Below are 54722 nucleotides of genomic sequence, written 5' to 3'. Positions count from 1 at the left end.
GATGAAGGCCGGTTCTTGCAGGGCGCTCCAGCCGTCGCCGCCGTCGGTTTTCATCGTCACGGTCTGATAGAGTTGGCCGTCGACGAAGTAGCGGATCGCCGCCGGCGACCACTCCACGGCGAAATCGTGGAAACGGTCGTTGAACCAGCCCAGATCCGGCGTGACATAGGAGGCCGACGCCGTTTGCACCGTCCCGGCCGGCGCGCCGGGCTTGGGCCGGTGCGCGCTGCCCCAGACGGTGGCGTTTTCCGCGCCGGCCTCGCTGCCCACCATTTCCAGGATGTCGATCTCGCCGTAATGCGCGGGCTGATCCCAGCGCTGGTTCAGCATCCAGAACGCCGGAAACATGCCCTGGCCGTAAGGCAGCTTGATGCGCGCCTCGATCCGGCCGTAGCGCCAGGCGGCCTGGCTGCGCAGGCGCGCCGAGGTATAGTCGCGGCCGCCGTAAGCCTGCCGCCGCGCGGCGATATGCAGCGCGCCGTCGCGCACGGCCACATTGTCTCCGGCGGTGTAGTACTGCAGCTCATGCAGGCCCCACGGGCCGGGGCCGGATTCCAGCCGCCATTTGGCGCCGTCCAGCGCCGCGCCGTTGAATTCGTCCTGCCACGCCAACTGCCAATTGGCCGCGGCTGCGCCGCCGCTCAGCAGCGCCGTAATCGCGGCGGCTGCCGCCATCTTGCTTTTCATCGCTCATCTCGCGCGAGTTTGTCGAGCGTCCAGCATAGCCGGAAGCGAGAGCGGCGCAGCGCGGCCGCGCTTGGCAGTTTTACCAAGCGCGGCCAGACCCGCGGCTTAGAGCCTGTTCAACGCCGTATCGCTGAAGCGCGGCAGACATTGATCCGCTGCTTAGAGCCGCTAACAAAAGCTCGCAGAGAACCTGAGCCAAGGCGCGTCGACGCAGGCAGTACAAGTCGTACGACAAGGAGGCGCAACGCGGGATCAGGGGTTTTGTTAGCGGGTCTTAGAGCCTGTTCACGATCTCGCGAGCAAGAGCGAGACAAGGCAAAAACGAGCGAAAAAGCGGAATGTACACGTGGTACATGAGCATTTTGAGCTTGTTTTTAACGCGGTATCGCCGCAGCGCAGTAGATCGTGAACAGGTTCTTAGGAGCAATTCGAGTTCAGGCTGGGATAGGCGGTATTCAGGATCCACTTGCCCTTGCTGTTCTTGGCGTAGCGGAATGACAGGAAAATGGGCTGCCCTGCGGGAAACGGGATGGACAGGGTGCAGACTCCGGCCGCGTTCACCTCCTTGCAAGTGCTGGGCAGCGCGCCGGGCCAGCCCTTGGGATAGAGAGTGCCCTCCGGCACGCAATCGGACTCCGCCGCCCGGGTGCCGCATATGGCCGGTTTGGGGCCTTTGGGCCCGGGATAACCCTGCCAGGTGGTGAAGGCGGCCTTGAACTGGTCCCAGCTGTCGAACTGCGATTTGCCCGCCTGGGTGGGCTGGCCGTGGATATGGATGCTGACATGGCCTTCCATCGCGGTGTTGTCCGCCATGGATTTGACGCTGGCGTTCACATCCGGGGTGACGCGGCAATCCGCCGCCTGAGCCGGCGCAGCGGACAACAGGCATAGGGTTAGCGCCGTCAGCGCGGCGCCGGAGCAGATTGGGAGGAGGCGATTGAGCATGAGGGAATCCTGAAAACGTCGGGCGCGCAGGCCCGATGGGGTTTTTTAAAAGCGGGCGGCTGTAAGTTATTGCGCCAACAGGGCATGACGCGATTTATCGTTGAAGATTAATGCAAAAGGCATTAATGATGCCTGCGCTTTGGGACAGGTGGCGGGCGAGCGCCGTGCGCCGAAGCCTGGCTGAGGAGGCGTCCGGCGTCGGCGGCGCGGCCTTGAGAACGACTTCCGCGCGGGGCGGTGAGGGAGAGGAGTGCTTGGGCGATATTCCGGGGCGGCGGCGGTTGAGGCCGGCCATGCGCCAAGCCGCCGTCTCAGCCGCAAGGCCCCGCCTCGGCCCGGCATGCGGGGAAGGGCGTCCTACTGGCGGCTCCGCTCCCAGGCGGCCTGGGTTTCCAGGAACAAGCCGTGCAGCCGGTATTTGTCCCAGATGAAGGCCGTTTCCTTGGCGAACAAGCCGGCGCGCAAAGCCTGCCTGAGCTTGGCCAGAATCGCCGGCGGCGTGTCCGGATGGCAGATCAGCCAGCGCTCGGCCGGCGTCAGCGCCAGCGCCTTGCGCGGCGGCGGTCCGTCCTCCGGCGCGGGCGGGGTGTCGCTGACGAAGACCTCCAGCCGCTTGGCCGCCAGCATTTTGAAACCCAGCGCCGGTTTGGCGATGGGGATGTAGCTCAGCTGGGCGGAACTGAGCAGATCGCGCGCTTCCGCAATGTCCACCGTGCCCAGGGTCATGCCCCGCATATCGCGCAGATTCTTGAACGGCGCCGCGTTGCCGCGGGCCACGTAGGCCTGCAAGACCACCGGCGAGATGGCGGCCACATAGCTGACGGTTTCCGCCTTGCCCTGGTCGAAGTTCACATCCAGCGCGCAGGTGTTCTTCTCCGCGGCGGCCAGGAAATACGCGCGCTTGGCCGGCACGCCTTTCAGCGCCACCTCCAGCCCGGCCTTGGCCGTCAGGTAGCGGAAAGCGTCGGCGTAGGGGCCGCCGAGGCCGTCTCGGGCCGGCGTCAGATAGGGCGGATGCGCGTCCGCCACCACGGTCAGCAGCGGCTGGGCCTGGGCCAGGCAGGCGGCGCCGGCCAGCACCGCCGCCAGCCGTCTGAACGCGGGCGGCGGGCTCAAGACTTCACCAGATCCACCGGCGTGCGCACAATGCTCTGCATCTCGCTTTGCGTCAGCCGCTTGTTGAAGGATTCCAGCCCCAGGCGGATGGCGTACTCCGCCTGCAAGGCCGGGTGCTGGTCCGCGGTGGCGTAAATGCGTTTGGACGCCAGCAGCGCGGCCATCTCCGGGATATTGTCGTAGCCGCCGATCAAGACCTTGCCGTCCCGCTTCAATTCCGTCACCGCCTGCGCCGCGCCAATCGCCATATTGTCGTTGCCGCACAAGAGCGCGGCCAGGTCCGGCGTCTGTTTCATCAGCTTCAGCGCCGCCGCCCGCCCGGCGTCCCGCTCCCAATCGCCCCAGGCGAGGGCGGCCAGCGTCATATTGGCGCTGGCTATCGCCTCCCGGTAACCGTCGCTGCGCGCCTTGGCGTTGATGGAGCCGGGCAGGCCCTCGATGATGGCCGCCTTGCTGCGCGGCTTCAAGGCCCGCAGCACATAGTCACCCACCGCGCGCGCGCCGCTGAAATTGCTGGGGCCGACAAAGGGAATGTTGACGCCGTGGCTGGCCAGCGCCCGGTCGTCCAGCTTGTTGTCCAGATTGATCACCAACAGGCCGCTTTGCACCGCCTTGATCAGCGCCGGGATGATGGCGCGGGAGTCCGCCGGCGTGATCAGCAGGATCTGCTCGCGGCGGGCGATGCAGGCTTCAACGATCTTGATCTGTCCGGCCAGGTCGGTCTCCCCCTGCACCCCGTCTATCGTCAGCTGATAGTCGCCGCTGTGCTGCGCGTGGTGCCTGCGCGCGCCGGCCGTCATCACGCTGAAGAAGGGGTTTCTCAGTGATTTGAGCACCAGGGTCACCGCGGGCTTCGTCGCGGCCGCCGCCAGCCGGGGCCAGGCCAGCAGGCCCAGAGATGCCAGTAAAAACGCGCGCCGCCGCATGGAGCTCCCCCGCCTGTCGAATGAATGCGCCGGCAAGCTGCCGGCCAGGCCCGGCCGCGCGGCCAGGCTCAAGGATATGGCTTCTTTATAGAGCACAGCGGGGAGGGCGGCAGCGGGCAGGTACGCCGCGCCGCTGCGTCCGCCGTTTAGCTATGGCGGGATGGCACCTTGTCTTCCAGTTCGGACCTCCGCGTCTGCGCCTGATGCAAGGCGTGCACGCTGTCCACATGGGCAAACACATCGCAGCGCATGGCGCCCAGCGCCATCAATTGCTCGGCGTAGTTGAAAAAGCCCATCCAATAACCGCGGGCATGGCCGGGGTCGTTGAAATCCACATCGCGGGCAATCTTACCGAGCAGGCCCTGATTCAGCCTATGAGGCTGGTCCTTGAAGAACTGGGCCAGATGGGCAGCGCATTCGCGGCCATAAGCGCAGGCGTCCACGTAGTCGTCGGCGGGCGGCATCTGCCAATGGTGGGGCTGGCCGCGCAGCGGCAGGTAACGGACGAAGGGCAGCTGGGTGGCTTGGGTTTCGTGGGGCTTGAGCCGGTAGAAACGGCGCGGGGGTAGGGTTTGGGACATGTTGTTACTCCTGCATTCTGCTACGTGAAATCAACCCACTTCCCGGTTCCAAGCGGGATTGGCGGGCACGAGACTGCAAGGTTGGAACACCGACCACGTACGAAATCGGCACGGCAAACGCCGTCCTTGCCGTCCGCGCCCGCCTTATAGGCGTGCAGACTGCATGAACAATGGCCGCAAAAGCGGCCAGTTCGCCGTACGTGTCGAATGGGGTTCCATGCCCAGTACTGATTAATAGTCAGCACCGGAGCATTGTGTCTGACTGGATAGGGGAGGTCAAGGGCCATCTTAAAGATGGGATTATAGGTATTTTTTAATAATAACAGCTTCGATTGGATGGATGGAATTGATGATTTCTTTTAATACAGTGGTTTTTTTATTTTGTATTTCCTCAAAGCTGAAGCAATCAGAAAAGTGATGTGATATTTTCCTGACAATTTCATTTGGTATTCCGGAGTCTTTTAAAATAATTTCATGATTTTTTATGGTGCCATATTCAAGTTTTGCAATCATAAGTTCCAGGGAGATTTGAGGAGAGTTTTTCTCTTTGGCTACATGGTTATATAGATTTTGAAATGATTTTAAATATTTTGGCCATGTGAATTCAAAGTATTTTGATATTAGCTCAAACGTCAGTCTAATTCGAGAGTCAACTTCTTTTCGCATATAAGCCAAAGTGTCACTATTTAGTAGTTCAGAAAATGATGGGGAATGATAAAGGTAAAAACTTGTGAGTTGTAATAAAAGGTCTTTTCCTTTTTGCTCTCTAAAGTTCCTGCTAATATCCTTCTCGGAAAATAAATGATCATATATATACGAAAGCATCAACTTTGTCGTTGCTTTGTTTGGAATTTGGGATGAAAATTCAAGGGAATGATGGCTTGATCTAAGTGCTTGGATAAGACTTATTTGCCCCTCTATAGAGATAAATTTATTTGATTTTAATAATTCCAAAGGGATGTTTTTGTTTTTTAATCGTAATTTGAGAGAGTTGTTTTTTTGACGACCAATTTCAGAGAGATCCTCTTCATCTAGCTGAATTGTTGCTTCGATAGCTGGGTTTGGATCCTCAAAAAATTCTATCTCAATGTCTGTGTTGCTGGTTTCTTCTATATTTACTTTTTCAAAATAGAAAACACGTCCCACAAAGTGACGCATGAATCGTCCTGCACGACCCTCAATATTTTTTCTATCGAGGCTTCCTATTGCTTTTCCTGTTCCTATTTTGGTGTCGTAAAGAATTACATTCTTTGCTGAAGTATTTACTCCCTCAGTTAATGAGGTCGTGCATATCAGATAATTTAACCCTGTTTCATCGTTTTTGTTAAATTCATCGACAATTAAATCTTGGATGTAGCGTGGCATGCCACCATGATGAAATCCTATCCCCTTTTTTATGCAGGAAATAAGATTCCATTGTGGGGAGATCATTTTTTCTAAATACTCAATAAAACTAGTGTTGAATGTTTTTGTTTCTATGGTTTGGGCAAGTTTTTTTGCGGTATCTTCAACAAATCTTTTTTGATATCTATATATAAGGAATTTTCCATCAATTTCTTCTTTATTTAAAATTCTAATTAAGTTTTTGAAATTATCTTTAATGGATTTTATTGATGTTCCTTCTATAAAGTGCTCGCCTTGAGAAGAAATATCGTAGAAATCTTTTTGTACTATTTCTGTGTTAAATTTTATAAATGGTGTATTGAATGATCTCTGAAATTTGGAGCTAAAATTAGATATGTATGGTCCTATGAGATAAAAATCTGATTTCGATTTTGCTAGACGATATAACACATCGGCAAAAATTCTAAATCGCTCATCTTCTAATTTAAAATCAACTTTGTATATCTCGTCCATAACAAAAAAGTCAATGATAAAATTTGGGTTTTCATCAATAAACGCACTTAGTCGTTCAGGAGTTAATACTAAAATATATTTACTATCAGGGTTTATGTTGGTTTTTGATGATTTTGTGATGGTATACCCAGAGATGTTGTCTCGTAGCTCGTGATATTGCTCTGATAGTAAAGATACGGTAGGGACAATAATGGCTATGTTTGTGTAGTTGTTGTGTGAGATTATTTCTTGAACTATTCTGGTTTTGCCGAATGATGTGGGTGCACTCACTATTAGTCTTTTGTTTTTTTGAAAAGTATCAAAAATTTCTTTCTGTGGCTTGGTAAGAGTGGTGTTGCTTATGTGGCTTGTATAAAGGCTTTTTAATAGGGAGTCTTGAACTGATTGTTGAGGGAGATATTGGCTGTCTTGCTGTTGGAGCAAGTTATCATATAAAAAAATTCTGGACTTAGTGATGTTGTCGTGGAGTAATTGCTTGATCATGGGGTCTTTGTTTCCCATGTTGGCAATATGGCAAATGGCCCGTATGCAGAGGTTGTAATCGCTATCTTCGATAGAGTCCAATAAACGATATACTTTTATGAGGGTTTGTTCTATTTCAATATGAGTTGCTTGTTTTTTTACTATTCTATCTATAGTGAGTGTGATGTCGTTTTTCATTTTTAGAATTTCATGACTTGTTCAAGTTGATCAAGCATTGTTTTAATCTCTGAAACTAAATGCATAGGCATAATAAAGAAAATTATTTTTATGTTCTTTGATGATGGCCATGATTTTTCTTTTATTGTTTTGAATTTGACCTCTAATTCGTTTAGCAGCATTTCACGAAATGCTACATTCTCTATGTCAGCATTTTCGGACCCATGGAAGTTTTTTATGCAATCACTATCATAGGTAATGAGTACGGGAACTCTGATGGGAATTTTTTCAAGAGACTTTCCTCCATTCACATAATCCTCTAATAGAGCATACTTCTCTGGCTCTAGCTGCTTATTTATTTCAATCTCCCCACCTAATAAGCGCAACTCTGATTTTATTTTTTCTGAATTAGTTATGTGCTCACTTAACGATGTTAGCGCAGAGCTAACGGCGGTTGAGAAGTTTTGATGGAATTTTGCTTCGCCTAGCCATAATGAAACTGTATTGTTACTTTCTAGTGAGAAGTGCGCACAATCAAACCCTTTTATTTGTTCTCTTGTGCAAGATCTTAAACGAGCTTTTGTGACGAACTTGGGCGTATTCTGAAAGGTGTTAAGCAAAATATATAATAATAATTCGCCATAGTCTCCCTTCGAGTTTTTGTGAGCATCTGATATCCTGCAGAAACTTCTTCTATTCCAGTCAGATCTATCTAAGCTCGCAATTTCTTTCTCGGTCAGCGCAAAATAAGGAGCGATATCCCGAATCAGGCCTACAAGCTCTTTTTGCCTATACCTTCCCTCTTCAAAATCTAAAGTAAACGATGTATTTTCATTTGATTCATCTGTGGTGTGTGCCTCAAATTTAAATATTATATTTTTTGTTCGTCTAGTTAATGAATTGTCCATGCTAGTACTTTTTTGTGTAAAAATATTTGCGGTGAACTTTAAAAACTTAAAGTCATTGGTTTTAAAGCTATTATGGTGTACCGTTGTATAACCCATTGGCATGGAGATGTCAAAGTATTTTCAATTAAGACTGAGTTTAGGAGGCTGGTTTTAAGTTGTAGACTGGATTAGGCTCCACTTTTTGTGGGGTTTGGATGCTTGTTTTAGTATTTTGTAAAGGGTGTTGATTTTTACAGAATGTGCATTTTCTTGGTGTGCAAAATTCCGTATTTGATTTTGCTCAAGGTAATTTGTCTTGAGTTGTGTGTGGCGATGGCGGAAATAAAGTTTAGCTGGTTATAAAATATTTTATTAGTTAGAGCATTTTTAATAGATGGGGAGGGAATGGATGTACCACTTGGTTGATCAGGCCTGTTGTTGGGAGCTGGTACTTTGAAACTTCTTGAGTCTTTACCCTAAACATTGCAGAATCGAGCATCCACTCTCTAACAATTAATACATTCCGCCGATGAACATTTCTCTTCCCCTCGCGCTGCGCGCCTGCGCCGCGCTGTGTTTGTCATGGCCCGCCGTCGCGCCGGCCAAGTCCTTGTCGGTTCAGCCCGCCTCCACCGTGGTTGCCGACTATCTGCAACAGGCCAAGGCCAGTCAGCAGCCGGCCGAGCTGCTCAGTTCGGTGGTGGAAGACGGGGTGGAGGTGCGCATGTACCGGATGGTGTCGCAGCAATGGCCGGGAGCCGGCAGCGGCATTGGGAGCAATGCGCCGTTGTGGGAGCAGCAGTACAAGCTGGTCCTGCCCTTGACGCGCAAGCCGGGCGCGCCGGTGCTGCTGTACGTCAACGGCGGCAGCAATCATGCGCAGCCGCCCAAGCTGCCGGACCGCTTGCCGGCGGAAGCGCTGGTGCGCGATCTGGGCGTGCCGGTGGCCGAGCTGTATTTCGTGCCGAACCAGGATTTGCAATTGGACGAGCAGCCGGCCGGCCGCGAGGACGCGCTGGTGGCCTATACCTGGCGCAAAACGGTGGATCAGCCGCAGGCGGAGCGTTTCAGCTCCCTGCATCTGCCGATGACGCAGGCGGTGAGCGCGACGATGGACGCCTTGCAGCGCAGCCTGCCGGGCAGCGAGCGTTTCGTGGTGGCCGGCGCGTCCAAGCGCGGCTGGGCCGCTTGGCTGGCCGGTCTGAACGATAAGCGGGTGAGCGCCATCGTGCCGGTGGTGGCGGATTTCTGGAACGTGCGCGTCAACTTCACCCACGTCTACAACAGCTACGGCCAGCAGTGGCCGGCGGCGCTGCGCGATTATCAGCGCAACGGCATCACCGAGGATGTGCTGCAAGGAGGGCCGGGTCTGGACGCCTTGTTGCGCTTCGAGGACGTGGTCAATTACCGCGCCGGGATGGCGCGTTTGAGCAAGTATATGATTTCCGCTTCCGGCGACGACTTCGCGGTGCCGGACTCCGCCTGGAGCTATCTGCCGGACTTCGCCGGCCCCACCCAGCTGCGCTATCTGCCCAATCAGTCGCACTATGTGAAGGGCGATCAGATCGGCAAGGCCTTGCGGCAGTTCATGCGCCGCTGGCTGGCCGGCAAGCCGATGCCGCGGGCGCAGGTGGACGCGGACCCGGCCAGCGGCCGGCTGCGCGTCAGCGTGGCGGAGCGCGAGGCGGGCAAGGCGACGCTGTGGCTGGCGCATAACCCCGCGAGCCGGGATTTCCGCTTCAATTCCGGCATCCGTTATCAGCCCAAGGCGATTGAAGGCCAGTGCCGCCGCGGCAACTGCCGCTTTGAATTCCGGCCGGACGCATCGCTGCCGGGCTGGCAGGCTTATTTCATCGAGTTCGAGGGCCAGGACTTCGCCTGGAGCACGCCGCCCTTGGTGTGGCCGCACGCCTATCCCAATGGCGAGCCGGTGCCGTTTGGCGCGCCGCGTTTGCAACTGGGACGCTGATCGCGCTTGGGCGGGCGGTTTGGCCGCCTGCGCCAGATCTCGAAGCCGGCTGAGCCGGCTTTTATTTTTCTCATGTTTTGTATTTTTTAGTCCAATCTGGATTTTTTTGTTTACATTCTGGATTTCAAAGTCTACTCTGGATTCATTGATCCAATTGCGAGTGCCGCCATGCTGTCCCGTTACCAGTCCATCGCCGACGCCATCGCCACCTTGTTCTATCCCTATGCCGAGGTGGTGCTGCACGACCTGGCCACCCAGTCTGTGGCCTATATCGCCAACAATTTCTCCAAGCGCGAGCTGGGCGACGATTCCGGCCTGGACGAGCTGGAAAACACGCCGGACGCGACGGTGATCGGTCCTTACGAAAAACTGAACTGGGACGGCCGCCAGCTGCGCTCCATCAGCGTGGTGCTGCGCGACGACGCCGGAGCCGTGCTCGGCATGATGTGCGTGAACCTGGACATCTCGGTGTTCGAGGGCGCGCGGGCGGCGCTGGACCTGTTCCTGTCCGGCAGCAAGCTGGTGGCGCAGCCGGCCTTGTTGTTCGAGGACGACTGGCAGGAGCGCATCAACCGTTTCATCCACGGCTGGCTGCAACAGCGCCAGCTGAGCCTGTCCATTCTCAACCGCGAGCACAAGCGCGAGCTGGTGGAGGCGCTGCTGCACGAGGGCGCGTTTCGCGGCAAGAACGCCGCCAACTACGTGGCCAATGTGCTGGGCATGGGCCGCGCCACGGTTTTCAAGCATTTGAAAGAGCTGAAGGAGCAAGCATGACACTGGATTCCCTGTTCGACGCCATCGCCGCCGCCCACCAGGCCATCCGCCCGCAGGCGCGGGTCACGCCGCTGGAGCACAGCCCGGCCTTGTCCGCCCTGACCGGCTGCGAGGTGTATCTGAAGTGCGAGCATCTGCAGCGCACCGGCTCCTTCAAATTCCGCGGCGCCAGCAACAAGCTGCGGCTGCTGGACCCGGCGGCGCGGCGGGAAGGGGTGATCGCCGCGTCCACCGGCAACCACGGCCAGGCGGTGGCCTTGGCCGGCGGCCTGTTGCAAGTGCCGGTGACGGTGTACGCGCCGGCGTCCGCCGCCGCGGTGAAGCTGGACGCCATCCGCGCGCTGGGGGCGGAACTCAAGCTGGTGGACGGCGGCGCGCTGGAGGCGGAACTGAGCGCCGGCGAGGCGGCGCGGCGGGCGGGTCTGCCCTTTGTGTCGCCGTACAACGATCTGGACGTGGTGGCCGGCCAGGGCACGGTGGGCATGGAGCTGGCCGAGCAGTGCCCGGAGCTGGACGCGGTCTTTGTCTCCGTGGGCGGCGGCGGCCTGATTTCCGGCATCGGCGCGGCCTTGCGGCGCCTGGCGCCCGGCGCGGAACTGGTGGGCTGCTGGCCGGAGGCGGCGGCCACCATGCACGCCAGCCTGCAAGCCGGCCGCATCGTCGAGGTAGACGAGGGCGACACTCTGTCCGACGGCACCGCCGGCGGGGTGGAGCCGGGCGCGGTGACTTTCGAACTGTGCCAGGCCTTGATCCGCCATTGCGCGCTGGTCAGCGAGGCGGAGATCCGCGCGGCGCTGCGCTTGCTGGCCCAAAGCGAGCGCTGGATGACGGAGGGCGCGGCGGGCGTGGCGCTGGCCGGCCTGTTGCGGCAGGCGCCGCGCTACCAGGGCAAAAAGGTGGCGGTGGTGCTGTGCGGCCGCAACATCGTGCTGGATAAGTTTTTGAAGGCGGTGTCATGAAAACCTTCAACAAGGATGAAATCCTGGCGCGGCTGGATCTGGAGCGGGCGGAGGCGCTGCTGCGCCAGGGTTTCATCGCCTATTCCGCCGGCCGCGCGCAACTGCCGCCGGTGCAGCATTTCGCCTTTGCCGCGGCCAACGGCGATTGCTGCGTGAAATCCGGCTATGTGGAGGGCGAGAGCCTGTTCGCGGTCAAGGTGTCGTCCGGTTTCTACGACAATCCCAAGCGCGGCCTGCCCAGCAATCAGGGCCTGGTGCTCTGCTTCTGCTCCCGCACCGGCGCGCCGTTGGCGCTGCTGCGGGACGAGGGCTGGCTCACCGCCTGGCGCACCGCGCTGGCCGGCAGGCTGGCGGCGCGGGTCTTGGCCCCGCGCCGGGTGGAGGCGATAGGCATTGTCGGCACCGGCTTGCAGGCGCGCTTGCAATTGCGCGCCTTGCAGGCGGTGACGCCGTGCCGGGAGACGTGGGTGTGGGGGCGTTCGGAGACCGAGCTGGCGGCTTTCGCCGCCGAGTTCGAAGCCGAGGGCTACCGTGTGCGGACCACGCTGGACGCGGAGCCGCTGGCGCGCGCCTGCCGGCTGATCGTCACCTGCACGCCGTCCGCCCGGCCCATTCTGCGGGCCGGCTGGCTGCGGCCCGGCAGCCATGTCACCGCGGTGGGCGCGGACGCCGCCGGCAAGCAGGAACTGGAGACGGAATGGGTGGCCGCCGCGGACCGCATCGTGGTGGACTCCGTCGCGCAGTGCGCGGCTTACGGCGAGGTGTCGCACGCGCTGGCCGCCGGCCTGCTGGAGTGCGAACGCTTGACGGAGCTGGGGCGGGTGCTGGCCGGCGAGCAGGCGGGCCGGCAAAGCGAGGACGAGATCACGCTGGCGGACCTGACCGGGCTGGCGGTGCAGGACGCGCAGATCGCCAAATGCGTGCTGGAGGCCCAGGCCTGAGACGCGCTTGACCGTCAAGGGGTTCTCAGGCCGCGTGCGGGAAACCGTGCACCGGCCGCAAGGGCGGCCGGGCGTAGCCGCCCTGTTTTTGCGCCGCCATCAGAAAGCGGGTGTAGTTTTCCTTGCCCACCTGGCGGAAGTTGAATTTGACGGTGTCGGCAGAGAGCGCGGCGCCGTCCTTGGCCTGCAAGCGGGCGACGATGTCGGCGACCACATTGTCCGCCTGCTGGCGCAGCGCCGAGCCCGTTTCTTTTTTCAGCATCTCGTTGAGGGTGACGATGGCGGGCGCGTCCGCCAGCCCCATGGCGGACAGGGCGGCGGCGTGTTGGCCGAAGTGCCGCCAGACGATGGCCTGGGAGCCCAGCCGCAACACGAACTTGAACGGAAAGCCGGTGCGGATGGAGAGCAGCACCGGATCTATGCACACCAATTGTTCTATCGAGTTGACGCCCTCGGCCGCCAGCGCGGCGGAAATATTGGCGGTCACGCCTTCCAGCTGGATCAGTTGGTCGTTTTCCTGCGGCTGTTCCTTGGCGTTCAGGTTCAGCGCCACCAGCCGGCGCAGCAGCTTGAACAGGGAGTCCATCGGAAAGGCGCCGACGGCGAAGGCGGCCACGGTCTGCGCGGCGGAGACGGTTTCGGAGTCGCCGGCGGCGCTGACGGCCGCGCCGATGGGAATGGCCAGCATCATGCGCAGCGCGTACCAGTACACGTCCGCCACATTGAGGCTGCGCTTGCGCACGCTCAGCACCATATCGCTGACCACGAACAGATAGGCGCCGGCGATGGCGGCGCAGACGATCTGGGCGCCGAAGGGCAGGGCCAGCTGCCCGTTGACGGCGAGCAGATAAAGCACGCTCATGCACAGGGTGGCGATCAGCATCAGCATCATGGGCGTGAGAAAGGCGGCGCGGCCGTAGTGCTCGCGGTAGATCTGCTCGAACAATTGCTCGGCGGCGGCCTCCACCTCCTCGTTTTCCGGCAGCGGCCAGGCGTTCAGCTGCGGGTGTTTGTCGGTGCGCGGCTGCCAGAACTGGCGCAGATAATAGATTAGCGCGCCGTTGTTGAGCCGGTTGCGGAATTCCTCGTAGCGGGCGCCCCAGCCTATGACCAGGAAGCGGATCATCGGCGCGGCCGCCAGCGCGGTGGTCAGCAGGCCCAGCGCGAAATGACTGGCGTGCTGCGGGCGGGAAAAAGGCTGCGCCATCAGCAGCGACAGCCCGTACAGCGCGGCGATGTCCAGCAGCAACAGGCCTGCCCACAAGCCGTGATATTTCAGGTTTTTCATGATGGCCTCGCTGATTGGCGGCGTGGCTACCATGGTAGTTCTCCAGCGTAAAATCGCACTCCGTACGAATAACTAGCGCGCCGACCGGCGGCTACCTTATCAAAAGTAGTGTTGAATCATTGATGTCCGGCCCCTAGCATCGGCTTCGCGTTTCATTGGCACGCCAATGGCGCGGACTGGACGACGGGCGCCGACGCGCGTGCTCGCCAGACGCTTTCCTTGCCGCCGCTTGCCATCCTCCAGCCGACGTTCACGAACGGAGCCAGACATGCCGGACATCATCGATTTGAGAAGCGATACCCTGACGCGGGTCAGCAAGAGCGACGTGGAGACGCTGGATTTCGCCAAGATCGGCGACGATTGCTACGGCGAAGACCGCTATGTGCGCGAGCTGGAAGCCTACTGCGCGGACTTGTTCGGCAAGGAAGCGGCCTTGTTCATGCCCTCAGGCACCATGAGCAATCAAGTGGGGCTGCGCTGCCTGGCCGGGCCCGGCGACGAGATCGTCACCGAGGTGGGCTACCACATCAATTTCTTCGAATCCTCCGCCGTCAGCGCCAATAGCGGCCTGGTGCTGAACCCCTACCACAGCGCGGACGGCATCCTCACCGCCGACGACGCGCGCCGGGCCATTCACGCCAAGGCGCGCTGGTCCAGCCTGTACGCGGAGCCCAAGGCGGTGGCGATAGAAAGCAGCATCAACACCTACGGCGGCATCGTCTATCCGGCGGCGGAAATGCTGCGCATGCGCGCGCTGTGCGACGAAATGGGGCTGAGCCTGTACCTGGACGGCGCGCGGGTGCTCAACGCTTGCAGTCATCTGGACCTGTCGCCGGCGCGTTACTTGGGGCCGGCGGACATGCTGAATTTCTGCTTCTCCAAGGGCGTGGGCGCGCCCTTCGGCTCCATCCTGGCCGGTCCGGCCCGCAAGATAGAGGCGGCCAAGGTCTTCCGCAAATGGTACGGCGGCTGCCTGCACCAATCCGGCCTGATGGCCGGCATCGCGCTGGACAAGATGCGGCGCTGGCAGCAGGTGACGCAGGAAGACAATGACAAGGCCCGCATCCTGGGCGACAAATTGAGCGCGGCGGCGCGGCTGAAGTACCCGGTGGAGACCAATATGGTGTTCATCGAAGCGGCGGACGCCAAGGCCATGGTGGCCAGGCTGGCGGAGCGAGGCGTGCTGGCGCTGGCCTGGAAACCGGATCTGGTGCGCTTCATCAGCAGCAGCCTGGTGACGCGCGGGCAGGTGGAGCGGGCGGCGGACATCATACGCGCCAGCCTCTGAAGCGCCGGTCTCCCATTCCGGACAATTTCTCACGATAGCGCGGAGCGCCGCCCGCTTTTTCCCGGCGCGGCCGTCGCTTATCGTGGTGGCTGTTTTGAAGCCAAAGGAAGCGATATGTCGAATGTGGAATGCCGCGTGCGGCCCAGCCGCCTGGAAGCGGGCCTGGACGCGCGGGTGGACGCGGTGCTGGAACAGGCGCTGAGCGAGCGGCGGCTGGTGGGGGCGGTGGTGTTGGTGGCCAAGGACGGCGCGCCGGCCTACCGCCGCGCGGCCGGCTGGGCGGACCGGGAGGCCGGCTTGCCGATGCGGGAGGACGCGCTGTTTCGGCTCGCCTCCGTCAGCAAGCCCATTGTTTCCACGGCGGCGATGGCGCTGGCGGCGCGGCGGCGGCTGGACCTGGACGAGGACATCGCCCGCTGGCTGCCGGAATTCCGGGCGCGGCTGGCGGACGGCGCGCCGGCGCGGATCACGCCGCGGCAGCTGCTCAGCCATACCGCCGGCCTGGGCTATCGCTTTTTCGAGGAGGACGGCGACGGTCCCTACGCCCGCGCCGGAGTGTCCGACGGCATGGACGCCGACGGCCTCACCCTGACGGAGAATCTGCGCCGCATCGCCAGCGTGCCGCTGCTGTATACGCCGGGCCAGTCCTGGGGCTATTCGCTGGCCACCGACGTGCTGGGCGCGCTGGTGGAGCGGGTGGCGGACCAGCCGCTGCCGCAGGCGGTGCGCCGCTGGGTCACAGCGCCCTTGGGCATGGACGACACCGATTTTCACGCGCTGGAGCCGGGCCGCCTGGCCGCGGTCTACGTCAACGGCGAGGCCGAACCGTGGCGGATGGAGCAGCCGGCGATCGTGGCGCCGTTCGAAGGCACGGTGGGCATACGCTTTGCGCCGCAGCGGGCGCTGGACGCCGGCGCCTATCCGTCCGGCGGCGCGGGCATGGTGGGCAGCGCCGACGATTTCCTGCGCCTGCTGGAGGCGCTGCGCCAGGGCGGCGCGCCCTTGCTGCCGCCGGAGTGGGTGGAGGAGATGGCGCGCAATCACACCGGAACGCTGGAACTGCCGGAAATGCCCGGCTTCGGTTTCGGCCTGGGCTTCTCGGTGCTGCGCGATCCGGCCGCCGCCGCCTCGCCGGAATCGCCCGGCACCTGGCGCTGGGGCGGCGCTTACGGCCACTCCTGGTTTGTGGACCGCGCGCGCGGCCTGAGCGTGGTGGCCTTCACCAATACCTTGTACGAAGGCATGTCCGGGCGCTTCGTCGCCGATCTGCGCGACGCGGTCTACGGCGTGGAGCCCCTCTTGCAATAATTAAACCAAAAATGTAAATTTCAACAAATTGTTGAATTATTGCGGCCCAAGCCCGACGAGATTCGAGCTTGGGCCGCTGGCGTGAAGGGGAAACGATGTTGCAATTGGAACGGCTGACGCTGCGCGAATTTCGCGCCGAGGATTTGCCCAATGTGTTTTACGGGCTGTCGCACCCGGAAGTGATCAAGCATTACGGCATTCATTACGCCAGCGAGGAGGACTGCCGCGCGCAGATGCGCTGGTTCGACGACATCCGCGCCGACGGCAGCGGCCTGTGGCTGGCGCTGGAAACGCGGGAGGATGAGCGCTTCCTGGGCGCGGTGGGCATCAGCTCCTGGTCGGAACAGCACCATTGCGCCGAACTGGGCTATTGGCTGCTGCCGGAACACTGGGGCCGCGGCTATATGCGGGAAGCCCTGCGCGGTTTCCTGAGGCTGGCTTATCGCCGCTTCCCGCTCAACCGCGTCTATGCGCAAGTGGAAGTGGACAACCTGGGCTCCGGCAAACTGTTGCGGAGCGTCGGCTTTACCCTGGAGGGCGTCAGCCGCGAGTGCGAATGGAAGGACGGCCGCTATCTGTCGCTGGCCAATTACGCCTTGTTGCGCGCGGAGCATGAGGCGGAGGACGGCGGCGATGTCTGAGGCGGAACGCAAATACGTGGCGGTGATCCACAAGCGGCTGGAGCCGGGCCGGGCGATGAATGTGCTGGGCCATCTGGCGCTGGCCCTGGCCTGCCGGCTGCGGCGCGCGGACGCGGCGGCAAACCACGTGGATTATGTGGACGCCGACGGCGGCGTGCACCCGGCGATCTCGGCCGATCCCTTCATCGTGCTGCGCGCGGACAACTCCGCCAAGCTGGAGCGGCTGCGTCAGGCCGCCGCCGAGGCCGGCGTAGTCTGCGTCGACTTCACCGACACTATGGGCGAGGGCGGCAGCGCCGAACAACTGCGCCGCACCGCGGCCACCCCGGCCGCCGCGCTGGAGTACTGGGGCGTGGCCTTGTGCGGCGACGAGGCGGCGCTGGGCGCGCTGACGCGCAAATTCAGTCTTTACCGTTGACGGGCGGCCGCATGGAAGACCCGAAACCGGCGGCCGATCCGGCCCAGGCGGAAAAACAGGCGGTGCTGCGCGCCTTGAGCGCCGCGGTCAAGCTGGTGGGGGCCATGGTGGACGCGCACACCGAGGTGGTGCTGCATGATCTGAGCCGGCCGGAGCGCTCCGTCGTCGCCATCGAGAACGGCCATGTGTCCGGCCGCCGTCTAGGGGACGCCATCCTGGGCGGCCCGGCCGGCGACCGCGGCTTCGCCGCCATCGAACAGGCGATGCGTCAGGGCGGCGCGGAACCGGCGCTGGTGTCCGGCTACCACACCCTGAGCCGCGACGGCCGGCGGCTGCTGTCCGCCAGCGCCGTCTTCAAGACCGCCGCCGGCGAACCCTTCGCCGCGCTGTGCCTGAACAGCGACCGCAGCCAGCTGGAAGCGGCGCTGGCCTGCCTGCAGGCGCTGGTGGGCCGCGCGCCGCCGCCGCCTCCGGCCGCGCCGGAGCCGCCGGCCATGGACGAGGCGATGCAGGACATCATCGCCCAGGCGCTGGAGCGCGGCGGCAAGCCGCTGGCGCGGATGAAAAAGGCGGACAAGAAACAGGCGGTGGCGCAGATGCTGGAGCAGGGCCTGTTCATCGTCAAAGGCGGGGTGGAGCGCGCGGCGGAGGCGCTGGGCGTCAGCCGCTACACCGTCTACAACTATCTGGACGAAATCCGCGGCGATGCGCGGGAGGACAAGGCATGAAGATTCCCATCTACCAGGTGGATGCGTTCTGCGACGCGGTGTTCCACGGCAATCCGGCGGCGGTGTGCCCCTTGCCGGCTTGGCTGCCGGACGCCGCGCTGCAAGCCATCGCCATGGAAAACAATCTGTCCGAGACCGCCTTTTTGGTGGCGGACGGCGAGCGGATGGCGCTGCGCTGGTTCACGCCGACCACCGAGGTGGATTTGTGCGGCCACGCCACGCTGGCCAGCGCCTGGGTCTTGTTCCATGAGCTGGGCTGGCGCGGCGAACGCATCGTCTTCCAGACCCGCAGCGGCGAATTGACGGCGCGGCGCGACGGCGAGCGCATCGAGCTGCGCTTCCCCGCGGTGACGCCGCGCCCCTGCGCCGAGCCGCCCGGCCTGCTGGCGGCGCTGGGCCTGGACGCCGGCCAGGTGCTGGCCGCCGACGACTACATCGTGGTGCTGGACGACGCGGCGAGGCTGGCGGCGCTGCGGCCGGACTTCCAGCGGCTGCGCGGCTTGCCCAAGCGCGGGGTGGCGGTGACCGCGCGCGGCGCGGACTGCGATTTCGTCAGCCGCTGGTTCGGCCCCGGCGTCGGCGTCGACGAAGACCCGGTCACCGGCTCGGCCCACTGCTGGCTGGCGCCGTACTGGGCCGGCGTGCTGGGCAAGACCTGCTTGCAGGCGCGCCAGGGCGGCGCGAGGCGCGGCAGCCTGGAGTGCCGGGTGGAAGGCGCGGAAGTGGCTTTGCTGGGGCAGGCGCGGCTGTATCTGAGGGGCGAGATTTACGTTTAGAGCCGGTTCAATGTCTGCCGCGTTTTGTGAAGCGTTGCAGGTGGTCACAAACTCAAAATGCGCATATACCACGCGTACATTCCGCTTTTTCGCTCGTTTTCGCCTTGTCTCGCCTTAGCGCCCGAGATCGTAAACAGGTTCTGAGAGAATAGTGCCGATATGATCGCTCGGAACTATTTCGTTATTTAACAGTAACTTTTACCGTTATGACTTTTTTAGCGCCCTTGCTCCACTGTTGACCATACTCAAATCTTACTGTCCCGGTTCCTTTTTCTAACGCTTTAAATATATAGCTTGTAAATCCGCCACATCCAACCGGCGGCACGCCCTCATTGTTAACGACGCCGCATTTGTCAGATGGTTTGTGGCTGGAACTCAGAAACATCAATTCCGCAGGAAGTGTCCTTAAGCCCCAAGAGGCTCCTGTTGAGGGATTGTCAGGAAAGGTAATCGAAAAATTACGATCCAAGTTGACTTCAATATGGCCATTCCCTTCTTTAGGCAGGTCGTGATGTTGTTCTGGCGCTGAATAATCGCCAATATTTAAATCATAATAGCCGAATGAATCTGATTTCATTTGAGCCCCTTTCTCAGAAGAAAAGCAAGTTGCCGGAATTAAGCAAAAAGATGTGACCATCAGCGTCTTATAAAAACTATGCATAGTTTACCTCGCTGAATATGAGTGATCAGAAGTTGATTGGCTGCCTAATGGATTGGCAAGCGAGTCAGCGTTGAAGCGAGTCATGGAGTCGCCAGCTTACTGAAGCGCTTTAGAACCTGTTTACGATCTGCTGCGCGTCGGCGATACGCAGGTAAACAGGTTTTTAGAGCGGCGCGCTTCAAACGGCGGCCTCCGCCGCCAATTGTTCATCGCACACCGCCTTGACGCAGGCGCGCAGCCATTGCTGCGCCGGGTCCGCGTCCAGGCGCGGATGCCAGATCATGGAAATGGTGATCTCCGCCACCGCCAGCGGCAGCGCGAAGCTGTGCAGGCCGGCGCGCAGATGGCCGGTATGGCGCTCGGGCACGGTGGCGATCAAATCGCTGGCGCGCGCCAGCGCCAGCGCGGCGGCGAAGCCGCCCACGGTGACCGCGACGTCGCGGCGCAGCCCCTGCGCGTTCAGCGCCTCGTCCACCGGCCCGACCAGCCCGCCGCGGCGGGCCACCAACACATGGCGGCCGGCGGCGTAGCGGGCGATGTCGACGGCGTCGGCCGCCAGCGGATGGCCGGCGCGCACCACGCCGACGAAGCGGTCGCGGAACAACATGCGCACCCGCAACTCCGGCCCGGCTTCGTGGCCCACCACGCCGGTGTCCAGATCCACCGCGCCGTCGCGCAGCGGCGCGTTGTCCTTGTCGCGCTTGGGCAGGAAATGCAGACGCACGCCCGGCGCCTCGCCTTGCAGCCGCGCCAGCAGCCGCGGGCCGAAGTTTTCGACGAAACCGTCGCTGCAGCGCAGGGTGAAGCTGCGTTGCAAGCGGTCCAGCCGCAGCGTTCCGGCCGGGCGCAGCGCGCTTTCCGCGTCCAGCACCAGCGCGTGCACCCGTTCGCGCAGTTCCAGCGCGCGCGGCGTCGGCGTCAGGCCGCGGCCGGCGCGCACCAGCAGCGGGTCGCCGGTGACCTCGCGCAAGCGCGCCAGCGCGCGGCTCATCGCCGAGGGGCTGAGCTGCAGACGGCGCGCGGCGCGGGCCACGCTGCCTTCGTTCAGCAGCGCGTCCAGGGTGATCAGCAGATTGAGATCGGGTATGGGCATGGCTTCGCCTTAAAGAGCCTATTCAATGTCTCGCGAGCAAGGGCAAGACGAAAACGGCTGAGAAAGCGGAATGTACACGTGGTAGATGAGCATTTCGAAGCCGTTTTCAACGCTCTTGTCTACAATCCCGCCGCAACGCAGCAGATGGTACACAGACTCATTAGAGCGGCTAACAAAATTCCTGATGCTGCGTTGCGCCGACTTGCCGTACTCAAGTACTGCCTGCGTCGGCGCGCCTTGCCTCAGTCGTGAAACTGATTTTTGTTAGCCACTCTTAGTGCAGCGATACCTGGCGTCAAACGCAACTATTTAGTGTAAACCATGCGTCTTCCGCCTGCTGTGGCGGCGGCGTAGCCTGTATCGGGTCCGTGTCGACGGCCCCGGCGTTCGGGGCCGGATGCGGGCGGGAGCCGCCCTCATGTCTGTTTCTCCATCCTCTTCGTCTTCTTCCGCCGCCGCGCTGGCCGGCCTGGCGCTGTCTATCCTGCTGGCCTCGCTGGGCGCCAGCGTGGCCAACGTCGGCCTGCCGGCCTTGGCCGCGGCCTTTCGGATCAGCTTCCAGCAAGCGCAATGGGTGGTGCTGGCCTATCTGCTGCTGATCACGCTGGCCAGCGTCAACGCCGGCCGGCTGGGCGATCAGTTCGGCCGCCGGCGCGCCTTGCTGGCCGGCATCGCCTTGTTCGTCGCGGCCTCGGCCGGCTGCGGCGCGGCCGACGCCTTCTGGGCGCTGATCGCCGGACGCGCCTTGCAGGGCGTAGGCGCGGCCTTGATGCTGGCTCTGGGCATGGCTTTTGTCGCGGACATCGCCCCGCAGGGCGAAGTGGGGCGGGCGATGGGATTGTTGGGCGCCATGTCCGCCGTCGGCACCGCGCTGGGCCCGTCGCTGGGCGGCGCGCTGATCGCGGGCTTCGGCTGGCGCGCGATGTTCTGGCCGATGTTGCCGCTGGGCGCGCTGGCTTTCGGCCTGATCTGGCGCAGCGTGCCGGCGCCAAGCGGCCCCGCCGCCGAGCGCGTCGGTTTCGACCTCGCCGGCAGCGGCTGGCTGGCGCTGACCCTGGCCGCCTACGCGCTGGGCTTGACCCTGAAGCCCGATCACGCCCAGGGGGGCTTCGGCGCGCTCAACGCCGTCTTGTTGCTGACGGCCGTCGTCGGCGGCCGCGCCTTCTTGCGGGCCGAGTCCAAGGCCGCCTCGCCCTTGCTGAACCTGGCTCTGCTAAGAGACCCGGCGCTGGCCGCCGGTCTGCTCGGCAACGCCCTGGTGTCCACGGTGATGATGGCCACCCTGGTGGTGGGGCCGTTCTATCTGGCGCGGGGGCTGGGCCTGGACGCCGCCGGCGTCGGCCTGGCGATGTCGCTGGGGCCGCTGGTGGCGGCCTTGAGCGGCGTGCCGGCCGGGCGGATGGTGGACCGCTATGGCTCGGACATCGCGGCGCGCTCCGGCCTGGCGGGCATAGGCGCGGGCGCGCTGGCGCTGGCCCTGCTGCCGGCCAGCCTGGGCCTGGCCGGCTATTTGCTGCCGCTGACCCTGATCACCGCCGCCTACGCCTTGTTCCAGGCCGCCAACAACACTCAGGCGCTGACCGGCGCCGCGGCGCGGCAGCGCGGCCTGGTGTCCGGCCTGCTCAGTCTGTCGCGCAATCTGGGTTTGATCACCGGCGCGTCCTTGATGGGCGCGGTGTTCGCCGCGGCCAGCGGAGCCGCGGACATCGCCGCCGCCGCGCCGCAGCAAGTGGCCGGCGGCGCGCGCGCCGCTTTTGGGCTGGCGGCGGCGCTGATGCTGCTGGCGCTGTTGGCGTCGGCGCATGGGCGCAGAAAAGCCGCGCTCTGCTGACGACACGCTGTCAGCAGGGGGCAGGCAGACTGGTTCTTTTCCACGGCGCAAGCCGCATTTCAGTGAAAAGGAGCAAGCCATGACCTTGACCCCCCAAGCCAATCTGCAATTGCTGTATGTGACGGATATCCAGCGCTCCGCCGCGCTGTACCGCCGTTTGTTCGCCGCCGATCCGGTGTTCGTCAGCCCGCGTTACGTCGCCTTCAGCGCCGGCGGCGAGGCGCTGTTCGCCCTGTGGAGCGGCGGGGACGCGCCGCATGCCGATGTCCCGAGATTCGTCGAAGCCGGTATCATGCTGGCATCCGGCGAGGCGGTGGACCAGCTCTATCAGGCCTGGCGGAACGATCCCGATCTGCGCATCGCGCAGCCGCCGAGCACCGAGGTCTTCGGCCGCACCTTTCTGATGCTGGACCCGGACGGGCATCGGCTCCGGGTGTGCCAGCGGGACTGAGCGTTTGCGTCATGCCTGCTGCGCTTTGGCGGTCTGGCCTCGCCGCTGCGCGGCCGGCATGGAATACAACGAAGGGTAATCATGCGAATACACATCATGGCCGCCTTGGCGGCGCTGAGTCTGCCCGCCGCGGCATGGGCCAAGACGGAGTCGTACAAGGACTGGGCGGTGGCCTGCGACAACACCCGCCATTGCGAAGCCAACGGCACCCAGGCCGCGGACGGCGACAATCCGGTCAGCCTCTTGCTCAAGCGCGACGGCGGCCCCAATGCGCCGCTGACCGGGGAGTTGATCGCGGCGGACGCCGACGACGGCAAGGCGGGGCCGCTGACGCTGCGACTGGGCGATTTCAAACTGAGCGGCTTGAAAACGGAGCAGAGCTTGAGCGCCGGGCAGATGGCGCAGCTGCTGCCGCGCATGCTCAACGCGGACGCGATCAGCCTAGGCGACGGCAAGCTGCAATGGACGCTGTCGCTGGCCGGCCTCAAGGCCGCCTTGCTGAAGATGGACGAGGTCCAGGGCCGTCTGGGCACGCCCGGCGCGCTGGTAAAAAAGGGCGCGAAGCCGGAAGCCTCGGTGCCGCCGGCCTTGCCGACGCCTTTGCTGAAACCGGTGGCGGCGGCGGCCCGGCCCGGCGACGCCGCGCTGGCGGCGCCCATTCTCAAAGCGGTGCGCGAGCGCGGCTGCTGGGAGGATATGCCGGATGCGGAGAACCCGACGATAGACGTCCACCGCTTGAGCGCCGACAAGGTGCTGGTGCTGCGCGAATGCGGCCGCGGCGCTTATCAGGGCGGCTTCAGCGTGTGGATAGCCAACGATAAGCCGCCGTATCGGCCGGCGCTGGCCAAGCTGGCCGACGGCGACGCCGCCTATTTGATGAACGCCGAATTCAATCAGGGCGTGCTCAGCAGCTACGCCAAGGGGCGGGGCATAGGCGATTGCAACGTCAGCAGCGCCTGGGCCTGGACCGGCGGCCGCTTCGAACTGATGCACGCCGCCGAGGCGCCGCAGTGCCGCGGCATTCCCGGCGGCGTGTCGCTGCGCAGCTGGGTGACGCGGCAGAAATAAGCGGGCTCGGTCCGCCCGCGCTCCGTGGCGGGGGCGGACCGAGATCCCGTCGTTGGCGTGGCGCCGGTCTTTGCTTATGTCGACGCGGACGCGGCGGCTTCGGGCTGATGCAAGCCAAAGCTCAGGCCGCCGGGCGCATGGCATTGAGCGAATTTGCCGAAGCCCGGCTCCTCCGCGATGCCGCCGTCGATTTGGCCGCCCAAGGCCCGCACGCGCTCCACGGCGGCCGTGAGGTCCGGCACCTGGAAGAAGAGATCGATCCGGGGCGCGGCATCTCCCCCGTGCAGGCCGGCTTTAATCGATCCGGCCTGAAACCAGCCGCCGCCGTCCGTGCCCATAGGATGGAAGCTCCAGCCGAACAGTTCGGCGAAGAAGGCGCCGACAGGGGCCGCGTCTCCGGCGCCGATCTCGATATAGGAAACAGGTGATGCCATGGGAATCTCCTTTTGTGGTGAAAAAGCCTTTTGGCCTATTTCAACGGCCTAAACGATTATAGGCCGGATCAGGCCGGATCGACGGCTTCCAGTTCCACTTGCCACAGCGACAGCGGTCGCGCGGCTTGCAGCCGCAGCGTTTCGCCGCGCCGGGCGACGGCGGCGTCCCAGGCCGCCAGCGGCTGCGGCCGGCCGTCATGCCACAGCCGCGCGCCGTCCTCCAGCGCCAGCAGCAGGGTCAGCTCGGCGTCGGCGCGTAATTCCAGCGCGCCGTCCAGCGTCAGCCTGTCCAAGCGCGAGCGGTAGCGGCCGCGCCGCGTCATCACGTTGAAATCGGTCAGCGGGCCGTCCAGCAGCCGGCTTTGCGCCGGGGTTTCGCCGGCGAAGGCCAGCGGCTCGCCGCCCGGCGTCAGCCGCAGACGGCCGCGGCCGTCCAGTTCCAACTCCAGTCCCGCGCCTTGCAGGATCAGCAACTGCCGGTCCACGCCGTCGAAGCGCGAGAACGGCCCGTCGCTGGCCACGCTGGCCAGGCTGACGCGGTAGTCGAAATCGTCCAGGCCGGCCCCGGCCGGGGAGATCAGCAATTGCCGGGTGCTGCCGCCGCCGTTTTTCCACGGGCTGGGCGGGCAGTCTTGCAGGCGGATGAGCGTCATGGCGGGCCTTTGAGTGATTGCGGGGTGGGAAGGGCGCTCCAGTCTAGCAGGAGCGCGCCGCCGGCGTCGCCGGACGCGGGCGGGACTGGAATAGGCGGCCGCGCTTGGTTTACACTTCGGGTTTCCATCACCTTGAATAAAAAAGAAAGGAGGTAAATATGCTTCAATTTGCGCGCCCAGAAATGTTGGTTCGCTTGTTTAGCGCATTTGCCGGCTCTTGCCCGAGTTCCATCGCGCTGCGATAACCGGGTCGGAGCAAAGCCACTCTTCACTTCGAGTTTCACTCGCCGAGTCTTTCCCGACTCCCATGTTGTCGCCAGCGCTCCTGTTGACAGGGACTGTCACGTCCCGAAAAAACGAGAGCAAGAGCATGACAACCCTGATTTCCGCGCAATCCCTGCAACTGGACGCCGGCCACGGCCCGCTGTTCCAGGACCTTTCCTTTACCGTAAAACTGGGCGACCGCATCGGCCTGTTGGGCCATAACGGCTGCGGCAAGAGCAGCTTGCTGGACGTGCTGGCCGGCCAGCGCGAAGCCAATGCCGGCGCGGTGCAATACGCCGGCCTGTGCCGGCTCCAATACGTAGAGCAACACCTGCCGGCGAGGCTGGCGGGCTTAAGCGCGCGCTCGGCGCTGCTGGAGGCGGTGGACCGCCAGCCGGAGCAGCACTGGCGGGTGGACAGCCTGCTGGACGAGCTGGAACTGTCGGCCGCGGCCGACACCCCGGCGGCCAGTCTCAGCGGCGGCCAGCACACCCGGCTGCTGCTGGGGCGCGCGGTGCTGCGCCAGCCCAATCTGCTGCTGCTGGACGAGCCCAGCAACCATCTGGACCTGCCGTCGCTGCTGTGGCTGGAAGACTTTCTGCGCCGCTGGCAGGGCGGCTTCATCCTGGTGTCCCACGACGCGCGGCTATTGGACGCGGTGACTTCGCACAGCTGGATTCTGCGGGACCAGCGCCTGTACCGCTTCGAGCTGCCGTGCAGCCAGGCGCGGGCCGCGCTGGCGGAGGCGGACGACGCCGCGCGCGCGCGCCGCGCCGGCGAGCAGAAGGAGATAGACCGCCTGAACGCCAGCAGCAAGCGGCTGGCGATCTGGGGCCGCGAGCACGACAACGAAAAGCTGGTGCGCAAGGCCAAGTCCATGCAGAAGCGGGTGGACCGGCTGAAGGAGGAGCAAGCCTTCGTCAGCCGCGGCAGTCCGTGGCGCTTGCGGCTGCAAGGCCAAGCGCTGGCGGCGGACCGCTTGCAGGCTTTCGAGGGCTTGCAGGTGAGCGCCGCGCCCGGCTTGCCGGCCTTGTTCGAGGCCGACGAGCTGAGCCTGCGCAGCGGCGACAAAGTCGCCTTGCTGGGCGCCAACGGCGCGGGCAAGTCCTCCTTGCTGCGCCAGTGCTGGCAGGACTGGCTGCAAGGCGAGGCCGGCGCGGGCTGGCGGCCGCACCCGGCGGCGCGCGTCGCGTATTACGATCAGTCGCTGCGCCGGCTGGACGACGCGGCCGCGCTGTCGGACGCGCTGTACCCCTTCGCGCCGCTGAGCGAGGCGGAGCGGCGGCAGGCGCTGATTTCCGCCGGTTTCGCCTATGCGCGCCACGGACAGACCGTGGCCACTCTCAGCGGCGGAGAGCGCGCGCGGCTGCTGTTCCTGGCGCTGTCGCTGGCCAGCTACCACCTGCTGTGGCTGGACGAGCCGACCAACCACCTGGATCTGGACGGCAAGCGGGAACTGGCGGAGGCGCTGGCGGACTTTGCCGGCGGCTTCCTGCTGGTGTCGCACGACCGCGAGTTGATCGAACAATCGTGCAACCGCTTCTGGGTGGTCAGCGAGGGCCGGCTGCGCGAGTGGCCGGACGCCGCCGGCGCCTACGCCCAGCTGTTCACCCCGCAGGCCGTCGCGGCCGTGGCCGATCAGCCGACGGCGTCCGGCGACGCGTCCGTTCCCAAGGGCGCGGAGCGGCAGCTGGAGCGCCTGTATCAACTGGAGGCCTTGCTGAACGCGGATCTGGCGCGCAAGCCCAAGCATCAGAAGCCGCAATTGCAGCGTGAATGGCGGCGGGAGATGGGGGCGCTGGAACGGGAACTGGGCTTGTAACGCGAAGGGCGGCGTTAAAAACGCCGCCCGTTCGTCGCGTGTTTCGCCGCTTCATCCATCGCCTTGCGCGTTTCGTCGCAAGCCGCTGTCGGCCGCGTTTGGCGCTGGCTACAGTGAGCAGCGTCAACCACAACGCATTGCAAGGAGCTGAACATGGATCGGGAAAAACACGCGGAAGCCCTGGACGGACTGAACGGCGTCAAGCACAAAATCGCCATTTACTGGCGGCTTTATGTAGACTGGCTGGCCGGCCTCGGCTGGGGGCGGCTGGCCTTGGTCTCGCTGCTGGCCTTGATTTTGAGCGGCGTGCTGGCCTTGAGCGGCGCCGTGGTTTTTTTGATACTGATGTCCTTCCTGGTCAAGGCCTGCGTCGCGCCGAAGCCGTCGAGGCCGGCGGCGCTGACGCAGGGGACCGAGGAAGAAATGAAGCAAGACCGGGGGGCGTATCATGGATAGGCAAAAACATGCGGAGGCGCTGGCGGGCATTGAACTCGTCAGCCACAAGGCTTCCATCTACTGGTGGCTGTTTTTCGACTGGCTGGCCGCCGTCGGCTGGGGCCGGCTGCTGCTGATCTGCTTTCTGGGCCTGATCCTGGGCGGCATCATCGGGATTCCGGCGCTGGCCTTTTTCCTGGGCGTGACCGTCTGCATCGTCAAGATCGTGGCCAGAGGCAAGCGCCGGGCGGAGCAGCGCGCCGACGCGGCGGTGGTGCGCAGCCGGCAGGCGGAGGAGCTGGCCGAGGTGGAGGCGCTGCAACGCCAGCTGGCGGAAGCGCGGATGGGAGCGCTGCAGGCGCAGATCGAGCCGCACTTCCTGTTCAACACCCTGTCCTCGGTGTGCCAGTTGATGGAAACCGCGCCGGAGCGCGCCTTGCTGATGCAAAAGGCGCTGATCCGCTATCTGCGCTCCTCGCTGCCGGAGTGGCGGGAGTCCCCGGCGGAAACCAGCCTGGGCCAGCAGCTGGAATTGTCGCGCGCCTATCTGGACATCATGCAGCTGCGGATGGAAGACCGGCTGCGGGTGCGGCTGGAGGTGCCGGAGTCGCTGCTGGACGCGCGCTTTCCGGTGATGATGCTGCAAACCCTGGTGGAGAACGCGATCAAACACGGCCTGGAGCCCAAGGCCGAAGGCGGCGAGATCCTCATCGACGCCAAGGTGCTGGCCGGCGAGCTGCGGGTGGCGGTCAGCGACAGCGGCGTCGGCTTCCCGGAGCAGCCGGGGCAGGGCCTGGGCCTGAGCAATATCCGCGAGCGTCTGGCCATGTTGCACGGCGAGCGCGCGCAGCTGTTGCTGGAGGTGTTGCCGACAGGCGGCACCCGCGCCACCATAGGCCTGCCGTTCGCCTTGGTGTGAGCGGCCCGCTTGTAAAGAGGACAGCGTTAATGAGCAAATTGAGCGCGGTGATCGCCGACGACGAGCGCCTGATGCGCGAGCAACTGCGCATGGCCCTGCAACGGGTGTGGCCGGAGTTGAGGATAGTGGCCGAGGCCCGCGACGGCGCGGAGGCGGTGGAGTTGGTCCGCGAGCATAGGCCGGACCTGGCTTTTCTGGACATCACCATGCCGGTGCAGAACGGCATCGCCGCGGCGATGGAGATAGACGGCCTGTGCCCGGTGGTGTTCGTCACCGCTTACGACCAATACGCGATCAAGGCCTTTGAAGAAGGCGCGGTGGATTATCTGCTCAAGCCGGTGGAGGACGAGCGGCTGTTGCGCACGCGCCAGCGCTGGGAGCAGCGGCAGCTGACGCTACCCTCGCATTGGCAGGACTCGCTGCAGCAACTGAGCCGCCAACTGGCGCGGCCGGACTATCTGCGCTGGATCAAGGCCTCGGTGGGCAATAGCCTGCGCATGATCAGCACCGGCGAGGTGCTGTTTTTCCAGTCCGATGAAAAATACACCCGGGTGCAGACCGCCGCTTGCGAAGCCTTGATCCGCATGCCGATCAAGGAACTGTTGCAGGCGCTGGACCCGGACGAATTCTGGCAGATCCACCGCTCCACCCTGGTGCGGGTGGACGCCATCGAGCAGATCAAGCGCGACGACGGCCAGCGCGGCCTCATGCTGCAATTGCGCGGCTATCCGGAACCGCTGGAAGTCAGCCGCAGCTACGCCCATCTCTTTCAGCGCATGTAAGCCGGGAGGCTTCAAGGTTTTGCCGTAGAGACCGGCTGATCGTAAGCCCCATCCTCGAAATCCCGCTCCATCCGCCGGTATTGGGCGCTGTTTTTAAGCCGGACCAGGCCTTCGTTGAAGCGGTCCAGCAGCCACTGGCTTTGCGGCTGCGCCCGGCTCAGCATCAGGCGGTACTCATTGCGTTCCCACACCTTGGGCGCGTAGACGATGGCGGCGCGCTGCTCCGGCGTGAAGCGCTGGCGCAGCAAGGATTGCCCCACCGATTTGACCAGGGGGAAAAAATCGATGCGCTCCGCCAGCAATTGCCGCATGCCGCTTTCTATGTCCTGAGTGCTGTCGTTGCGAATATGGCCGGCGCGCACCGCCTCGCCCCATACCCCCAGTTTGGAACCGTTGGGCGTGGCCATGCGCAAGCCGTACAAATCCGGCATCTCCGTCGGAGAAAGCGGGCGTTTGGCCAAGTGAAACGCCACCTCCTCATCCACCACCACCGGCAGGCTGAACAGCGCGAATCGCTCGCGCTCCGGCGTGATCGACCACACCACCGATCCCGCGATCTCGCCGCCGCGCACCATGGCCTCGGCCCGGGCCCAGGGGAAATGCCGGTAGCGCACCGTGATCCCGGCCAGGCGGAAGGCTTCGCTGACAATGTGGGAGGCATAGCCCTGCTGCGGCAGCTTGGCGGATAGATAGGGCGGCCACTCCCCGCTGGCCAGCACCACCTCCCGCGCCGGCGGCGGCGCGGCGGCGAGGCAGGGCGGGGCGAGAACGGCGCAGCAGATCAGCGCCAGGCGCATCGGGGACCAAACCATGGCAGCGTCCGATAGGGTTTGTTCCAGACTAGCAGGTTTGCCGCGCCGCGCTCCGGCATGAAAACTGCTTGTCCCGGCTTGTGGCCGCGGTCCGCGCGCGGCGTTCAAGGGGGAAAAAGATGAGCACGATCAGAATGACGCCGGCGCTGGCGGCCCGGGATTACTCGCGCCTGAGCGCCTTATTGGCCGACTGCGTGACCGGCGGCGCGTCGGTGGGCTTCCTCGCGCCCTTGCCTGAGGCCGAGGCCGCCGCTTACTGGGCGCAGGTGGACGCGCTGCTGGGCGCCGGCCTGCAATTATGGCTGGCGGAAGAGGGCGAGGAGCTGCTGGGCTGCGTGCAACTGGCGCCTTGCCAGCGCGGCAACGGCCGCCACCGCGCCGAGGTGCAGAAGCTCTTGGTGCATTCCGCCCGCCGGGGCCGCGGCGTGGCGCGCCAATTGATGGCGGCGCTGGAAGATCATGCACACAAACAGGGCATCCGCCTGCTGGTGCTGGACACCGAGGCCGGTTCCGGCGCGGAGGACGTCTACCGCAAACTGGGCTGGAGCAAGAGCGGGGAGATCCCGGATTACGCCGCCCGTCCGGACGGACGCCTGCATCCCACCGCCTATTACTTCAAGCGCTTGTGAGGCGTCGGGGCTTGTCGGCCAACGCCATCATGGGGCGGGCGTTTAGCTAGAGGCGATAGCCGTCAGCGCGTCGCGCACCGCGGAGACGACCCGTTCCGGTTCCGAGAATTGCGGAAAATGGCCGCTGCGGGCGGCGATGACGTGGCGGCCGCGCGGCGACAGCGCCGCCAGCCGGCGCTGGCCCTCGGCGCGCGCGTCCAGCACCGCCTTGGAGGTGAGCCAGGACAAGCCCGGCGCGCCGCCGCTGATCACAAACAGAGGGATGTCGGGGAAGGGCGGCGCTTCGGCGATCTGTTCCGCGCTGCGGCGCAGGTGGCCGGTCTCGTTCAGGGTGTCCCGGTCCTGAGCCAGGTCCAGCGCCCGGCGCAGCAACTGGCCCAGCCGGCCTTGCCGCGCGTCCAGCGCGCTGATGTCCTCCGGCGCGGCGGCGTCCAGCAGCACCACGGCGGCCACTTCGCCGGCGTAGCTGCGGGCGAACAGATTGGCGATCAGGCCGCCCAAGGCGTGGGCCACCAGCACATAGGGCGGGGCCAGGTCCGCCTTGAACAACAGCGCGCGCAGGGTTTCCATCATCGCGGCGCCGGTCTGCGCCTCGCGGGCGTTGCCGCTGTTGCCTATGCCGCAGCGGTTGTAGGCGAACACGCCGCTGAGCGTTTCCAGCGCCGGCAGCACTTTGTACCAGCCCTCCATCGGCGTGCCGGCGTCGTTGATCAGCACGATGGGCGGCGCGGCGGCGCCGACGGCGATGTACTCCATGGCGACGCCGTCGATGGCGACGATGAGCTTGGGGGGCAGGGTGGTCATGGCGCAAGCGGGCGGCGGCCGCCGTAATGGATCTATCTTATTGTTTTTGTAAGTGAAAAATTAATTCAGTTCCTGAACTTCATGAAGGACGCTGATTTTTTTCCATCGTCGTCGGCTGTCCCAGCCTCTGGCCTAGCTCCGCGGCGAGATAATCCACCCAGGCGCCGACGCGCGGCGCCAGCGCGCCCTGTTTGTAGAACACCGCCCAGATAGTCTGGCTCCACGGCAGGCTGACGGCGTCCAGCACCGGCGACAAGCGGCCGCTTTGCAGATCTTCGGCGGTGAGCAGGTCGTTGAGACAGGCGATGCCGGCGCCGTGCAAGGCTAGGTGCAACAGGGTTTCGCCGCTGGAGGCGGTCAGCGCGGGCTGGATGGCCAGCCCGTTGCCGCCGCGGTGGCGCAGCGGCCATTGATTGAGGGTTTCCGGGGCGGTGAAGCCCAGCAGCCGGTGCCGCGCCAGCGCGTCGGCGCTGTCCGGCGCGCCGCGGCGGCTCAGATAGTCCGGCGAGGCCACCAGGCGGATGCGGCTGTCGCCCAGGCGGCGGGCGCTGAGGCTGGAGTCCGCCAGCGCGCCCATGCCGACGCGGATGGCGACGTCGGCCCGCTCTTCTATCAGATCGACGATGCCTTCCGCGCCCGTCAACTCCAGGCGCACCTGCGGGTAGCGTTCCAGAAAGCCGGCGGCCAGCGGCGCGATCAGCCGGGTGAGGATGGGGGTGGCGGCGTTGACGCGCAGCAGGCCGCTGGGCTGGGCCAGGCTGGCGGCCAACTGAGCCTCGGTGTCCTGCAGCTCGGCCAGAATGCGGCGCGCGCGTTCCAGCAGCCAGCGGCCTTCCGCGGTCAGGTCCAGCCGGCGGGTGGTGCGGGTGATCAGCGCCACGCCCAACTGTTTTTCCAGCCGGCTGACGCTGCGGCTGATGCCGGACGGGGTCTGGTCCAGACGCTCCGCGGCGGCGGAGAAGGAGCCGGCGTCTATGACTGAGACAAATGCAATCAGCGCTTCCATGGGTAGCATTGTTGATTCCTGAGCAAAAGTTTTTGTCAGTGAAGCGGATTTTTCCGCGGCTGGCAAGCGTGGAGAATGCGGCCTTATTCGTTTGCCCGCCGCGGCGGGCCCGACTCGGCTTTTCTTTGGGAGAACACCATGCCGCTTGCCTTATGGGCGCTGACCTTGAGCGCCTTCGCCATTGGCACCACCGAATTCGTCATCGTGGGCCTGATTCCCACCATCGCTTCCAGCCTGGGAGTGTCGCTGCCGTCCGCCGGCCTATTGGTCAGTCTTTACGCCTTGGGCGTGGCGGTGGGCGCGCCGCTGTTGACCGCGCTGACCGGCCGCGTGCCGCGCAAGCCCTTGCTGCTGGGGCTGATGGCCTTGTTCACCCTGGGCAATCTGGTGGCCTGGCAGGCGCCGGGCTACCAGGCGCTGATGGCGGCGCGGGTGCTGACCGGCCTGGCGCACGGGGTGTTCTTTTCCATCGGCTCCACCATCGCCACCGGCCTGGTGAGCAAGGACAAGGCGGCCAGCGCCATCGCGCTGATGTTCAGCGGCCTGACGGTGGCGCTGGTGAGCGGGGTGCCGCTGGGCACCTTCATCGGCCAGACCCTGGGTTGGCAAGCCACGTTTCTGGCGGTGTCCATGCTGGGGGTGCTGGCCTTCATCGGCAGCCTGCTGCTGGTGCCCAAGGACATTCCCCAACCGCCGCCGGCCTCGCTGGCCGCGCAGCTGGCGGTGTTGAAGCGGCCGCGGCTGCTGTTGGTGTACGCGATGACGGCCTTGGGCTACGGCGGTTCTTTCATCGCCTTCACCTATCTGGCGCCCATTCTGGAGCAGGTCAGCGGTTTCGCGCCGTCGCGGGTGGGGTTGGTGATGCTGGTGTACGGCGTGTCGGTGGCGGCGGGCAATATCTGGGGCGGCCGGCTGGCGGACCGCAAGGGGCCGGTGCGCGCCTTGCAGATCATCTTCGCCTTGCTGGCGCTGGTGCTGCTGGCGCTGAGCTTCACCGCGCCGTCGCCGGCGTGGGTGCTGGTCACGGTGCTGGCCTGGGGCGCGGTGGCTTTCGGCAATGTGGCCGGCCTGCAGCTCTATGTGGTGCGGCAGGCGGAACGCGACGCGCCACAGGCGGTGAACGTGGCTTCCGGCCTGAACATCGCCGCCTTCAATGTCGGCATCGCCGGCGGCGCCTGGGCCGGTGGCTGGGTGGTGGCGGAGCTGGGCCTGCTGGCCACGCCGTGGATAGGCGCGCTGGTGGTGTTGGCCGCCTTGGCCTTGACCACTTGGTCCGGCGCGCTGGACCGCCGCGCGGCGCGGACGCCGGCAATGTGTTCGCAGGCGGTTTGACCGCCGGAGCAGGACAATGGAAATAAAGCGCCATAGGGCGCGCAATTGAAAGGACGTTTCATCATGGATATGCCAAAAATAGGTTTGGGCACCTTCCGTCTGGAAGGGCAACAAGTGGTGGATTCGGTATTGACCGGGTTGGAGCTGGGCTACCGCCACATCGACACCGCGCAGATTTACGGCAACGAGGCCGAGGTGGGGCAGGCGCTGCGCCAGAGCGGCTTGCCGCGCGAGCAGGTGTTTCTCACCACCAAGATCTGGACCGAGAACCTGGGGCGAGAGCGGCTGGCGGACAGCCTGCGCCGCAGCCTGGACTTGCTGGGCGTGGAGCAGGTGGACATGACGCTGATCCATTGGCCGTCGCCCGGCGACGCGCTGCCGGTGGCGGAATATATGGAAGCGCTGGCCCTGGCCAAGCAGCAAGGGCTGACGCGGCGGATAGGCGTGTCCAATTTCACCATCGCCCATCTGCGCCGGGCGCTGGCCGCGGTGGGGCCGGGGGAGATCGCCAGCCAGCAGGTGGAAGTGCATCCTTTCCTGCAAAACCGCAAACTGCTGGATTTTTGCCGAGAGCAGGGGGTGCCGGTCACCGCCTATATGCCGCTGGCTTACGGCAAGGTGATGGACGAGCCGCTATTGCGCGAAATCGCCGCGCGGCATCGGGCCAGCCCGGCGCAGCTGGCCTTGGCCTGGTTGTTGCGCCAGGGGCTGGCCGTGATTCCATCGTCCACCCGGCGCGCCAATCTGGCCGCCAATCTGCAGGCGGAGACGCTGAGTTTGAGCGAGGCCGATATGGATGCCATCGCCGGCCTGGAGCGCGGCGAGCGGCTGGCCGATCCGGAGTTCAGCCCGCGCTGGGATTAGGAGGGCCAAGGCCGCCTGTAGCGCGGCGGCAACTTGCGAGCGGATTTGCCGCCGGTCAAGGAAATGGGGAATGGCGGCGCCGTCCGGCTTGAGGCGGCTTTCCGGCCAGTGGTATGTTTGTGGTATTCCCGGCCCGGCCGCGCGCCGCGCCGTTTGATTCTCCATTTCTCCAGGTGGCGATGATGTCCAAACCCCGTGCCGTATATTTGCAGTCGGGCGGTCCGACTGCGGTGTTGAACGCTTCCGCGCAGGGCGCGATAGAAACCGCGCGCCAGCGCGGCCTGTCGATGTACGGCGCTTTCGACGGTCTGGCCGGCCTGCTGGAGGACCGCTTGTGCAATACCGACGCGGTATCGGACGAGGCCATCGCCCAACTGGCCTTCATGCCCGGCGGCAGCTTCGGCGTCAGCCGGCGCATGATAGGGAGCTTCGCCGAGGCCGGCGACGACTGGCGGCGGCTGCGCGAAGTGTTGGCCCGGCACGACATCCATTATCTGCTGGTCAACGGCGGCAACGGTTCGCTGGGCTGCGCCGAGCGTTTGGCGGAGTTCGAGCGCCACATGGGCTATCCGCTCAAAGTGGTGGGCGTTCCCAAGACCATAGACAACGATCTGGTGGGCACCGACAACAGCCCCGGCTACGGCTCCTCCGCCAAATTCCTGGCCAGCGCGATGCGCGAGGTGGGGCTGGACATGACCAGCATGGGCTGGGGCCGGGTCTTCATCATGGAAACCATGGGCCGCCATACCGGCTGGCTGGCGGCGGCCTGCGCCGCGGCGGCGCGCAATGAGCGCGAAGCGCCGCATTTGCTGCTGCTGCCGGAAGTGGCTTTCAATGCCGAGCGTTTCCTCGCCGCGGTGGACGACAGGCTGGCGCGCTTCGGCCAGTGCGCGATCGCGGTGGCGGAGGGCATTACCGACGCCGACGGCCGCTTCGTCGCCGAGGCCAAGAAATCCGAAGTCTACGGCCATGAGCAACTGGGCGGCGCCGGTCACTGGATCGCCCAGCTGCTGCTGCGCGAGCGCGGCATTTCCGCGCACGTGGCGCAGGTGGATTATCTGCAGCGCGCCGGCGGTCATCTGGGTTCCAGCATGGATGTGCGTCAGGCCTACATCATGGGCGAGCGGGCGGTGGAGTGGCTGCTGGCCGGCAAGAGCGGCGTGATGGCCGGCATCAAGCGCATCCAGAACCACCCTTATTGCTGGGACGTGGTGGAGGTGCCGTTGGCGGTGGTGGGCGATCAGGAGAAGCGGCTGCCGCCGGAGTTCATCGGCGCCGACGGCTTCAGCGTGACGCCGGCCTTCCTCGACTATGTGCGTCCCTTGATGGAGGGCGAGCGGATTCCGCCGTTCAAGGATGGATTGCCGGATTATCGGCCCATCGCCTGGCCCAAGGTGTGAGGGCGGGAAGCACTGGATGGAAAACCCGGCTTGCGCCGGGTTTTTTTATTGCCCGGCGCCGGGTGGCGCGGCGTTTTCAAACCCGGATTGAAAGAGTCTGCGCGCGGCCGGTCTGTTTGGCCTTGCGCGGCGTCTTCATACTGACGGTTTGAGGCGTAGGCCAGCGCGCCGTCGCCGCATCATCATCCCAAGAGCCTGTTCAAAGTCTTGCGAGCCAGAGCGAGACAAGGCGAAAACGAGCGAGAAAGCGGAATGTACAAGCGGTACATGAGCATTTTGAGCTCGGTTTCAACGCCGTATCGCCGAAGCGCAGCAGACTTTGAACAGGCTCTAAGAACGGAGAACCGCATCATGACGACATTACCCCTGACCAGCATCGCCGTGCTCAAGGCCAAGCCGGGCCAGCGCGAAGCGCTTCGCGTTGCGCTGACCGCCTTGGTCGAGCCCACTCGCCGCGAGGCGGGCAACCTCGATTACACCCTGTTCGAACTCACGGACGAGCCGGGCAGCTTTTACATGCGGGAAGCCTTCGTCAGCCGCGCCGCGCTGGACGAGCATTTGGCCGCGCCTTACTTCCGGGCCTTCGAAAAGCGCTTCGATGAATTGCTGGCTGAGCCGATCAAGCTGATTTTCCTCGACAAGGTGGCTTGAGGCGGGAAATGAAACAGGCCCGGCATAGACCGGGCCTGTTGGCGGAGGAGGGGCCGGTTTAGAGCACCAGGCCGCCGATCAGCGCCGACAGAATGCTGACCAGGGTGGAACCGTACACCAACTTCAGGCCGAAGCGGGACACCATATTGCCGCGCTCCTCGTCCAGGCCCTTGACCGCGCCGGCGATGATGCCGATGGAGCTGAAGTTGGCGAAGGACACCAGGAAGATGGAGATCACGCCTATGGTGTATTCCGACAGCTGGGCGGTGAGCTTTTTCAATTCCATCATCGCCACGAACTCATTGGTCACCAATTTGGTGGCCATGATGCTGCTGGCCGGCATGATGTCGGCGGCCGGAATGCCCATCAACCAGGCGAAGGGATAGAACACATAGCCCAGCACATACTGGAAGTTCACGCCGAAGACGGCGTCGAAGAGGTGGTTGACGGTGGTGATCAGCGCGATGAAGCCAATCAGCATCGCGCCGACGATCACAGCGATCTTGAAGCCGGCCATGATGTAGTCGCCCAGCATTTCGAAGAAGGACATGCGGTGGGCGGCTTCGGCGCTGATCAGTTCATCGTCGTCGCGGCTGGCGTCGTAGGGGTTGATCAGCGACAGGATGACGAAGGTGCTGAACAGATTGAGAATCAGCGCGGTGACCACGAAACGCGGCTGGATGATCTGCATATAGGAGCCGACGATGGACATGGACACCGTGGACATGGCGGTGGCGGCCAGCGTGTACATGCGCTTTTCCGAGAAGCTGCCGATGATGTTCTTGTAGGCGATGAAGTTCTCGGACTGGCCCACGATCATGGAGCCGACGGCGTTGAAGGACTCGATCTTGCCCATGCCGCTGATCTTGGCCAGCACCCAGCCGATGCCGCGTATCACCCAGGGCAGCACGCGGATGTGCTGCAGGATGCCGATCAGCACCGAGATGTAGACGATGGGCATCAGCACCTTGAGGAAGAAGCTGAACTCGCCCTGATTGAGCAGGCCGCCGAACACGAAGTTGGTGCCTTCGCCGGCGTAGCTCATCAATTTATCGAACACGCCGGCCACGCCGCCCACCAGGGTCAGGCCGTAGCTGGAGTGCAGCAGGAAGTAGGCCAGCGCCATCTCCACCACGATCAGTTGCAGCACGTAGCGGATCTTGATGTTCTTGCGGTCGCGCGCCACCACTTGGGTCAGCAGGAAGACAACCAGCAGTCCGAAGACGAATTGAAGTATGTGCATATCTATTGCCTTGATGGGCCGTCCTTCAGGCAGGAGCGGCGATGTTGGCGGGCGCGCCCGCTGTGTGTGCTTGTGTTGTTGATTGGCGAACGGCGAATTTTGACATGAAGCGATTGCCGCTTCCATGTAAAACGCATTCGCCCGCCACTGTGCGCTTATCCGCTGTCGCAAACCAGCCGGTTTGATCAAACAAGCTGCGCGGCCGGCTCAAAAATAAAGCCCCCGGCCATGGCCGGAGGCTTGTCGCATGCGGGACTATTGCGCTTGCTGTTCCGCTTCGCGGCGGGCTTGTTCGGCGAAATAATAATCGCGGCGGGCCTGCTTGGCCGCGGCCTTTTCAGCCAGCTCCTGCTCCTTCTTGGCGGCTTCCGCCGCCGCCTCGGCGCGCTGCGCCGCTTTCACCGCCTCGCGTTCGGCTTCCTCGGCGGCTTCGATCGCGGCGATTTCGCTGCGGCTCTTGCACGGGCCGGTTTTTTCGAACCAGGCCACGGATTCCACATGGGCGGTGTGCGGGAACATATTGATGATGCCGGCCGCCTTCAGCGTGTAGCCCTTGGTGTGCACCAGCACATTGGCGTCGCGCGCCAGCGTGGCCGGATTACAGGACACGTAGACGATGCGTTTGGGCGCGGTGTCCTCGGTGATGGCCTTCAGCAGCTGCACTGCGCCGTCGCGCGGCGGGTCCACCAGCATCTTGTCGAAGCGGCCGAGCGCGGCGAAGGACTCCTCGGTGACTTCGAACAGATTGGCCATCTCATAGCTGACCTTGTCCTGCAGGCCGTTGTGGGTGGCGTTTTCCACCGCGCGCTTGACCAGGGGCTGGCTGCCTTCCATGCCGTGCACCTCGGCGCCGGAACGGGCGATGGGCAGGGTGAAGTTGCCGATGCCGCAGAACATGTCGGCGATGCGCTCGCCCGGCCGTGGGTCCAGGAATTTCAGCGCGCGCGACACCATGACCGCGTTGATCTCGGGGTTCACCTGGGTGAACTCGGTGGGGTAGTAGGGCATCTCCACGCGGTATTCCGGCAGGCTGTAAGTCAGCTTGGGCGCGTCCAGCGGGTAGACCGGATAACAGGTGTCCGGGCCCTTGGGCTGCAGCCACATCTGCAAGGGCCGCTCCTTGCTGCCGTGGGCGTCGGAGAAGGCGCGCAGCAAGGCGTGGTCGGCGTCGTTGATGGCTTCCATATTGCGGAACACCAGGATGTCCACCTTGTCGCCCACCGCCAGCTCCACCTGGGGCATGCGGTTGTTGATCGACAGCTTGTAGATCATCTCGCGCAGCGGCACGATCAGGTCCGAGATATGGCGCGGCAGGATGTGGCACTCGCTCATATCGGTGATGTAGGTGGAGCGCTTCTCGTGGAAGCCCACCAGCACGCCGCCCTTTTTCTCCACCAGCCGCGCCGACATCCGCGCGCGGTGGCGGTAGTGCCAGGCCGGGCCGGCGATGGGCGTCAGCACCTGTTGCGGCTTGACCCGGCCGATGCGGGCCAGATTGTCTTCCAGCACCCTTTGCTTGACCGCCACTTGGGCGGAGAACTCCACATGCTGCATCGAACAGCCGCCGCAGGTGCCGTAATGCGGACAGCGCGGCTGCGTGCGCAGAAAGCTTTCCTTCAGCACCTGGCTGGTGTTGGCGTTCTCGTAGGAAGACTTCTTGCGATAGGCGCTGTAGACCACGGTTTCATAAGGCAGCGCGCCGTCGATGAAGATGGTCTTGCCATCGACGTGGGCGACTCCCCGGCCTTCGTGGTCCAGCGACTCGACCTGAGCGATAGTCTGTTTGTGCGTCATGGTGTTGCTTGGAAAATCAAACGGAAAGCGGCGATTTTCTCAAATTATCCGGCAACGCGCAGGGGTTTTTTGTCCGCGCCGGCCGGCGCGCCGGTTTCGACCTCCAGCCCGGCCGCTTTCCATTGCGGGAAGCCGCTGTCCAGCCGCCTGGCGTTCAGGCCGCGGGCGCGCAAGGCGGCCACCGCCTGGGTGGACAGCACGCAGAAGGGGCCGCGGCAATAGGCGATGATTTCGGCGCCGGCGCGGAGCTGTGCCAGGCCGTGTTCCAACCGCTCCGGCGGCAGGTTGAGCGCGCCGGGCAGATGGCCGGCGGCGTACTCGTCCGCCGGCCGCACGTCCAGCAGGATGAGGTCGCCGTCGCCCAAGCGGCGCAGCAGCTCGTCCAGCGTGACGCCGTCCAGCGTCTCGGGCCGGGCGGCGGCGTCGTCCAGCAGCGCGCGGACGGCGGCGCGGCGGTGCTCGGCCTGACGGCGCAGCGCGTCCAGCACGGCCAGAATGGGGCCGTCGCCCAGCCGGTACATCACGCGCTTGCCGTCGCGGCGCGATAGGACCAGTCCGGCGCGCTTCAGGTGTTGCAGGTGTTGCGAGGCGTTGGCGATGGACAGACCGGCCAGCTCGGCCAGCCGCTCAACCGGGCGCTCGCTTTGGGCGATGTGTTCCAGCAGCAACAGTCGGTGGGCGTGGCTCAGCGTGCGGGCCAGGTCTGCCAGGTCGGCGAAGCGTTCCGGAGCGGGCGGGGGAGTGCTGGTCATGGACGGCCTTCAAAATATCATTCAATCAATCTATTTAATGATAATCTATTGATCAGCGTTTGTCAGCGCCGGCGTCGCGTCGGGCGCGGCGTGGGCATTGAATGGTTGATGGGGAGAGGGCATGGAGGCGGTGACGGAATGGTTGGCGCGCGGCGCGCTGGTGGGCGTAGGCGCCACGGTGGTGATGGATGCGTGGGCGTACTGGCTGCGGCGGAGCTTTGGCACGCCGTCGCTGGATTACGCTCTGGTGGGGCGCTGGGTGGCGCATTGGCGGCGCGGCCGCTTCCGCCACGCAAGCATCGCCCGCGCCGAGCCGGCGCGCGGCGAGCGGGCGCTGGGCTGGCTGGCGCATTATTTGATTGGCGTCGTCTTCGCGCTGTTGTTGCTGGCCGCGTGCGGCGAGCTTTGGTGGCGCGCGCCGACGCCGGGGCCCGCGCTCTTGTTCGGCCTCGCCAGCGCGGCGGCGCCTTTCCTGCTGATGCAGCCGGCGATGGGCGCGGGTTTCTTCGCGTCGAAAACGCCGCGGCCATGGCTGTCGCGCCGGCGCAGCCTGGCGGCGCACGCCAGTTTCGGCCTGGGCCTGTACGCGGCGGCCTGGGTTTTGGCGCATTGGCCTGCGTTTTGAGCTCAAGCCGGCTATGCTGGCGTAAAACCGACAATATTAGCGACAGCCCGGAGGCGGCAGGGGCTTGGTAATAGTCAGAATCTTGCTTTCCCACGCTTTCTGTTAGAATCGAACAATAGTGATTTTAGATATGGTGCGGTATGTTGAAGCGATGTGTTGGGCTGTTGGGTTGGCTTGGGCTTGGCGTGGCGCCGTTTGTCGGCGCGGCGGTGATTCCCGAGCCTGATGTGCAGGTCAACCCCGCGGGCCTGCACTTGGTGCTGAACCTGCCGCAGGCGCGGCTGTTCCAGTACCAGGACGGCAGGCTGTCCAAGATCTATCCGGTGGCGGTGGGCAAGATGCTGACCCAGACGCCGATCGGCAGCTTCGACATTACCGGCATTTACAAGGCGCCGGCCTGGCATGTGCCGCGCTCCATCCAGGAGGAAATGCGCCGCAGCGGCAAGGAAGTGCAGACCGTGGTGCCGCCGGGGCCCAAGAACCCGCTGGGGCCGGTCTTCATTCGTTTCGGCGAGGCCAAGCTGGGCCTGGGCTTTCACGGCACCAACGCGCCCGGCTCGGTGCCCGGTTTCCGCAGCCATGGCTGCGTGCGCATGAAAAACGACGACGCCTTGCTGCTGTCCAAGACCGTGGGCCGCGGCGACGCGGTCACGGTGGCTTATCAGACCGTGTTGCTGAACCAGGACGCCGCCGGCGAACTGTGGCTGACCGCTTACCGCAATCACTACAAGCAGGACGATCCTTCCTTCCCGATGCTGGCCGAAACGCTGCTGGCCTGGCAGAAGCAAAAGTCCGCGGTGGTGTTCGGCGCGCGGGTGGACCAGGCTTTGAAGGCGCGCAAGGGCGTGCCGGTGTGTCTGACCTGCAAGGACGTGGCCAAGGCCAAGGTGGACGGCGATCTGTCCGCGGTGCGCTGGCTGTCGCCGGGCAAGGCGGACGATACTCAGTTCGCGCGCGAACCGGCCGGCCGCGAGCCGGGCGGTCCGTTGCCGTCGCAGGCTACGCCGCCGGCGTCCGCGCCGCAGCACGCGCCGGCGGTGGCGCCGTCGTCCGCGCCGTCCTCTTCGCGCGCCGCGGTGCGCGCCCAGCCGCCGCGTAGCGGCCGTCCGGCCTGATTCAGTCGGCCATCTCTCCCGCCAGTTCCCCCACGCGCCGCAAGGCGCGTTCGTACGCCGGGTTCCACGGATAGCAGCAGGACAGCCGCACGCAATTGCGGTAGCGCCCCTTGGCCGAGTACAGCGTGCCGGGCGCGATGGTGATGCGTTCGGCCAGCGCCGTCTGGAACAATGTCATGGTGTCCACGCCGCTGGGCAGCTCCACCCACAGCAGGCAGCCGCCGGACGGCGAGGTGGCCCGCGTCTGAGCCGGGAAGCAACTGGCGACGGTGCCGCGCAGCCTTTCCATCTGGCTCATGAAGTGGCGGCGGATCAGCCGCAGGTGGTGGTCGTAGCCGCCGGTTTCCAGATATTCCGCCAGCGTTTCCTCCAGTAAGCGCGGCTGGGCCAGCGAGCTGGCGAACTTCAGCCGCGTCACTTCCCGCAAGAAGCGCCCGGGCGCGATCCAGCCGATGCGAAAACCCGGCGCCAGGGTCTTGCTGTAGCTGGAGCACAGCAGCACCCAGCCGTCGCGGTCATAGGCCTTGACCGCGTCCGGGGTGGCGCCGTCGTAGTGCAGATCGGCGTGCGGCACGTCCTCGATCAGCGGCACCTGGTGTTCGTTGACCAGCGCCGCCAGCCTTTGCTTGGCCTCGGCCGGCATGGTGCAGCCCAGCGGATTGTGCACGGTGGGCATGGCCACGATGGCGTTCAGCCTTTTTTCCGACAGCAAGAGTTCCAGCGCGTCCAGCGACAGGCCGTTGGCCGGATGGGTGGGAATTTCGATCACGCTCAGGCCCAGGTTCTTCAGCGTGGGCAGCAGCGCGAAATAAGTGGGCGATTCCAGGCCCACGGTGTCGCCCGGCTTGCAGCAGGCGCGCAAGGCCAGTTGCAGCGCCTCGGTGCAGCCGTTGGTGATCACCAGGTCCTCGGCGGCCAGCACGCAGCCCCAGCTGACCGCGCGCTGGGCGATCTGGCGGCGCAGCCGTTCCGAGCCGGGCGGAAACGGGTAATCGGTGGTCAGCTCCGGGTGCTGGCGCAGCAGCCGCCCCATGATGTGCTTGAAGCGGGTGGTGGGGTAGAAGTCGCTGCCGCGCGGGCTGGCCAAGGACAGGTCGATGAAATCCTCCCGCGTCTGCGCCGTCATCACCGCTTCGATCTGGTCCACCACCTCGCCGGCGTGGTGGGCGGCGCTTTGCCGACGCATGCGCGGCAGCGGCAGGGTGGCGGCGGATTTGACGTAGAAGCCGGATTGCGGCCGCGCCTCGATCAGGCCGCGGTCCTCCAGCGTGCGGTAAGTCATCAGGATGGTGGACGGGCTGACCTTGTGCATTTCGCAGGCCTTGCGCACCGAGGGCAGCCGTTCTCCGGGCTGCACCACGCCGGTCTGGATCAGGGTGATCCATTCGTTGACCAACTGCTGATAGAGGGGTTCGTCGCTCATGCTGGGGCCTCGCTGACAGATGTGGGGGTCGCCATCGGTACAATTTTCCGCAAAAACGACCATAACAGTTTTGAAATTGTAAAACTGTTATGGTTCCAATTCAATTTTTCTGAATCTGTATTAGATGCTGCGGCGGCGTTATCATGGCCAGCATTGAAAACATGTCGCGTCCGGATTGTCCGGCCGCTGGCTATGGTTTGGAGCGGTAATGAACTTTGTTGCGTTGGTGACTTATCTGTTGGTGATGTCGATCACGCCGGGGCCGAACAATCTGGTATTGGCCTCGTCCGGGGTCAATCACGGTTTTTCCCGCACGGTGCCGGCCTTGCTGGGCATGTCGCTGGGCCTGTCGGTGCAGGTGGGCCTGTTGACGGTGTTCCTGGGTAGCCTGGTCGCCGTCATCGCTTCGGTGCAGATTTACCTGGCCATGGCCGGCTGCTTGTATTTGCTGTGGCTGTCCTGGGGCATGGCGCGCTCGGCGCCGGCCGCGGGCGAGTCCGGCGGCGCGCCTATGGGTTTTTGGGGCGGGGTGCTGTTCAACTGGTTGAATCCCAAGGTGTGGCTGATGGGTTTCAATATCGCGATGGTGTTTCTGCCGGCCAAGATGAACGCCTGGCATGCCGGCCTGCTGTTCGCGGCGCTGACTTTCGTCATCGGCCTGCCGTGCATCGCGCTGTGGGCGGGGTCCGGCGTGGCCGCGCGCCGCTTCCTGGCGTCGCCGCGCCGGTTGAGGGTTTTCAATTGCGGCATGGCGGCGATGCTGGCGGGTACCGCGATCTGGCTGTTGCTGGAAATGCTGCCGGCGCAGTCCTTGCACGCGTTGCCGCAAATGATTTGATGAATAGCTAAATCGATAGGGATGTTCTTGCTGGGGACATCGTCTATGCTGTCCAAAAGGGTAGGTGGCTTATCGTACAGGTATCCTGGGACGCACCCGGGCCGGGGTAGGCCGTAGGCGGGCAGCCGAGACGGGGGCATCATCATGACAGCAGCGGGTTTCGACGGCGTGTATCGTTCGAGCACGTCCTTCTACGGGGACAAACCGTCCCCATCCTTGGTCCAGTATCTGGAAAAATATCATGTGGCGGGCGACGGAGCCGGCCTGGATCTGGGTTGCGGTCAGGGTCGCAACGCCTTGTTTCTGGCTCAGCGGGGCTTCGCGATGACGGCGGTGGACGGTTCGGCGGAGGCGATCGCGAGTCTGGGCGAGGCGGCGGACGAGCGCAGGCTGAACGTGAGCGGCAGGGTGGCGGATCTGGCCGGCCTGGAGCTGGAGCCGGGGCGTTTCCGGCTGATCGTCGCGAATACTTCGCTGGATCATTTGGGTGCGGACGAGGGCGAGGCGCTGGCGCGCCAGATGGCCGCCGCGCTGGAGCCGGGCGGCCATCTGTTCGTATCGGTGTTCACGGTCGACGATCCGGGGTGCGACGCCCTGGGCCGGGTGGCCAGCGAGACGGCCTCCTACGTCAAGCATTACTACCAGCCGGGAGAGCTGCGCCGTCAGTTCTCGGCGCTGAGCCTGCTGGCCTATCAAGAGGAGTATGCGCTGGATGTCGGCCATGGCCAGCCGCATTACCACGGCATCGCCCGGCTGTTCGCGCGGCGGGATCACTGAGCGCCGTTGCCGCCGACGCGCGGCGGGCTTTATCGGGCTCTCAGAACTTGTTTACGATCTCGCGAGCTAAGATGAGACAAGGCGTTGCGGCTGAGCAAGCGGAATGTACACGTGGTGCATGAGTATTTCGAAGCGGTACTCGCCGCGTCACGTTTCACGACGCGCAGCAGAACGTAAACAGGTTCTCAGGACTCCAGCGCCCGGCGTATCACTCCTTCCTTGTCGGCCGGCCGCCAGCCGGCCGGCTTCAGCACCTTGCCGTCCTCGCGGCGCACAATCTTGCCGTCCACGCATTTGCGCATATTGGCGGCGTGGATCTCCCGCGTCATCTCTTCCAGCGGCAGGCCTTGCGACATCAGCAGGCCGCTGAGCACATTGAGCACGTCCACGCCCTCGGCCAGCAGCTCCGCCATCCGCCGCGCGCGTTCCGCTTCATCGCCGTCCTGGCGCTTGTAGTCGGCCAGCGCTTGCTGGAATTCCGCCAGCTCTTCGCCCAGCATGGTTTCCCACATCGCCAGCTGCTGCGGCTGCCATTGCGGCTGAGCCGGGCTGGGGATGTCGAACTGCTGCATGAATTGGCGGCGTAGGGCGAAGAAGTTTTCCATTATTTAGCGTCCTTCTGTTTTTGTGATCCATATATTGTGTTTTATCGGCGGGCAGGGCGCAAGCGGCGGGCAAAACAAAGCCCCGCCGGGGCGGGGCTGAATCGGGGCGCTGCGGCGTTTACGCCTGAGCGCTCAGCGCGGCCAGCGCGTCGAAGTAATCGGGGAAGGTCTTGGCCACGCATTTGGGGTCGTTGATGGTGACCGGGGCGCCCAGCAGCGAAATCAGGGAGAAGCACATCGCCATGCGGTGGTCGTCGTAGGTGTCGATCTCGGCGTTCGGCGTCAAGGCCGGCGGCGGGGTGATGCGGATGTAGTCCTGGCCTTCTTCCACCACGGCGCCGACCTTGCGCAGCTCGGCGGCCATCGCACTCAGGCGGTCGGTTTCCTTGACGCGCCAGCTTTCGATATTGCGCAGCGTGCTGGTGCCGTCGGCGGCCAGCGCCGCCACCGCCAAGGTCATCGCCGCGTCCGGGATGTGGTTGAAGTCGGCGTCTATCGCCTTGAGCGGGAGGCTGGCGCGGGCTTCTATCCAATTGGGCCCCATGCTGACTTCGGCGCCCATCAGGCGCAGCGCGTCGGCGAACTTGACGTCGCCCTGAATGCTGTCCGCGCCCACGCCCTCCACCCGCACCGGGCCGCCCGCCAGCGCGCCGGCGGCGAGGAAATAGGACGCGCTGGAGGCGTCGCCTTCCACGTGAACCTCTCCCGGGGAAATATAAGTCTGGCCGCCGGGGATGGTGAAGCGGCGCCAGCCGTCGCGCTCAACCCGCACGCCGAAGCGCGCCATCAGATTGAGGGTGATTTCGATATAGGGCTTGGAGATCAGCTCGCCGCTGACTTCGATGACCGCGGTTTCGCCGGTCAGCGGCAGCGCCATCAGCAAGGCGGTGAGGAACTGGCTGGACACATTGCCCTTGACCGGGATGACCCGGCCGGCCTCCAGTTGCGCCGGCGCGATGGTCAGCGGCGGGTAGCCGGGCTGGCCTTGGTACTGAATCTTGGCGCCGGCCACGCGCAGCGCGTCCACCAGATCGCCGATCGGCCGTTCGTGCATGCGCGGCACGCCGCTGAGTTGGTAGTCGCCCTGCATCAGCGCCAGCGCGGCGGTCAGCGGGCGGAAGGCGGTGCCGGCGTTGCCGAGGAACAGATCTGCGCTTTTAACCGGAAATTCGCCGCCCACGCCCTGCACGCGGAAGTCGCGGCTGTCGCCTATCTGTTCGATCTCCACGCCCAGCAGCTTCAGCGCCGCCAGCATGTGGCGGATGTCGTCCGAATCCAGCAGATCGCGCACCAGGGTGCTGCCGCTGCCCAGCGCGGCCAGCAGCAGGGTGCGGTTGGAGATGCTTTTCGAGCCGGGGAGCTTGATGGCGCCGGACAGGCGGAGGACGGGGGCGAGATGCAGTTGTTCCATGGCGGTTCGGGATCTTGTGTTCTTGGGGTTGGCGAAGGGCGACGCGGCGCCCGTCGGACAATGTAACCGCCAGGAAGGTCTTTGCGCAAACCCGCGTGGCGGCGCGTCGGCGCGGCGCGCGTCGTAGAATCTTGCTGCGCCGGCCCGCGGCTTTGAGATAAAATCGACGGTTTGGCCGGTTGCCAGTCGCGGCGGCCGGCGCGAATTTCTGCAAGGACATCGTCTGTACATGACCGCACCTGTCATCGCCATCGACGGCCCGTCCGCCTCGGGCAAGGGCACCGTCGCCGCCCTGGTCGCCGCGCGGCTGGGGTTTCATTATCTGGATTCGGGCTCGCTCTACCGGCTGCTGGCGCTGTTCGCGCAGCGTCACAATATAGGCTGGGACGACGAGCCGGGCCTGGCCGCGGCCGCCTCCGGCTTGCCGGTGGAGTTCGCCGACGGGGCGGTGTGGCTGGAGAGCAACGACGCCAGCGCGGCGATACGCAGCGAGGAAATCGGCATCGGCGCGTCCAAGGTGGGCGCGCTGCCGGCGGTGCGCGCCGCGCTGTTGCAGCGCCAACGCGATTTCTGCCAGTTGCCGGGCCTGGTGACGGACGGTCGCGACATGGGTTCGGTGGTGTTTCCCGCCGCCGCCTTGAAGGTGTTTTTGACCGCCAGCGCCGAGGAACGCGCCGAGCGCCGCTATAAGCAGTTGATCGGCAAGGGAGATTCTGCTAATCTCCCACGGATTCTGCAGGACATTATCGATCGGGACGCGCGCGATGCCGCCCGGCCGGTAGCGCCGCTGCGCCAGGAGCCGGACGCCTTTTTGCTCGACACCACGGAGCTGACCATCGACCAGGCGGTCGCACAGGTTCTACGTTGGTTCGAGGAAAGACAGGTCTCCGGCCTATGATTTTTTTGTCGGGTGAAAATGCTGCAAGGCAATAAACCCGTTGTGCAACCCTAACCCCGCACGCCGCAAGGCGCGCACCGAGAGTACGCTTGATGACTACCCTCTCCATGGAAAACTTCGCTCAGCTGTTTGAGGAAAGCCTGACCCTTCACGACATGCGCGTGGGCGAGGTGATCACTGCCGAAGTGGTGGCAGTTGATTCCAACTTTGTAACCGTGAACGCAGGCCTCAAGTCCGAGTCCCTGATTCCGGCTGAAGAATTCAAGAACGACCAAGGCGTGGTCGAAGTGGCCATCGGCGACTTCGTTACCGTCGCCATCGACGCGCTGGAAAACGGCTTTGGCGAAACCAAGCTGTCCCGCGAAAAAGCCAAGCGCCTGGCCGCTTGGGTGGAGCTGGAAGAGGCTCTGGAAACCGGCAAGATCCTGTCCGGTCTGATCAGCGGCAAAGTCAAAGGCGGCCTGACCGTTATGGTCAACGGCATCCGCGCCTTCCTGCCGGGTTCCCTGGTTGACGTGCGTCCGGTGAAAGACACCACCCCGTACGAAAACAAACAGATCGAATTCAAGGTCATCAAGCTGGATCGCAAGCGCAACAACGTTGTTGTGTCCCGTCGTTCCGTGCTGGAAGAAACCCTGGGCGAAGAGCGCAAAGCTCTGCTGGAAACCCTGAAAGAGGGCGCCATCATCAAGGGTATCGTCAAGAACATCACCGACTACGGTGCGTTCGTTGACCTGGGCGGCATCGATGGCCTGCTGCACATCACCGACCTGGCATGGCGCCGCGTGAAGCACCCGTCCGAAGTTCTGGCCGTGGGCGACGAAGTGGAAGCCAAGGTACTGAAGTTCGACCAAGAGAAGAACCGCGTATCCCTGGGTCTGAAGCAACTGGGCGAAGATCCGTGGGTGGGCCTGTCCCGCCGCTACCCGTCCGGCACCCGTCTGTTCGGCAAGGTGACCAACCTGACCGACTACGGCGCGTTCGTGGAAATCGAACAGGGTATCGAAGGCCTGGTGCACGTGTCCGAAATGGACTGGACCAACAAGAACGTACACCCGTCCAAGGTTGTTCAGGTTGGCGACGAAGTGGAAGTCATGATCCTGGAAATCGACGAAGACCGTCGTCGCATCTCCCTGGGCATGAAGCAGTGCCTGGCCAACCCGTGGAACGAGTTTGCCGACAACTTCCACAAAGGCGACAAGCTGAAGGGCGCGATCAAGTCCATCACCGACTTCGGCGTGTTCGTTGGCCTGCCGGGCGGCATCGACGGCCTGGTTCACCTGTCCGACCTGTCCTGGAACGAAGCTGGCGAAGAAGCCGTGCGCAAGTTCAAGAAGGGCGACGAGGTTGAAGCCGTTGTTCTGTCCATCGACGTTGAGAAAGAGCGCATTTCCCTGGGCATCAAGCAGATGGAAGGCGATCCGTTCAACAACTTCGTTGCGATGAACGACAAGGGCGCTCTGGTTAAGGGCACCGTGAAGTCCGTTGACGCCAAAGGCGCCGTCGTGACTCTGGACACCGATGTTGAAGGCTACCTGCGCGCTTCCGAACTGTCCCGCGACCGCGTGGAAGACGCTCGCTCCGTTCTGAAGGACGGCGAAGAAGTGGAAGCCGTGATCATTGCCGTGGACCGCAAGTCCCGCAACATCAGCCTGTCCATCAAGGCTAAAGACGCTCAGGAAGACAACGTTGCTCTGAAGAGCCTGTCCGTTGACAGCGCTTCCGCTGGCACCACCAATCTGGGTGCCCTGCTGAAGGCAAAACTGTCCGGCTCTAACGAGTAATTGAGACATGACCAAATCTGAGCTGATCGCTAGGCTGTCGGAACGACTCGCCGAGCGCAATTCTCAGTTGGTCTACAAAGACGCTGAGTTGGCTGTCAAAACCATTTTGGATGCGATGGCCAATAACCTGGCGCAGGGAAACCGGATTGAAATCCGCGGTTTCGGCAGTTTCGATTTGAACTACCGTCCGCCGCGGATTGGCCGCAACCCCAAGTCGGGCACCAGCGTCTCGGTTCCTGAGAAATATGTGCCGCATTTCAAGGCGGGTAAAGAATTGCGCGAACGCGTCGATCTGTCCCTGTTGGAGCAGAGCGAAGCCTAGGCGTTCAAGCCCTGTCTAGCGAATCCGAAGCGCCGCTTTTTGCGGCGCTTTTTCTTTGCGCGGCTGAAATTCCAGCTTGGGTTGCGCCGGGCTATCGTTTAAACTTGCACTCCGGCAAACAAATCGAGCGAGATCATGCGTTACCTGCTTCGTATCGTTGAATTGGCCCTGTTGGTATTCCTGATCGCGGTCACCGTGCAAAACAGCCATGCGGTTGAATTCAAATTGTTCTTCGGCCAGTCCTGGTCCGCGCCGCTGATTGTGTTTCTGCTGCTGTTTTTCGTGGTTGGCGCGCTGGTCGGTCTGCTCGCCACGCTCGGCTATTATCTGCGCAGCCGGAAAGAGCTGTCCCAATTGAAAAAAGAATTGCGCAACCGTCCCCCCGCCAGCAAGGTGATCAGCGACCCCAGCGACGCGATCGCCGATTGAGCCTAGCGCGAGCGGCGGAGCGAGCCGGCGCCGCGCCTAGGCGCCGCCGCGATGGAATCCGTCGTTCTTGATGATGCCGCCCGGGAGCGGCTGTTGTTGTTTGTCCGGAAAGGATTGCTGTTGGAACTGGATTTGTGGTGGTTGCTATTGTTTCCGGCCTTTTTCGGCCTGGGTTGGTTTGCCGCGCGCGTGGACATGCGCACGGTGCTGAAACAGGCGAAGGCGGTGCCGACCGGATTTTTCCGCGGCCTGGACGCGCTGGTGGAGGACAAGACCGATATCGCCGCCTCGGCCCTGGCCGAAGTGGCGCGCCAGCAAGGGTCGGCGCTGGAGTTGCAGCACACCTTGGGCAAGCTCTACCGCAAGCGCGGGGAGAACGACCGCGCCATCCGGCTGCATCAGCGCATGCTGGACGCGCCGGATCTGCCGGCCGAGCACCGCGACGCGGTGCGCTTCGAACTGGCCCAGGATTTCCGTAAAGCGGGCCTGGTGGACCGGGCGGAAGAGATTCTGATCAAGCTGCAGGACGGCAATATGGGCCTGGCCGCGCGGCGTCAGCTGCTGGACATCTACCAGCAGGACCGCGATTGGCACAAGGCCATCGCCACCGCCAAGGAGCTGCGCAGCGACGCGCATTCCTTCCAGCACGAGGTGGCGCAGTTCTATTGCGAGCTGGCCCAGGGCGAGTTGTACAAATCCAATAGCGAACAAGCGCGCCACTATGTGGAAGAAGCGTTCACGGCCAACCGCAAGTGCGTGCGCGCCAGCCTGATCCTCGGAGATATCGAGTTCGCCGGCGGTCATGTGGAGGCGGCGATCGCGGCCTGGCAGAACATTGAAAAGCAGAATTACGAATACTTGTCGATGGCCGCCGAGCGGCTGTTCGACGCCTATGAGCGGCTGGACAAGCCGCTGGAAGGCATCGCCTTGCTGCGCGGCTATCAGAAGACATTCCCGCAGCTGGAACTGACCGATCTGCTGTACCAGAAGATCGCCACTTACGAGGGCGAGGAAAAAGCGCTGGAAGTGGCGCGCGAGGGCGTGCACGCCCGTCCCAGCCTGTCCGGCGTCTACCGCTTGATCGAGGCGCAGATGGACGAATTGAGCCCGGAAGGGCGGATGGACGCGGAAGTGGCGCGCGCGCTGGTACTCAAGCACGCGCAGCGCCTGAGCGTGCACCGTTGCAAATGCTGCAACTTCCGCTCGCGCGCCTTCTTCTGGCATTGCCCGGCCTGCGGCGAGTGGGAGGGGTTCACCGCCAACCGGACGGAATCGCAGTAAGCAGCAGCGCCGCTGACAAAACGCCTAGATGTACTGCTTACGTCTGCGCGCCTTGCCTCTGCTTCTCCGCGAGGTGTTGTCAGCGGCTTGGGCGCAGGGATAGTTGTGCAGCCGCCAGAGAGCGGCTGCGCTGATTTGAATACCGGCCGTCGGCGAGCGTCGGCGGCAAGAATGGAGCAAGCATGAATCCTTTGATCGCAGCCGACGCGGCGCAGCCGACTTCGCCCGTCGTCGTGGCCCTGGACTTTGCCGACGCGGACAGCGCCTTGCGCTTCGCCAGCCGCCTGGACCCGAGCGAGTGTCGCCTCAAGGTGGGCAAGGAGCTGTTCACCTCCTCCGGCCGCAGCCTGGTGGAGAGTCTGGTGGCCAGAGGGTTTCAGGTGTTTCTGGATTTGAAGTTCCACGATATTCCCAATACCGTGGCCCATGCTTGCAAGGCGGCGGCGGAAGCCGGCGTCTGGATGGTCAATGTGCACGCCTCCGGCGGCCGCCGGATGATGGAGGCCGCGCGCGAGGCGCTGGCGCCGTACAGCCAGCGTCCGCTCTTGATCGCGGTGACGGTGCTGACCAGCATGGAAGCGGCGGATCTGGCCGAAATCGGCATCGCCGCGTCGCCGCAAGAGCATGTGTTGCGGCTGGCCGCGCTGACCCGCGACTGCGGGCTGGACGGCGTGGTGTGTTCGGCCCAGGAAGCCGGCGAACTGAAAGCCGCGCTGGGCCGCGAATTCAAACTGGTGACGCCGGGCATCCGCCTGGCGGACAGCGTAGCCGACGATCAGCGCCGGGTGATGACGCCGACGACCGCGCTGGCCGCAGGCTCCGATTATCTGGTGATAGGCCGGCCCATCACCCGCGCCGCCGACCCGCTGGCCGTGTTGCGCGCGATCAATCAAGACATTCAGCACTATCAGGCTCAATAAAATATGAAAATCACAGTTATCGGTACGGGGTATGTCGGTCTGGTGACCGGCACGTGTCTGGCGGAAACCGGCTATCACGTGTGCTGCCTGGATGTGGATCCCAATAAGATCGCCATCCTGAAACAGGGCGGCATTCCGATTTTCGAACCCGGTCTGGAAGACATGGTGCGGCGCAACGTCGCCGCCGGCCGGCTCAGCTTCACCACCGACATCGCCGAGTCTGTGGCCTTCGGCGACGTGCAGTTCATCGCCGTCGGCACTCCGCCGGACGAGGACGGCTCCGCCGACCTGCAATACGTGCTGGCCGCCGCGCGCAATATCGGCCGCCACATGACGGACTACAAGGTCATTGTCGACAAGTCCACGGTGCCGGTGGGCACCGCCGACCTGGTCAAGGCGGCGGTGGCGGAAACCCTGGCCGAGCGCGGCGAGGCGTTGGAATTCAGCGTGGTGTCCAACCCGGAATTCCTGAAGGAAGGCGCGGCCATTGACGACTTCATGCGCCCGGACCGCGTGGTGATCGGCGTAGACGACGAGCGCGCGGCCGCGATGATGCGCCGGCTGTACGCGCCGTTCCAGCGCAATCACGAGCGCGTGCTGCTGATGGACGTGCGCTCCGCCGAACTGACCAAGTACGCGGCCAACGCCATGCTGGCGACGCGCATCTCCTTCATGAACGAACTGGCCAATCTGGCCGAGAGCCTGGGCGCCGACATCGAGCAGGTGCGGTTGGGCATGGGCTCGGATCCGCGCATCGGCTATCACTTCCTGTATCCGGGCGTGGGCTACGGCGGTTCCTGCTTCCCCAAGGACGTCAAGGCCCTGGTGCAGACCGCCAAGGAAAACGGCCATGACTTGCGCGTGTTGAGCGCGGTGGAAGAGGCCAACGATCTGCAAAAGCTGCGCCTGGTGGACAAGGTGCTGGCGCGTTTCGGCCAAGATCTGTCCGGCCGCCGCTTCGCGATGTGGGGCCTGGCCTTCAAGCCCAACACCGACGATATGCGCGAAGCGCCCAGCCGCGTGATCGCGGAAGAACTGAGCCGCCGCGGCGCGGAAGTGGTGGCCTTCGATCCGGTGGCCATCCATGAAGCGCAACGGGTGATGGGCGACATCGCCGGCCTGAGCTTCGCCGACGACATGATGGCGGCGTTGCGGCAGGCCGACGCCTTGCTGATCGTCACCGAATGGAAGATGTTCCGCGCGCCGGACCTGAGTGCGGTCAAGCAAGCGCTGAAGCAGCCCTTGGTGTTCGATGGCCGCAATATGTACGATCCGGCCTGGATGCGCGAGCAGGGCTTCGATTACTTCGCGATCGGCCGCTGAGGATAATCATGGGCCTGATGCAAGACCTGGGGCTGGACAGCTCCAAACTGGCCGCCGAACTGGCGGAAGCGAAAGTCCTGGTGGTGGGCGATGTGATGCTGGACCGTTATTGGTTCGGCGACGCCACCCGCATTTCGCCGGAAGCGCCGGTGCCGGTGGCCAAGATCGAGCGCATTGAAGAGCGCGCCGGCGGCGCCGCCAACGTGGCGCGCAATATCGCCGGCCTGGGCGGCAAGGCCACCTTGCTGTCGGTGGTGGGCGACGACGAAGCCGCCTCGGCGCTGGAGCGCCTGCTGGCCGCGGACGGCATCGCCACCTCGCTGAAGCGCGACCCCAGCATCGCCACCACCATCAAGTTGCGCGTGGTGGCGCGGCAGCAACAGCTGATCCGCCTCGACTTCGAGGACGCGCCCAGCCATGAGATCCTGGCCGGCAAGCTGGAAGAGTATCAGCAGATCCTGGCCGAGCACGACGTGGTGATCCTGTCCGATTACGGCAAGGGCGGGCTGACCCACGTCAGCAAGATGATCGAACTGGCGCGCC

General features: G+C 63.8%; 55 protein-coding genes (2 of these 55 cut by a window edge). 34 read left to right on the top strand and 21 right to left on the bottom strand.

The genetic code is table 11. The features are described from left to right. From DB032_RS12445 to DB032_RS12415, 7 genes are all read right to left on the bottom strand, one after another. Positions 1-687, bottom strand: partial view of a family 16 glycosylhydrolase gene (locus DB032_RS12445; protein WP_107799777.1) — the 5' portion only. It extends 162 nt beyond the left edge of the window; 687 of the gene's 849 nt are visible here — the first part of the coding sequence; it begins with the start codon at positions 685-687; its stop codon lies off the left edge, out of view. Positions 688-1104: 417 nt separating this feature from the next. Then, positions 1105-1632, bottom strand: a complete 528-nt coding sequence (locus DB032_RS12440; RefSeq protein ID WP_107799776.1) for a hypothetical protein — start codon at positions 1630-1632, stop codon at positions 1105-1107. 357 nt (positions 1633-1989) lie between these two features. After that, positions 1990-2748: a hypothetical protein gene (locus tag DB032_RS12435; RefSeq protein WP_107799775.1), complete on the bottom strand. Its 759-nt coding sequence runs from the start codon at positions 2746-2748 to the stop codon at positions 1990-1992. After that, positions 2745-3674 (bottom strand): substrate-binding domain-containing protein, encoded by a 930-nt coding sequence (locus tag DB032_RS12430; RefSeq protein WP_158274299.1) that lies wholly within the window; start codon positions 3672-3674, stop codon positions 2745-2747. The genes DB032_RS12435 and DB032_RS12430 overlap by 4 nt, the downstream gene beginning before the upstream one ends. A gap of 146 nt (positions 3675-3820) precedes the next feature. Beyond that, entirely contained in the window at positions 3821-4255 is a 435-nt protein-coding gene (locus tag DB032_RS12425) for a hypothetical protein (protein ID WP_107799773.1), read from the bottom strand. A gap of 300 nt (positions 4256-4555) precedes the next feature. Then, on the bottom strand, positions 4556-6772 hold the full coding sequence (locus DB032_RS12420) for a DEAD/DEAH box helicase (RefSeq protein WP_107799772.1): 2217 nt from the start codon (positions 6770-6772) through the stop codon (positions 4556-4558). 2 nt (positions 6773-6774) lie between these two features. Further along, the gene (locus tag DB032_RS12415; protein ID WP_107799771.1) at positions 6775-7761 is read right to left on the bottom strand and encodes a DUF1837 domain-containing protein; all 987 of its coding nucleotides are present in this window, start codon (positions 7759-7761) and stop codon (positions 6775-6777) included. Positions 7762-8167: 406 nt separating this feature from the next. Between DB032_RS12415 and DB032_RS12410 the strand changes: the two genes are divergently transcribed. The 4 genes from DB032_RS12410 (at position 8168) to DB032_RS12395 (ending at position 12281) form a co-directional block, all read left to right on the top strand. Next, positions 8168-9607, top strand: a complete 1440-nt coding sequence (locus DB032_RS12410; RefSeq protein WP_107799770.1) for a PhoPQ-activated protein PqaA family protein — start codon at positions 8168-8170, stop codon at positions 9605-9607. 168 nt (positions 9608-9775) lie between these two features. Continuing rightward, complete coding sequence (locus DB032_RS12405; protein ID WP_107799769.1) at positions 9776-10381, top strand: transcriptional regulator; 606 nt, start codon at positions 9776-9778, stop codon at positions 10379-10381. Then, positions 10378-11340, top strand: a complete 963-nt coding sequence (locus DB032_RS12400; RefSeq protein ID WP_233246696.1) for a threonine/serine dehydratase — start codon at positions 10378-10380, stop codon at positions 11338-11340. Before DB032_RS12405 ends, DB032_RS12400 begins: the two co-directional genes overlap by 4 nt. Then, positions 11337-12281 carry an ornithine cyclodeaminase family protein gene (locus tag DB032_RS12395; RefSeq protein WP_107799768.1) on the top strand — a complete coding sequence of 315 codons (945 nt, stop codon included), beginning with the start codon at positions 11337-11339 and terminating at the stop codon, positions 12279-12281. Before DB032_RS12400 ends, DB032_RS12395 begins: the two co-directional genes overlap by 4 nt. Positions 12282-12306: 25 nt before the next feature. Here the strand turns inward: DB032_RS12395 and DB032_RS12390 are convergent, their stop codons facing one another. Continuing rightward, positions 12307-13569, bottom strand: a complete 1263-nt coding sequence (locus tag DB032_RS12390) for a hypothetical protein (RefSeq protein WP_146176657.1) — start codon at positions 13567-13569, stop codon at positions 12307-12309. Positions 13570-13837: 268 nt separating this feature from the next. On the opposite strand from DB032_RS12390, the gene DB032_RS12385 reads away from it, so the two are divergent. The 6 genes from DB032_RS12385 to DB032_RS12360 all read left to right on the top strand — a co-directional run bounded on the left by DB032_RS12385 (position 13838) and on the right by DB032_RS12360 (position 18728). Beyond that, positions 13838-14857 carry a low specificity L-threonine aldolase gene (locus DB032_RS12385; protein ID WP_107799766.1) on the top strand — a complete coding sequence of 340 codons (1020 nt, stop codon included), beginning with the start codon at positions 13838-13840 and terminating at the stop codon, positions 14855-14857. Positions 14858-14971: 114 nt separating this feature from the next. Next, positions 14972-16165 (top strand): serine hydrolase, encoded by a 1194-nt coding sequence (locus tag DB032_RS12380; protein ID WP_107799765.1) that lies wholly within the window; start codon positions 14972-14974, stop codon positions 16163-16165. 95 nt (positions 16166-16260) lie between these two features. Continuing rightward, positions 16261-16806 (top strand): GNAT family N-acetyltransferase, encoded by a 546-nt coding sequence (locus DB032_RS12375; RefSeq protein WP_107799764.1) that lies wholly within the window; start codon positions 16261-16263, stop codon positions 16804-16806. Continuing rightward, positions 16799-17224, top strand: coding sequence for a DUF2000 domain-containing protein (locus DB032_RS12370; protein WP_107799763.1), 426 nt, complete (start codon positions 16799-16801; stop codon positions 17222-17224). The genes DB032_RS12375 and DB032_RS12370 overlap by 8 nt, the downstream gene beginning before the upstream one ends. 11 nt (positions 17225-17235) lie before the next feature. Then, positions 17236-17952, top strand: a complete 717-nt coding sequence (locus DB032_RS12365) for a transcriptional regulator (RefSeq protein ID WP_107799762.1) — start codon at positions 17236-17238, stop codon at positions 17950-17952. Beyond that, complete coding sequence (locus DB032_RS12360) at positions 17949-18728, top strand: PhzF family phenazine biosynthesis protein (RefSeq protein WP_107799761.1); 780 nt, start codon at positions 17949-17951, stop codon at positions 18726-18728. The genes DB032_RS12365 and DB032_RS12360 overlap by 4 nt, the downstream gene beginning before the upstream one ends. A 181-nt stretch (positions 18729-18909) precedes the next feature. Here DB032_RS12360 and DB032_RS12355 read toward each other — a convergent pair whose 3' ends face one another. Further along, positions 18910-19389: a protease inhibitor I42 family protein gene (locus DB032_RS12355; RefSeq protein WP_107799760.1), complete on the bottom strand. Its 480-nt coding sequence runs from the start codon at positions 19387-19389 to the stop codon at positions 18910-18912. Positions 19390-19567: 178 nt separating this feature from the next. Continuing rightward, positions 19568-20482 carry a LysR family transcriptional regulator gene (locus tag DB032_RS12350; protein ID WP_107799759.1) on the bottom strand — a complete coding sequence of 305 codons (915 nt, stop codon included), beginning with the start codon at positions 20480-20482 and terminating at the stop codon, positions 19568-19570. A gap of 418 nt (positions 20483-20900) precedes the next feature. Between DB032_RS12350 and DB032_RS12345 the strand changes: the two genes are divergently transcribed. The 3 genes from DB032_RS12345 to DB032_RS12335 all read left to right on the top strand — a co-directional run bounded on the left by DB032_RS12345 (position 20901) and on the right by DB032_RS12335 (position 23832). Then, positions 20901-22313 (top strand): MFS transporter, encoded by a 1413-nt coding sequence (locus DB032_RS12345; protein ID WP_199225883.1) that lies wholly within the window; start codon positions 20901-20903, stop codon positions 22311-22313. Between the two features lie 79 nt (positions 22314-22392). Next, positions 22393-22764 carry a VOC family protein gene (locus DB032_RS12340; RefSeq protein ID WP_107799757.1) on the top strand — a complete coding sequence of 124 codons (372 nt, stop codon included), beginning with the start codon at positions 22393-22395 and terminating at the stop codon, positions 22762-22764. Between the two features lie 81 nt (positions 22765-22845). Beyond that, positions 22846-23832: a DUF1176 domain-containing protein gene (locus DB032_RS12335; RefSeq protein ID WP_107799756.1), complete on the top strand. Its 987-nt coding sequence runs from the start codon at positions 22846-22848 to the stop codon at positions 23830-23832. 74 nt (positions 23833-23906) lie between these two features. Here the strand turns inward: DB032_RS12335 and DB032_RS12330 are convergent, their stop codons facing one another. Further along, the gene (locus DB032_RS12330; RefSeq protein ID WP_107799755.1) at positions 23907-24266 is read right to left on the bottom strand and encodes a VOC family protein; all 360 of its coding nucleotides are present in this window, start codon (positions 24264-24266) and stop codon (positions 23907-23909) included. Positions 24267-24334: 68 nt separating this feature from the next. Next, positions 24335-24919 carry a HutD family protein gene (locus tag DB032_RS12325; protein WP_107799754.1) on the bottom strand — a complete coding sequence of 195 codons (585 nt, stop codon included), beginning with the start codon at positions 24917-24919 and terminating at the stop codon, positions 24335-24337. A gap of 370 nt (positions 24920-25289) precedes the next feature. Between DB032_RS12325 and DB032_RS12320 the strand changes: the two genes are divergently transcribed. The 4 genes from DB032_RS12320 to DB032_RS12305 all read left to right on the top strand — a co-directional run bounded on the left by DB032_RS12320 (position 25290) and on the right by DB032_RS12305 (position 29141). Next, on the top strand, positions 25290-27005 hold the full coding sequence (locus tag DB032_RS12320) for an ABC-F family ATP-binding cassette domain-containing protein (RefSeq protein ID WP_107799753.1): 1716 nt from the start codon (positions 25290-25292) through the stop codon (positions 27003-27005). Between the two features lie 153 nt (positions 27006-27158). Continuing rightward, the gene (locus tag DB032_RS12315; RefSeq protein WP_107799752.1) at positions 27159-27461 is read left to right on the top strand and encodes a hypothetical protein; all 303 of its coding nucleotides are present in this window, start codon (positions 27159-27161) and stop codon (positions 27459-27461) included. Further along, positions 27454-28359: a sensor histidine kinase gene (locus DB032_RS12310; protein ID WP_107799751.1), complete on the top strand. Its 906-nt coding sequence runs from the start codon at positions 27454-27456 to the stop codon at positions 28357-28359. The genes DB032_RS12315 and DB032_RS12310 overlap by 8 nt, the downstream gene beginning before the upstream one ends. Positions 28360-28388: 29 nt before the next feature. Next, positions 28389-29141: a LytTR family DNA-binding domain-containing protein gene (locus DB032_RS12305; protein ID WP_107799750.1), complete on the top strand. Its 753-nt coding sequence runs from the start codon at positions 28389-28391 to the stop codon at positions 29139-29141. Between the two features lie 11 nt (positions 29142-29152). Here the strand turns inward: DB032_RS12305 and DB032_RS12300 are convergent, their stop codons facing one another. Further along, positions 29153-29953, bottom strand: coding sequence for an ABC transporter substrate-binding protein (locus tag DB032_RS12300; protein WP_107799749.1), 801 nt, complete (start codon positions 29951-29953; stop codon positions 29153-29155). A 119-nt stretch (positions 29954-30072) separates the two neighbouring features. Between DB032_RS12300 and DB032_RS12295 the strand changes: the two genes are divergently transcribed. Next, positions 30073-30582, top strand: a complete 510-nt coding sequence (locus DB032_RS12295; protein ID WP_107799748.1) for a GNAT family N-acetyltransferase — start codon at positions 30073-30075, stop codon at positions 30580-30582. Between the two features lie 42 nt (positions 30583-30624). Here DB032_RS12295 and DB032_RS12290 read toward each other — a convergent pair whose 3' ends face one another. Both DB032_RS12290 and DB032_RS12285 read right to left on the bottom strand, forming a co-directional pair. Next, positions 30625-31386, bottom strand: coding sequence for an alpha/beta fold hydrolase (locus tag DB032_RS12290; protein ID WP_107799747.1), 762 nt, complete (start codon positions 31384-31386; stop codon positions 30625-30627). Positions 31387-31465: 79 nt separating this feature from the next. Then, positions 31466-32401, bottom strand: a complete 936-nt coding sequence (locus DB032_RS12285) for a LysR family transcriptional regulator (protein ID WP_107799746.1) — start codon at positions 32399-32401, stop codon at positions 31466-31468. Positions 32402-32530: 129 nt separating this feature from the next. On the opposite strand from DB032_RS12285, the gene DB032_RS12280 reads away from it, so the two are divergent. The 4 genes from DB032_RS12280 to DB032_RS12265 all read left to right on the top strand — a co-directional run bounded on the left by DB032_RS12280 (position 32531) and on the right by DB032_RS12265 (position 36639). Then, positions 32531-33724: an MFS transporter gene (locus DB032_RS12280; RefSeq protein WP_107799745.1), complete on the top strand. Its 1194-nt coding sequence runs from the start codon at positions 32531-32533 to the stop codon at positions 33722-33724. A gap of 63 nt (positions 33725-33787) precedes the next feature. Further along, a complete protein-coding gene (dkgB, locus tag DB032_RS12275; RefSeq protein ID WP_107799744.1) occupies positions 33788-34588 on the top strand; it encodes a 2,5-didehydrogluconate reductase DkgB in 801 nt (266 codons plus the stop codon). Positions 34589-34770: 182 nt separating this feature from the next. After that, complete coding sequence (locus DB032_RS12270; RefSeq protein WP_107801833.1) at positions 34771-35988, top strand: 6-phosphofructokinase; 1218 nt, start codon at positions 34771-34773, stop codon at positions 35986-35988. Positions 35989-36339: 351 nt separating this feature from the next. Continuing rightward, positions 36340-36639 carry a putative quinol monooxygenase gene (locus DB032_RS12265; RefSeq protein WP_107799743.1) on the top strand — a complete coding sequence of 100 codons (300 nt, stop codon included), beginning with the start codon at positions 36340-36342 and terminating at the stop codon, positions 36637-36639. A 58-nt stretch (positions 36640-36697) separates the two neighbouring features. On the opposite strand, the gene DB032_RS12260 is transcribed toward DB032_RS12265, so the two are convergent. From DB032_RS12260 to DB032_RS12250, 3 genes are all read right to left on the bottom strand, one after another. Next, a complete protein-coding gene (locus DB032_RS12260; RefSeq protein ID WP_107799742.1) occupies positions 36698-37882 on the bottom strand; it encodes a NupC/NupG family nucleoside CNT transporter in 1185 nt (394 codons plus the stop codon). A 255-nt stretch (positions 37883-38137) separates the two neighbouring features. Continuing rightward, a complete protein-coding gene (gene rlmD, locus DB032_RS12255) occupies positions 38138-39676 on the bottom strand; it encodes a 23S rRNA (uracil(1939)-C(5))-methyltransferase RlmD (RefSeq protein ID WP_107799741.1) in 1539 nt (512 codons plus the stop codon). Positions 39677-39720: 44 nt separating this feature from the next. Next, entirely contained in the window at positions 39721-40428 is a 708-nt protein-coding gene (locus DB032_RS12250; RefSeq protein ID WP_107799740.1) for a metalloregulator ArsR/SmtB family transcription factor, read from the bottom strand. 121 nt (positions 40429-40549) lie between these two features. Here DB032_RS12250 and DB032_RS12245 point away from each other — a divergent pair, with 121 nt between their 5' ends. Both DB032_RS12245 and DB032_RS12240 read left to right on the top strand, forming a co-directional pair. Then, positions 40550-41053 (top strand): DUF2938 domain-containing protein, encoded by a 504-nt coding sequence (locus DB032_RS12245; protein ID WP_107799739.1) that lies wholly within the window; start codon positions 40550-40552, stop codon positions 41051-41053. Positions 41054-41193: 140 nt separating this feature from the next. Next, entirely contained in the window at positions 41194-42168 is a 975-nt protein-coding gene (locus DB032_RS12240; RefSeq protein WP_107799738.1) for a L,D-transpeptidase, read from the top strand. Position 42169: 1 nt separating this feature from the next. On the opposite strand, the gene DB032_RS12235 is transcribed toward DB032_RS12240, so the two are convergent. Continuing rightward, the gene (locus DB032_RS12235; protein WP_107799737.1) at positions 42170-43591 is read right to left on the bottom strand and encodes a PLP-dependent aminotransferase family protein; all 1422 of its coding nucleotides are present in this window, start codon (positions 43589-43591) and stop codon (positions 42170-42172) included. A gap of 208 nt (positions 43592-43799) precedes the next feature. On the opposite strand from DB032_RS12235, the gene DB032_RS12230 reads away from it, so the two are divergent. Together DB032_RS12230 and DB032_RS12225 are read left to right on the top strand one after the other, a co-directional pair. Next, on the top strand, positions 43800-44429 hold the full coding sequence (locus DB032_RS12230; protein WP_107799736.1) for a LysE family translocator: 630 nt from the start codon (positions 43800-43802) through the stop codon (positions 44427-44429). 144 nt (positions 44430-44573) lie between these two features. Continuing rightward, positions 44574-45206 carry a bifunctional 2-polyprenyl-6-hydroxyphenol methylase/3-demethylubiquinol 3-O-methyltransferase UbiG gene (locus DB032_RS12225; RefSeq protein ID WP_107799735.1) on the top strand — a complete coding sequence of 211 codons (633 nt, stop codon included), beginning with the start codon at positions 44574-44576 and terminating at the stop codon, positions 45204-45206. 185 nt (positions 45207-45391) lie between these two features. On the opposite strand, the gene DB032_RS12220 is transcribed toward DB032_RS12225, so the two are convergent. Both DB032_RS12220 and aroA read right to left on the bottom strand, forming a co-directional pair. After that, positions 45392-45811 carry a nucleoside triphosphate pyrophosphohydrolase family protein gene (locus DB032_RS12220; protein ID WP_107799734.1) on the bottom strand — a complete coding sequence of 140 codons (420 nt, stop codon included), beginning with the start codon at positions 45809-45811 and terminating at the stop codon, positions 45392-45394. 118 nt (positions 45812-45929) lie between these two features. Next, positions 45930-47222, bottom strand: coding sequence for a 3-phosphoshikimate 1-carboxyvinyltransferase (gene aroA, locus DB032_RS12215; protein ID WP_107799733.1), 1293 nt, complete (start codon positions 47220-47222; stop codon positions 45930-45932). Positions 47223-47451: 229 nt separating this feature from the next. Here aroA and cmk point away from each other — a divergent pair, with 229 nt between their 5' ends. From cmk to rfaE1, 8 genes are all read left to right on the top strand, one after another. After that, positions 47452-48120, top strand: coding sequence for a (d)CMP kinase (cmk, locus tag DB032_RS12210; RefSeq protein ID WP_107799732.1), 669 nt, complete (start codon positions 47452-47454; stop codon positions 48118-48120). 92 nt (positions 48121-48212) lie between these two features. Further along, positions 48213-49904, top strand: coding sequence for a 30S ribosomal protein S1 (rpsA, locus tag DB032_RS12205; RefSeq protein WP_085951937.1), 1692 nt, complete (start codon positions 48213-48215; stop codon positions 49902-49904). Positions 49905-49911: 7 nt separating this feature from the next. Continuing rightward, positions 49912-50226: an integration host factor subunit beta gene (locus tag DB032_RS12200; protein WP_019104286.1), complete on the top strand. Its 315-nt coding sequence runs from the start codon at positions 49912-49914 to the stop codon at positions 50224-50226. A gap of 135 nt (positions 50227-50361) precedes the next feature. Then, positions 50362-50655, top strand: a complete 294-nt coding sequence (locus DB032_RS12195) for a lipopolysaccharide assembly LapA domain-containing protein (RefSeq protein WP_019104285.1) — start codon at positions 50362-50364, stop codon at positions 50653-50655. A 120-nt stretch (positions 50656-50775) separates the two neighbouring features. Beyond that, the gene (lapB, locus tag DB032_RS12190) at positions 50776-51936 is read left to right on the top strand and encodes a lipopolysaccharide assembly protein LapB (protein ID WP_199225882.1); all 1161 of its coding nucleotides are present in this window, start codon (positions 50776-50778) and stop codon (positions 51934-51936) included. Positions 51937-52118: 182 nt separating this feature from the next. Further along, positions 52119-52856 (top strand): orotidine-5'-phosphate decarboxylase, encoded by a 738-nt coding sequence (pyrF, locus tag DB032_RS12185; protein ID WP_107799730.1) that lies wholly within the window; start codon positions 52119-52121, stop codon positions 52854-52856. Between the two features lie 3 nt (positions 52857-52859). Beyond that, the gene (locus DB032_RS12180) at positions 52860-54179 is read left to right on the top strand and encodes a UDP-glucose/GDP-mannose dehydrogenase family protein (protein ID WP_107799729.1); all 1320 of its coding nucleotides are present in this window, start codon (positions 52860-52862) and stop codon (positions 54177-54179) included. Between the two features lie 8 nt (positions 54180-54187). Further along, positions 54188-54722, top strand: the 5' portion of a protein-coding gene (gene rfaE1, locus DB032_RS12175) for a D-glycero-beta-D-manno-heptose-7-phosphate kinase (protein ID WP_107799728.1). 428 nt of this gene lie beyond the right edge of the window; only the first 535 of its 963 coding nucleotides appear in the window; its start codon is at positions 54188-54190; the stop codon falls past the right edge of the window.

Source organism: Chromobacterium sp. Panama (assembly GCF_003052555.1).
GTDB lineage: Bacteria > Pseudomonadota > Gammaproteobacteria > Burkholderiales > Chromobacteriaceae > Chromobacterium.
Note: the sequence above shows the minus strand (reverse complement) of the source record. Positions and strands in the feature narration are given on the sequence as shown.

Bases quoted from the DNA above. Each gene is read 5' to 3' on its own strand.
- DB032_RS12440 (WP_107799776.1), bottom strand. From the start codon at position 1,632: ATGCTCAATCGCCTCCTCCCAATCTGCTCCGGCGCCGCGCTGACGGCG.
- DB032_RS12430 (WP_158274299.1), bottom strand. From the start codon at position 3,674: ATGCGGCGGCGCGCGTTTTTACTGGCATCTCTGGGCCTGCTGGCCTGG.
- DB032_RS12425 (WP_107799773.1), bottom strand. From the start codon at position 4,255: ATGTCCCAAACCCTACCCCCGCGCCGTTTCTACCGGCTCAAGCCCCAC.
- DB032_RS12420 (WP_107799772.1), bottom strand. From the start codon at position 6,772: ATGAAAAACGACATCACACTCACTATAGATAGAATAGTAAAAAAACAA.
- DB032_RS12415 (WP_107799771.1), bottom strand. From the start codon at position 7,761: ATGCCAATGGGTTATACAACGGTACACCATAATAGCTTTAAAACCAAT.
- DB032_RS12410 (WP_107799770.1), top strand. From the start codon at position 8,168: ATGAACATTTCTCTTCCCCTCGCGCTGCGCGCCTGCGCCGCGCTGTGT.
- DB032_RS12405 (WP_107799769.1), top strand. From the start codon at position 9,776: ATGCTGTCCCGTTACCAGTCCATCGCCGACGCCATCGCCACCTTGTTC.
- DB032_RS12400 (WP_233246696.1), top strand. From the start codon at position 10,378: ATGACACTGGATTCCCTGTTCGACGCCATCGCCGCCGCCCACCAGGCC.
- DB032_RS12395 (WP_107799768.1), top strand. From the start codon at position 11,337: ATGAAAACCTTCAACAAGGATGAAATCCTGGCGCGGCTGGATCTGGAG.
- DB032_RS12390 (WP_146176657.1), bottom strand. From the start codon at position 13,569: ATGAAAAACCTGAAATATCACGGCTTGTGGGCAGGCCTGTTGCTGCTG.
- DB032_RS12385 (WP_107799766.1), top strand. From the start codon at position 13,838: ATGCCGGACATCATCGATTTGAGAAGCGATACCCTGACGCGGGTCAGC.
- DB032_RS12380 (WP_107799765.1), top strand. From the start codon at position 14,972: ATGTCGAATGTGGAATGCCGCGTGCGGCCCAGCCGCCTGGAAGCGGGC.
- DB032_RS12375 (WP_107799764.1), top strand. From the start codon at position 16,261: ATGTTGCAATTGGAACGGCTGACGCTGCGCGAATTTCGCGCCGAGGAT.
- DB032_RS12370 (WP_107799763.1), top strand. From the start codon at position 16,799: ATGTCTGAGGCGGAACGCAAATACGTGGCGGTGATCCACAAGCGGCTG.
- DB032_RS12365 (WP_107799762.1), top strand. From the start codon at position 17,236: ATGGAAGACCCGAAACCGGCGGCCGATCCGGCCCAGGCGGAAAAACAG.
- DB032_RS12360 (WP_107799761.1), top strand. From the start codon at position 17,949: ATGAAGATTCCCATCTACCAGGTGGATGCGTTCTGCGACGCGGTGTTC.
- DB032_RS12355 (WP_107799760.1), bottom strand. From the start codon at position 19,389: ATGCATAGTTTTTATAAGACGCTGATGGTCACATCTTTTTGCTTAATT.
- DB032_RS12350 (WP_107799759.1), bottom strand. From the start codon at position 20,482: ATGCCCATACCCGATCTCAATCTGCTGATCACCCTGGACGCGCTGCTG.
- DB032_RS12345 (WP_199225883.1), top strand. From the start codon at position 20,901: ATGTCTGTTTCTCCATCCTCTTCGTCTTCTTCCGCCGCCGCGCTGGCC.
- DB032_RS12340 (WP_107799757.1), top strand. From the start codon at position 22,393: ATGACCTTGACCCCCCAAGCCAATCTGCAATTGCTGTATGTGACGGAT.
- DB032_RS12335 (WP_107799756.1), top strand. From the start codon at position 22,846: ATGCGAATACACATCATGGCCGCCTTGGCGGCGCTGAGTCTGCCCGCC.
- DB032_RS12330 (WP_107799755.1), bottom strand. From the start codon at position 24,266: ATGGCATCACCTGTTTCCTATATCGAGATCGGCGCCGGAGACGCGGCC.
- DB032_RS12325 (WP_107799754.1), bottom strand. From the start codon at position 24,919: ATGACGCTCATCCGCCTGCAAGACTGCCCGCCCAGCCCGTGGAAAAAC.
- DB032_RS12320 (WP_107799753.1), top strand. From the start codon at position 25,290: ATGACAACCCTGATTTCCGCGCAATCCCTGCAACTGGACGCCGGCCAC.
- DB032_RS12315 (WP_107799752.1), top strand. From the start codon at position 27,159: ATGGATCGGGAAAAACACGCGGAAGCCCTGGACGGACTGAACGGCGTC.
- DB032_RS12310 (WP_107799751.1), top strand. From the start codon at position 27,454: ATGGATAGGCAAAAACATGCGGAGGCGCTGGCGGGCATTGAACTCGTC.
- DB032_RS12305 (WP_107799750.1), top strand. From the start codon at position 28,389: ATGAGCAAATTGAGCGCGGTGATCGCCGACGACGAGCGCCTGATGCGC.
- DB032_RS12300 (WP_107799749.1), bottom strand. From the start codon at position 29,953: ATGGTTTGGTCCCCGATGCGCCTGGCGCTGATCTGCTGCGCCGTTCTC.
- DB032_RS12295 (WP_107799748.1), top strand. From the start codon at position 30,073: ATGAGCACGATCAGAATGACGCCGGCGCTGGCGGCCCGGGATTACTCG.
- DB032_RS12290 (WP_107799747.1), bottom strand. From the start codon at position 31,386: ATGACCACCCTGCCCCCCAAGCTCATCGTCGCCATCGACGGCGTCGCC.
- DB032_RS12285 (WP_107799746.1), bottom strand. From the start codon at position 32,401: ATGCTACCCATGGAAGCGCTGATTGCATTTGTCTCAGTCATAGACGCC.
- DB032_RS12280 (WP_107799745.1), top strand. From the start codon at position 32,531: ATGCCGCTTGCCTTATGGGCGCTGACCTTGAGCGCCTTCGCCATTGGC.
- dkgB (WP_107799744.1), top strand. From the start codon at position 33,788: ATGGATATGCCAAAAATAGGTTTGGGCACCTTCCGTCTGGAAGGGCAA.
- DB032_RS12270 (WP_107801833.1), top strand. From the start codon at position 34,771: ATGTCCAAACCCCGTGCCGTATATTTGCAGTCGGGCGGTCCGACTGCG.
- DB032_RS12265 (WP_107799743.1), top strand. From the start codon at position 36,340: ATGACGACATTACCCCTGACCAGCATCGCCGTGCTCAAGGCCAAGCCG.
- DB032_RS12260 (WP_107799742.1), bottom strand. From the start codon at position 37,882: ATGCACATACTTCAATTCGTCTTCGGACTGCTGGTTGTCTTCCTGCTG.
- rlmD (WP_107799741.1), bottom strand. From the start codon at position 39,676: ATGACGCACAAACAGACTATCGCTCAGGTCGAGTCGCTGGACCACGAA.
- DB032_RS12250 (WP_107799740.1), bottom strand. From the start codon at position 40,428: ATGACCAGCACTCCCCCGCCCGCTCCGGAACGCTTCGCCGACCTGGCA.
- DB032_RS12245 (WP_107799739.1), top strand. From the start codon at position 40,550: ATGGAGGCGGTGACGGAATGGTTGGCGCGCGGCGCGCTGGTGGGCGTA.
- DB032_RS12240 (WP_107799738.1), top strand. From the start codon at position 41,194: ATGTTGAAGCGATGTGTTGGGCTGTTGGGTTGGCTTGGGCTTGGCGTG.
- DB032_RS12235 (WP_107799737.1), bottom strand. From the start codon at position 43,591: ATGAGCGACGAACCCCTCTATCAGCAGTTGGTCAACGAATGGATCACC.
- DB032_RS12230 (WP_107799736.1), top strand. From the start codon at position 43,800: ATGAACTTTGTTGCGTTGGTGACTTATCTGTTGGTGATGTCGATCACG.
- DB032_RS12225 (WP_107799735.1), top strand. From the start codon at position 44,574: ATGACAGCAGCGGGTTTCGACGGCGTGTATCGTTCGAGCACGTCCTTC.
- DB032_RS12220 (WP_107799734.1), bottom strand. From the start codon at position 45,811: ATGGAAAACTTCTTCGCCCTACGCCGCCAATTCATGCAGCAGTTCGAC.
- aroA (WP_107799733.1), bottom strand. From the start codon at position 47,222: ATGGAACAACTGCATCTCGCCCCCGTCCTCCGCCTGTCCGGCGCCATC.
- cmk (WP_107799732.1), top strand. From the start codon at position 47,452: ATGACCGCACCTGTCATCGCCATCGACGGCCCGTCCGCCTCGGGCAAG.
- rpsA (WP_085951937.1), top strand. From the start codon at position 48,213: ATGACTACCCTCTCCATGGAAAACTTCGCTCAGCTGTTTGAGGAAAGC.
- DB032_RS12200 (WP_019104286.1), top strand. From the start codon at position 49,912: ATGACCAAATCTGAGCTGATCGCTAGGCTGTCGGAACGACTCGCCGAG.
- DB032_RS12195 (WP_019104285.1), top strand. From the start codon at position 50,362: ATGCGTTACCTGCTTCGTATCGTTGAATTGGCCCTGTTGGTATTCCTG.
- pyrF (WP_107799730.1), top strand. From the start codon at position 52,119: ATGAATCCTTTGATCGCAGCCGACGCGGCGCAGCCGACTTCGCCCGTC.
- DB032_RS12180 (WP_107799729.1), top strand. From the start codon at position 52,860: ATGAAAATCACAGTTATCGGTACGGGGTATGTCGGTCTGGTGACCGGC.